51 protein-coding genes, 1 tRNA gene and 1 pseudogene (2 of these 53 running past the window's edge) are annotated in these 57465 nt (G+C 70.4%); 27 read left to right on the top strand and 26 right to left on the bottom strand.

Translation table 11 applies throughout. The features are described from left to right. Positions 1-26: the 3' portion of a hypothetical protein gene (locus ACFCVM_RS12685; RefSeq protein WP_375836553.1), read on the top strand. It extends 592 nt beyond the left edge of the window; only the last 26 of its 618 coding nucleotides appear in the window; the start codon falls outside the window, past its left edge; the stop codon is at positions 24-26. Here the strand turns inward: ACFCVM_RS12685 and ACFCVM_RS12680 are convergent. The 9 genes from ACFCVM_RS12680 to serS form a co-directional block, all read right to left on the bottom strand. Then, positions 1-1475: the 5' portion of a dynamin family protein gene (locus ACFCVM_RS12680; protein WP_375836552.1), read on the bottom strand. Its footprint begins 88 nt before the window's first position; 1475 of the gene's 1563 nt are visible here — the first part of the coding sequence; the start codon lies at positions 1473-1475; the stop codon falls past the left edge of the window. The two genes, ACFCVM_RS12685 and ACFCVM_RS12680, sit on opposite strands and share 114 nt — an antisense overlap. Beyond that, entirely contained in the window at positions 1472-3283 is a 1812-nt protein-coding gene (locus ACFCVM_RS12675; protein ID WP_375836550.1) for a dynamin family protein, read from the bottom strand. Before ACFCVM_RS12675 ends, ACFCVM_RS12680 begins: the two co-directional genes overlap by 4 nt. A 208-nt stretch (positions 3284-3491) precedes the next feature. Further along, positions 3492-3791, bottom strand: coding sequence for a hypothetical protein (locus ACFCVM_RS12670; protein WP_375836549.1), 300 nt, complete (start codon positions 3789-3791; stop codon positions 3492-3494). Between the two features lie 158 nt (positions 3792-3949). After that, the gene (locus ACFCVM_RS12665) at positions 3950-5128 is read right to left on the bottom strand and encodes a hypothetical protein (protein ID WP_375836547.1); all 1179 of its coding nucleotides are present in this window, start codon (positions 5126-5128) and stop codon (positions 3950-3952) included. A 190-nt stretch (positions 5129-5318) separates the two neighbouring features. Further along, on the bottom strand, positions 5319-6602 hold the full coding sequence (locus ACFCVM_RS12660; RefSeq protein WP_375836546.1) for an LCP family protein: 1284 nt from the start codon (positions 6600-6602) through the stop codon (positions 5319-5321). Positions 6603-6629: 27 nt separating this feature from the next. Then, a tRNA-Ser gene (locus ACFCVM_RS12655) sits at positions 6630-6714 on the bottom strand. Positions 6715-6860: 146 nt separating this feature from the next. Beyond that, positions 6861-8108, bottom strand: coding sequence for an LCP family protein (locus ACFCVM_RS12650; protein ID WP_375836545.1), 1248 nt, complete (start codon positions 8106-8108; stop codon positions 6861-6863). Between the two features lie 74 nt (positions 8109-8182). Then, a complete protein-coding gene (locus ACFCVM_RS12645; RefSeq protein ID WP_375836544.1) occupies positions 8183-8998 on the bottom strand; it encodes an HAD family hydrolase in 816 nt (271 codons plus the stop codon). A gap of 11 nt (positions 8999-9009) precedes the next feature. Then, positions 9010-10275 (bottom strand): serine--tRNA ligase, encoded by a 1266-nt coding sequence (serS, locus tag ACFCVM_RS12640; RefSeq protein ID WP_375836542.1) that lies wholly within the window; start codon positions 10273-10275, stop codon positions 9010-9012. Between the two features lie 108 nt (positions 10276-10383). Between serS and ACFCVM_RS12635 the strand changes: the two genes are divergently transcribed. Next, positions 10384-11391, top strand: a complete 1008-nt coding sequence (locus ACFCVM_RS12635) for a diacylglycerol/lipid kinase family protein (RefSeq protein WP_375836541.1) — start codon at positions 10384-10386, stop codon at positions 11389-11391. Here the strand turns inward: ACFCVM_RS12635 and ACFCVM_RS12630 are convergent. Genes ACFCVM_RS12630 through pheA form a run of 4 tightly spaced genes read right to left on the bottom strand, consistent with a single transcriptional unit; the run spans position 11348 to position 14147 of the window. After that, positions 11348-12313, bottom strand: coding sequence for a hypothetical protein (locus ACFCVM_RS12630; RefSeq protein ID WP_375836540.1), 966 nt, complete (start codon positions 12311-12313; stop codon positions 11348-11350). The genes ACFCVM_RS12635 and ACFCVM_RS12630 overlap by 44 nt on opposite strands. Continuing rightward, entirely contained in the window at positions 12310-12600 is a 291-nt protein-coding gene (locus ACFCVM_RS12625) for a hypothetical protein (RefSeq protein WP_375836539.1), read from the bottom strand. Before ACFCVM_RS12625 ends, ACFCVM_RS12630 begins: the two co-directional genes overlap by 4 nt. Beyond that, on the bottom strand, positions 12597-13166 hold the full coding sequence (locus ACFCVM_RS12620) for a hypothetical protein (RefSeq protein ID WP_375836538.1): 570 nt from the start codon (positions 13164-13166) through the stop codon (positions 12597-12599). The genes ACFCVM_RS12625 and ACFCVM_RS12620 overlap by 4 nt, the downstream gene beginning before the upstream one ends. 27 nt (positions 13167-13193) lie before the next feature. Beyond that, complete coding sequence (gene pheA, locus ACFCVM_RS12615; RefSeq protein ID WP_375836537.1) at positions 13194-14147, bottom strand: prephenate dehydratase; 954 nt, start codon at positions 14145-14147, stop codon at positions 13194-13196. Positions 14148-14257: 110 nt separating this feature from the next. Here pheA and ACFCVM_RS12610 point away from each other — a divergent pair, with 110 nt between their 5' ends. After that, on the top strand, positions 14258-15535 hold the full coding sequence (locus ACFCVM_RS12610; protein ID WP_375836536.1) for a DUF445 domain-containing protein: 1278 nt from the start codon (positions 14258-14260) through the stop codon (positions 15533-15535). A gap of 27 nt (positions 15536-15562) precedes the next feature. After that, positions 15563-17188 (top strand): phosphoglucomutase (alpha-D-glucose-1,6-bisphosphate-dependent), encoded by a 1626-nt coding sequence (gene pgm, locus ACFCVM_RS12605; RefSeq protein WP_375836535.1) that lies wholly within the window; start codon positions 15563-15565, stop codon positions 17186-17188. A 53-nt stretch (positions 17189-17241) separates the two neighbouring features. Here the strand turns inward: pgm and ACFCVM_RS12600 are convergent, their stop codons facing one another. Beyond that, positions 17242-18396 carry an amidase domain-containing protein gene (locus ACFCVM_RS12600; RefSeq protein ID WP_375836534.1) on the bottom strand — a complete coding sequence of 385 codons (1155 nt, stop codon included), beginning with the start codon at positions 18394-18396 and terminating at the stop codon, positions 17242-17244. A gap of 323 nt (positions 18397-18719) precedes the next feature. On the opposite strand from ACFCVM_RS12600, the gene ACFCVM_RS12595 reads away from it, so the two are divergent. Then, a complete protein-coding gene (locus ACFCVM_RS12595) occupies positions 18720-19070 on the top strand; it encodes a GntR family transcriptional regulator (protein WP_375836532.1) in 351 nt (116 codons plus the stop codon). Next, positions 19067-20083: a DUF1648 domain-containing protein gene (locus ACFCVM_RS12590; protein WP_375836531.1), complete on the top strand. Its 1017-nt coding sequence runs from the start codon at positions 19067-19069 to the stop codon at positions 20081-20083. Before ACFCVM_RS12595 ends, ACFCVM_RS12590 begins: the two co-directional genes overlap by 4 nt. Here ACFCVM_RS12590 and ACFCVM_RS12585 read toward each other — a convergent pair. Together ACFCVM_RS12585 and ACFCVM_RS12580 are read right to left on the bottom strand one after the other, a co-directional pair. Further along, entirely contained in the window at positions 20046-21377 is a 1332-nt protein-coding gene (locus ACFCVM_RS12585) for an MFS transporter (protein WP_375836530.1), read from the bottom strand. The two genes, ACFCVM_RS12590 and ACFCVM_RS12585, sit on opposite strands and share 38 nt — an antisense overlap. Beyond that, complete coding sequence (locus tag ACFCVM_RS12580; protein WP_375836528.1) at positions 21370-22182, bottom strand: M15 family metallopeptidase; 813 nt, start codon at positions 22180-22182, stop codon at positions 21370-21372. Before ACFCVM_RS12580 ends, ACFCVM_RS12585 begins: the two co-directional genes overlap by 8 nt. Positions 22183-22413: 231 nt before the next feature. On the opposite strand from ACFCVM_RS12580, the gene ACFCVM_RS12575 reads away from it, so the two are divergent. The 5 genes from ACFCVM_RS12575 (at position 22414) to ACFCVM_RS12555 (ending at position 28295) form a co-directional block, all read left to right on the top strand. Then, the gene (locus ACFCVM_RS12575; protein WP_375836527.1) at positions 22414-23715 is read left to right on the top strand and encodes an ABC transporter substrate-binding protein; all 1302 of its coding nucleotides are present in this window, start codon (positions 22414-22416) and stop codon (positions 23713-23715) included. Positions 23716-23799: 84 nt separating this feature from the next. After that, entirely contained in the window at positions 23800-24846 is a 1047-nt protein-coding gene (locus tag ACFCVM_RS12570) for a carbohydrate ABC transporter permease (protein ID WP_375836526.1), read from the top strand. 119 nt (positions 24847-24965) lie between these two features. Then, positions 24966-25796 carry a carbohydrate ABC transporter permease gene (locus ACFCVM_RS12565; RefSeq protein ID WP_375836716.1) on the top strand — a complete coding sequence of 277 codons (831 nt, stop codon included), beginning with the start codon at positions 24966-24968 and terminating at the stop codon, positions 25794-25796. A gap of 2 nt (positions 25797-25798) precedes the next feature. Beyond that, entirely contained in the window at positions 25799-27250 is a 1452-nt protein-coding gene (locus ACFCVM_RS12560; RefSeq protein ID WP_375836525.1) for a glycoside hydrolase family 1 protein, read from the top strand. A 25-nt stretch (positions 27251-27275) separates the two neighbouring features. Continuing rightward, entirely contained in the window at positions 27276-28295 is a 1020-nt protein-coding gene (locus ACFCVM_RS12555) for a LacI family DNA-binding transcriptional regulator (protein WP_375836524.1), read from the top strand. 64 nt (positions 28296-28359) lie between these two features. Here the strand turns inward: ACFCVM_RS12555 and ACFCVM_RS12550 are convergent, their stop codons facing one another. The 3 genes from ACFCVM_RS12550 to ACFCVM_RS12540 form a co-directional block, all read right to left on the bottom strand. Next, entirely contained in the window at positions 28360-29247 is an 888-nt protein-coding gene (locus tag ACFCVM_RS12550) for a DNA-methyltransferase (protein ID WP_375836523.1), read from the bottom strand. Positions 29248-29330: 83 nt separating this feature from the next. Further along, complete coding sequence (locus tag ACFCVM_RS12545) at positions 29331-29663, bottom strand: hypothetical protein (protein ID WP_375836522.1); 333 nt, start codon at positions 29661-29663, stop codon at positions 29331-29333. Positions 29664-29705: 42 nt separating this feature from the next. Then, a complete protein-coding gene (locus ACFCVM_RS12540; RefSeq protein WP_375836521.1) occupies positions 29706-30755 on the bottom strand; it encodes a biotin/lipoate A/B protein ligase family protein in 1050 nt (349 codons plus the stop codon). 70 nt (positions 30756-30825) lie between these two features. Between ACFCVM_RS12540 and ACFCVM_RS12535 the strand changes: the two genes are divergently transcribed. Then, complete coding sequence (locus ACFCVM_RS12535; protein WP_375836520.1) at positions 30826-31470, top strand: histidine phosphatase family protein; 645 nt, start codon at positions 30826-30828, stop codon at positions 31468-31470. Between the two features lie 7 nt (positions 31471-31477). On the opposite strand, the gene ACFCVM_RS12530 is transcribed toward ACFCVM_RS12535, so the two are convergent. Then, positions 31478-32326 carry an alpha/beta hydrolase gene (locus tag ACFCVM_RS12530; protein WP_375836519.1) on the bottom strand — a complete coding sequence of 283 codons (849 nt, stop codon included), beginning with the start codon at positions 32324-32326 and terminating at the stop codon, positions 31478-31480. Between the two features lie 65 nt (positions 32327-32391). Here ACFCVM_RS12530 and ACFCVM_RS12525 point away from each other — a divergent pair, with 65 nt between their 5' ends. The 5 genes from ACFCVM_RS12525 to ACFCVM_RS12505 all read left to right on the top strand — a co-directional run bounded on the left by ACFCVM_RS12525 (position 32392) and on the right by ACFCVM_RS12505 (position 38467). Further along, on the top strand, positions 32392-33588 hold the full coding sequence (locus ACFCVM_RS12525; RefSeq protein WP_375836518.1) for a cytochrome P450: 1197 nt from the start codon (positions 32392-32394) through the stop codon (positions 33586-33588). Then, complete coding sequence (argS, locus tag ACFCVM_RS12520; RefSeq protein WP_375836517.1) at positions 33585-35315, top strand: arginine--tRNA ligase; 1731 nt, start codon at positions 33585-33587, stop codon at positions 35313-35315. The genes ACFCVM_RS12525 and argS overlap by 4 nt, the downstream gene beginning before the upstream one ends. 44 nt (positions 35316-35359) lie before the next feature. Further along, positions 35360-35857, top strand: coding sequence for a MarR family winged helix-turn-helix transcriptional regulator (locus ACFCVM_RS12515; RefSeq protein WP_375836516.1), 498 nt, complete (start codon positions 35360-35362; stop codon positions 35855-35857). Between the two features lie 5 nt (positions 35858-35862). Next, positions 35863-37371 carry an MFS transporter gene (locus ACFCVM_RS12510; protein WP_375836515.1) on the top strand — a complete coding sequence of 503 codons (1509 nt, stop codon included), beginning with the start codon at positions 35863-35865 and terminating at the stop codon, positions 37369-37371. A gap of 187 nt (positions 37372-37558) precedes the next feature. Then, positions 37559-38467: an endonuclease domain-containing protein gene (locus ACFCVM_RS12505; protein WP_375836514.1), complete on the top strand. Its 909-nt coding sequence runs from the start codon at positions 37559-37561 to the stop codon at positions 38465-38467. Between the two features lie 142 nt (positions 38468-38609). Here ACFCVM_RS12505 and gdhA read toward each other — a convergent pair whose 3' ends face one another. Beyond that, positions 38610-39968 carry an NADP-specific glutamate dehydrogenase gene (gdhA, locus tag ACFCVM_RS12500; RefSeq protein ID WP_375836513.1) on the bottom strand — a complete coding sequence of 453 codons (1359 nt, stop codon included), beginning with the start codon at positions 39966-39968 and terminating at the stop codon, positions 38610-38612. Between the two features lie 123 nt (positions 39969-40091). Then, positions 40092-41093 carry a LacI family DNA-binding transcriptional regulator gene (locus ACFCVM_RS12495; protein WP_375836512.1) on the bottom strand — a complete coding sequence of 334 codons (1002 nt, stop codon included), beginning with the start codon at positions 41091-41093 and terminating at the stop codon, positions 40092-40094. A 166-nt stretch (positions 41094-41259) separates the two neighbouring features. On the opposite strand from ACFCVM_RS12495, the gene ACFCVM_RS12490 reads away from it, so the two are divergent. The 8 genes from ACFCVM_RS12490 (at position 41260) to ACFCVM_RS12455 (ending at position 51267) form a co-directional block, all read left to right on the top strand. Beyond that, on the top strand, positions 41260-42786 hold the full coding sequence (locus ACFCVM_RS12490; protein WP_375836511.1) for a sugar ABC transporter ATP-binding protein: 1527 nt from the start codon (positions 41260-41262) through the stop codon (positions 42784-42786). Continuing rightward, a complete protein-coding gene (locus ACFCVM_RS12485; RefSeq protein ID WP_375836510.1) occupies positions 42783-43814 on the top strand; it encodes an ABC transporter permease in 1032 nt (343 codons plus the stop codon). The genes ACFCVM_RS12490 and ACFCVM_RS12485 overlap by 4 nt, the downstream gene beginning before the upstream one ends. Then, positions 43814-44878 (top strand): ABC transporter permease, encoded by a 1065-nt coding sequence (locus tag ACFCVM_RS12480; protein WP_375836509.1) that lies wholly within the window; start codon positions 43814-43816, stop codon positions 44876-44878. Before ACFCVM_RS12485 ends, ACFCVM_RS12480 begins: the two co-directional genes overlap by 1 nt. Before the next feature lie 65 nt (positions 44879-44943). Beyond that, positions 44944-45978 carry a rhamnose ABC transporter substrate-binding protein gene (rhaS, locus tag ACFCVM_RS12475; protein WP_375836508.1) on the top strand — a complete coding sequence of 345 codons (1035 nt, stop codon included), beginning with the start codon at positions 44944-44946 and terminating at the stop codon, positions 45976-45978. A 189-nt stretch (positions 45979-46167) separates the two neighbouring features. Next, on the top strand, positions 46168-46548 hold the full coding sequence (locus tag ACFCVM_RS12470) for an L-rhamnose mutarotase (RefSeq protein WP_375836507.1): 381 nt from the start codon (positions 46168-46170) through the stop codon (positions 46546-46548). A gap of 29 nt (positions 46549-46577) precedes the next feature. Further along, positions 46578-47744: an L-rhamnose isomerase gene (rhaI, locus tag ACFCVM_RS12465; protein WP_375836505.1), complete on the top strand. Its 1167-nt coding sequence runs from the start codon at positions 46578-46580 to the stop codon at positions 47742-47744. 44 nt (positions 47745-47788) lie between these two features. After that, positions 47789-49825: a bifunctional aldolase/short-chain dehydrogenase gene (locus ACFCVM_RS12460; RefSeq protein ID WP_375836504.1), complete on the top strand. Its 2037-nt coding sequence runs from the start codon at positions 47789-47791 to the stop codon at positions 49823-49825. After that, complete coding sequence (locus tag ACFCVM_RS12455) at positions 49822-51267, top strand: rhamnulokinase family protein (protein ID WP_375836503.1); 1446 nt, start codon at positions 49822-49824, stop codon at positions 51265-51267. Before ACFCVM_RS12460 ends, ACFCVM_RS12455 begins: the two co-directional genes overlap by 4 nt. A gap of 30 nt (positions 51268-51297) precedes the next feature. Here the strand turns inward: ACFCVM_RS12455 and ACFCVM_RS12450 are convergent, their stop codons facing one another. Beyond that, on the bottom strand, positions 51298-51867 hold the full coding sequence (locus ACFCVM_RS12450; protein WP_375836502.1) for a hypothetical protein: 570 nt from the start codon (positions 51865-51867) through the stop codon (positions 51298-51300). A gap of 47 nt (positions 51868-51914) precedes the next feature. Between ACFCVM_RS12450 and ACFCVM_RS12445 the strand changes: the two genes are divergently transcribed. Continuing rightward, positions 51915-52844 (top strand): 2-hydroxyacid dehydrogenase, encoded by a 930-nt coding sequence (locus ACFCVM_RS12445; RefSeq protein WP_375836501.1) that lies wholly within the window; start codon positions 51915-51917, stop codon positions 52842-52844. A 74-nt stretch (positions 52845-52918) separates the two neighbouring features. Then, a complete protein-coding gene (locus ACFCVM_RS12440; RefSeq protein WP_375836500.1) occupies positions 52919-53890 on the top strand; it encodes a serine hydrolase domain-containing protein in 972 nt (323 codons plus the stop codon). A 15-nt stretch (positions 53891-53905) separates the two neighbouring features. Here the strand turns inward: ACFCVM_RS12440 and ACFCVM_RS12435 are convergent, their stop codons facing one another. The 3 genes and pseudogenes from ACFCVM_RS12435 to ACFCVM_RS12425 form a co-directional block, all read right to left on the bottom strand. Beyond that, entirely contained in the window at positions 53906-55489 is a 1584-nt protein-coding gene (locus ACFCVM_RS12435) for a serine hydrolase (RefSeq protein ID WP_375836499.1), read from the bottom strand. Between the two features lie 108 nt (positions 55490-55597). Beyond that, positions 55598-56053, bottom strand: a complete 456-nt coding sequence (locus ACFCVM_RS12430; protein WP_375836715.1) for an alpha/beta-hydrolase family protein — start codon at positions 56051-56053, stop codon at positions 55598-55600. Next, a pseudogene (locus ACFCVM_RS12425) lies at positions 55986-57167 on the bottom strand (alpha/beta-hydrolase family protein); the annotation flags it as partial. The pseudogene ACFCVM_RS12425 and the gene ACFCVM_RS12430, both read right to left, overlap by 68 nt. Positions 57168-57465 lie beyond the last annotated feature (298 nt).

Genomic DNA, 57465 nt, shown 5'->3' with positions numbered 1-57465 from the left:
ACATCCGGCGCGGGCCCAAGGTCTGACGCGATCTCCTCGAGGCTGCGGATCACGACCCGGCACACCCCCACGGCCGCTCGGTCGGTCAGCGGCGACTCGGCGAGCCGGCGCCAGGAGATGAGCAGGGTGCCCACTCGTTCGCGGAGTGCTTCGTCGTCGGTGCCCTCCGCCGCACCGAGGCGCACATGGGCCGGGGTGCCCTCGGCGCCGATGATCGTCTGGGCTTCCGCGGCATCCTGTGCGGCCAATGGCAGCCCCTCCGACCTCGCGACGGCCAGCAGCGAGAGTTCGCGCAACGCGTGCGCGCCGACCGTGATGCGCTCGATGCCGCTGCGGATCTCGTCGACCCGCTCGCGCGGACGCTCGCGGATGAGCCGCTCGAGACCGAGCAGCACGCCGCGCACCTTGAGCGTCGACGCGCGCGTGCGGAACTGATCGCGCACGAACTGCTTGAGCTCGATCAGTCCGCTCTGCGCCACGAGCTGCTCGGACAGATCGGACGAACTCTCGACTCCGCCCCGGATGAGCGCGGTGGCCAGCCGCACCCCGAACAGCCCGAACCGATCGAGCAGATGCCGTCGCTCGGACGTGCTGAGTCCGGTGGCGTCGGAATCCCGTGTGAAGCGGTCGGCCGAGACGAGGAGTCGCTCACGATCGGTGCGTTCGAGCCCTGCGAGTTCGCGGAAGGCCGTGTACTCGCTCTCGCGGAGTGTGCGGGCCCCCTCGGCGACGAGCCCGGCCACGGGGATGACGCCCAGCACCAGCGAGGCCAGCTCGCCGTCGAGCTCGTAGCGCCGCGCCACCTTGCCAGCCGACAGCAGGGAATCGATCCGACCGGAACCGATCTCGTCGGAGCGGGAGAGCACGCCGACGGCGCAGATGGTCTGCGCTGCACCGGCGGCGGTGTCACGGAAGGCCTCGAGGAACTTGATGTCCGACGCGTGCAGGTGCCGCATGAGGTAGACCACGGCATCCGCCGACGACGGCGCATCCTCGGGGGTGAGGAACGACCTCGCCCGCGCTGACGTGTCCGCCGACAACGAGGCGATGCCCGGCGTGTCGATGAGGATCATGGACTTCAGTCCGATCAGCGGCCAGCCGACGTCGATCCAACCGACCTGTTCGGCGGGGATGCCGCCGAGGTCGAGCATCAGGCGGCCCTGGTCTCGCCGCACCGGGAGCCGCCGGGGCTCGCCCTCCTTCGGGTGGAGCGTGACGGTCGGCGTCGCCGAATACCGGTACCAGGTGACGACCCGGGTGCACTCGCCGGCATCCGTCGGTGCGATCTGCTCGCCGAGCAGCGCGTTCAGCAACGTCGACTTGCCCGCCTTCACCATGCCGGCGACCGCCAACCGCAGGGGCTCGTGCAGGCGCCGTTCGAGTTCGGCGATCACGGTGCGAGCCGCGGGGTCGTCTTCGTACACGGCGGCGGCGGTTCGCAGCAGGTCCTCCGCGTCCTTCACCGGAGTCGTCACCGTTGTGCAGCCTCGCTGCGCATCGGCGGCAGTGCGGGGATCTCTGCGCGAAGCGCCTCCAGCTGATGGATCTGCGCCTGCAGTTGCGCCACCCGCTGGTCGCGCTTGGACGTGTACGTGGTCGCCGTCTGCTTCGCCGTGACCAGCGCGTCCGACAGCGAGCGATGCAGCTCCTCCGCCATCGCCCCGAAGTGGTCGCGACCGGCGCGTTGTACGAGCCGCAGCCGGTCCTTCAGCTGCTTGCCGACCTGGAAGGTGACTTCGTCGATGTAGCGGCGCACGAGTCCCTTGGCCTCGTGCTTCCTGCGGGTCAGGCGGGAAGTCATGTCCTCGCGGTAGGCGCGCCGGCCGACCAGCACGCCGGCGAGCAGCGACAGCGGATTGATCAGCGAGAGACCGATCAACCCCGTGGCGAGGCCCACCATGAGGACGCCGCCGTACGATCCGCGCACGCCGATGTAGATCCGCTCCCCTGCGCCGAGACGACCGGAGTCGAGTTCCGAGATGCCCTCGACCGGGTCGAGCACCCCCTGGGTGTCGCCGACGTCGATCGCGGGGAGCGCGGCCTCGCCGGCACTGAACAGCTCGGCGACCTCCTCCGACAACCAGCGCGAGCGTTCATCGGTCCACACGAACGTCTCGGACACCGCGCTCGCCACGCGTTGGTCGAGCCATTCGGTGATCTGGTCCCAGATGGGCCCGGGGTCGCCCTCCTCGATCGCGTCCTCGGCTTCGCGCTGCACCTTGCGCAGTCGGTCTCGAAGATCGTGCTCCATGTCGGCGATGAGGTCGGCGATGCCGTCGGTGAGCGTCACCTGCCAGCGCGATGACCGCCCGCGGAACTCGTCGGCACGTGCCTTCGCGACCTCCAGTTGGGCGATCATGCGCGGGGTGTCCTCAGGGTGCAGGATCGCCGTCAGCTCGGAACGAAGCGACATCGTGAGCTGCTCGACCACCGAGACCAGGTCGTGCACGGCGCTGCGCTCGTGGATCACCTCGGCGCGGCCGAGCACCTCGCGGCGCAGATGCGCGACGAGCGCCGGGAATCCGGACTCGTCGTTCAGGACCCGGTCCTGCATCTCGGCCGCCAGCAGGCGCAGGTCACTGGAGACGGAGAAGATCGGCACGTCGCCGGCGTCGCTGAGGTGCCCGCGATCGATCTCCTCGATCTCCCGCCACGTCGGGTAGAGGTCGGTCTTGGCGAGCACGGCGGCGACGTTCGGCGAGATGCGCATCGCGTGCTTGAGGAACTGCACCTCCGGTTCGGTGTACTCCTGCGAGGCATCCGACACCAACAGCACGGCGTGCGCCGTCGACAGGGCCGACAGCGTCGCCAGCGCGTTGGACGACTCCAGCCCTCCGACGCCGGGAGAGTCGACGAGCTTCAGACCGCCCTTGAGGATCTCGCGCGGCAGCAGCACCTCGGCCGACACGATGCGTCGCTCGTTGCGCGGATTGCCTCGTTCCGACACGAACTCGGAGATGCTCTCGAGCGGCACCCGCCGGCGTTCGACGGCGGTCGCACCGGTGACGGGATCGTCGCGCTGCTCGAGCACCCACGCAGAGGGTTCGTCGGCGTACCCGACCGAGGTCGGCACGCTCGTCGCGACGTCGTCGTCGACGGGGCAGGCCGGCGCGTTCACGAGTGCGTTGATGAGCTTGCTCTTGCCCTGCTTGAACTCGCCCACCACGATGACCCGGATGTCGGGGTCGACGAGTCGCGCCTGCGTCTGTTCGATCCGCCTGGCCAGGTCGGCGCGACCGGAATCGGCGGCGAGCTGCCCGACGTTGCGGACGACCTCCAGCATCGCCGATTCCTCGGACCCGGGCTCCGGCATGCGTTCCGCCCGCGGCAGGCCTTCGGGTACCGACGTGTGCTCGCCTTCAATCACTGCCGACTCCTCGGGTCCGACTGCCTCCGGCACGATTCCCTGACCTCTCGATCATGACGAAAGCTCGCCTCCATCGTGACAGAACACGGGGCGGAGTGCACCCCGCCCCGTGTTCAGCACGACGTCAGAGCGGGAAGTCGAGTCCCAGGTCGCCGCCGTCGTCGACGACCTGGTCGTCGACCTCGTCGCCCCAGATGAGGGCGGTGTCGACATCCCAGTCGGATGCATCGACGTGCTCGATCTCATCGGTGAAGAGGTTCGCTGCGGTCGGGTCCGAGAGGGCTTCCGCGACATCGGCCCCCCAGTCCCCCGCATCGAACCCGTCGTGCTCGGCCTCCGGGTCGGTCGCCGGCTCGGGCGCCGGCTCCGACGAATCGCCGTACGGCAGGGGGCCCTGTCCGCTCGCGACCTCGTCATTCGACATCTCTGACACCTTCAGATCTGTGGGGGAACTTCGATCAGCATTGCAGATCACGTCGGCGTTGCACATCAGGAGAGCGATGACGGCGACCGAGGCCGTCAGCGACCGGATGGGGGTGTGCCCGGCCGCCCGAATGGGCGACCGGGCAGGAGTGCAACCTCTTACAGCGTGATGTCGTCGACCTGTACGGCGACGGCGTCGGGGCTGAGGATGTTGGCGTTGTCGACGTCCACATCCACGTCGGTCGAGTAGTCGTTGAACGAGTCGCTCACATCGACGTCGACGTCCCAGTTGTAGTCATCGTTGTACGAATCGATCGTGTTTCCGATCGAGACGTCGCCGACCGAGACGTCGAACGAGGAGTTGTCGATGTCGACATCGCCGCCCGCCGCGACTCCGTAGTCACCGGAGTTGACGACCGCCTCGTTGTTGAACGACTGCCACACGTTGCCGCCGTTGGCGTCGCCGCCGTTGGAGCCGGTGTCGCCGGCGCTGCCGCCGGTCCCGGATCCCCCGGCACCGCCCGTGCCGCTCGCGCCGTTGCCGCCGGTGGCGTCGCCGCCGGCTCCACCGTCGCCGCCGGCACCCAGGGCGGCATCGCCGCCGGCGCCTGCAGCGCCCGAAGTGGCCGACCCGCCGGAGCCGCCGCTGCCGGAAGCACCGGAGCCTCCGGTGCCTGCGCCGCCGTCTGCGCCGATCGCACCCGAATCCCCACCGCTGCCTGCTGCAGCGGCGATGTTCTGGTTGACCGACTGGTCGAGCACCGTCGAACGGTTGTCGATGTTGACGCTCGCGCCACCGCCGCTCGCGAGCGCGCTCGGGCCGCCGCCTTCGCCCTCGTCGCCCAGGCTTCCGACGATCGTGAGGTCGCCGAACCCGACGTTGTACTGCCGGACGCCCGCGTTGATCGAGTGGTCGTTCAGCGTCGTGTTGCCCGAGTCGTGGATCGAGTTGTCGTTGTACGAATCGTTGATCGAGTTGTCGGAGTTGTCCGAGTTGTCGGAGTTGTCGGAGTTGTCCGAGTTGTCCGAGTTGTCGTTGTACGAATCGTTGGTCGAGTTGTCGGAGTTGTCCGAGTTGTCGGAGTTGTCCGAGTTGTCGGAGTTGTCGGAGTTGTCCGAGTTGTCCGAGTTGTCCGAGTTGTCGTTGTGCGAGTTGAGGTCGTTGTCGTTCAGCGAGTCGACGGTGTTGTCGTTGAACGAGTCGAGGTTGTTGTCGTTCAGCGAGTCGACGGTGTTGTCGTTGTACGAGTCGACGTTGTTGTCGCTGATCGGCACCGCAACGTTCACGTTGAACGAGTCGCGGACTCGAGACCACACGTTGTTGTCATCGAAAGCCATGAGTGTGTTCCTTCGCTTCCCCGGACGCTCTCACGCCCTGTTGTCGGTTACGCGACCACGCTACGAGCGAGGTGCGATCGTCGGCATCGGGGGCTTTCCCGAGGGTTCGCGGGTCGACGTAGGGGGCCCGGGCAGCCGATCAGGGGGCCAGTGGGGGCAGCCCATGGGCTGGAAGGGATCGCGCGGAAGCCTATTGGTCGTCGAGCGTGCGGCCGGCGGAGCACCGGGTCTCCGCCGCCGTCTGGCCCGTGATGTCACTCGGCAGGGCCTCCACCGTCGGCGCGGGCGCTGCGGGATCCGCTGCAGGCGCCTCCCCCTCGACCGGGGCTTCGGCCACGGGGGCCTCGACCGCGGTCGGGTCACCCGCGGAGGCGAACGACGCCTCCTGCGCAGCGGGATCGAACGTCACGGGCAGGTCGTTCTGCAGGGCGAAGCGAATCGCTTCCGCCGATTCCGCCGGCACCTGCGCGCTGTCGGAGCTGTAGGTGGGGTACTGGATGAAGGCGATCTTGTTCAGATCGGTGTCTTTCAGCGCCTTCGCGATCGAGATCATGCGAGTCGGGTCCATGAGGCTGTCGGACAGCTGCATGTTCGCGAGCGCGGCCTTCGCGATGCCGTAGAGCTTGACCGGGTCGCCCAAAGTACCGTTCGACTGCAGCGTTCGAGCCAGTGATGACATGAAGACCTGCTGGTTCGAGATTCGCCCGAGGTCGCTGCCATCGCCGACGCCATGGCGCGTGCGCAGGAACTGCAGCGCCTGCAAGCCCGAGAGCTCGTGCATTCCTGCAGGCAGGTAGAGGTCGGTGTGCTCGTCCTCGATCGGCTCCGCGACGCAGACGGGGACGCCGCCGACGGCTTCGGAGAGACCGGCGACGCCCAGGAACTGCACGGTGCCGGCGAACGGGATGGTCACGCCGACCAGCTCCTCCACGGTCTTCACGACGCACGGCATGCCGCCGATCGAGAGCACCGAGTTGATCTTCACCCCGTACTGCTCCGACAGTGGATCACCGGCCGGGTCCGCGGGATCGACGCACTCCGGCACATCGACGAGCATGTCGCGGGGGAAGCTGATGACCGAGGCGTTCGTGTGGTCCTCGGAGATGTGCATGAGCATGGTGACGTCGTTGAGGACGGCGGTCTCCTCATCGGGATCGCCGAACCCTCCGCCCTGGCCTTCGCGGCTGTCGCTGCCGATGAGGAGGAGGTTCACCCCGCCTTCGATGGCACCGACATCGGGGACGCCCTCGAGCACGTCTTCGTTGCCGAGGGTGACGGTGGGCTTCGCGGTGTTCGCGAGGTCCCATGCCGCATACGCCGCGACGGACACACCGGAGACCAGGGCGACCGCGACGACCGAGGCCGTCACCTTCGCGAGGGTCCTCCAGACCGAGCGCCGCTTGAGGCGGCCGTGTCGGACGATCGGGGTCGACGACGCGGCGCGTCGCGCGCTGGAACGCAGTTCGTCTGTCACCGAGGTCCTTTCGACGTGTCGATCTCGCGGAGGGCGTGGGATTCGAACCCACGAGACATTTCTGCCCACTGGTTTTCAAGACCAGCTCCATCGGCCGCTCGGACAGCCCTCCATGCCCGCGCGACGCTCCCGGAGGTGTCGATCGTGCAGGCAGGCCCCGATTCTAGCCGAAGCATGTTTCAGCCAGACTCTCAGGCCCGCCTGAATGGATGCTGAGGCGAGCGGATGCCGCTGAGGGGCGCCCGCCGATCGCGGCCGTCAGCCCTCGTTGGCGGAGGTGCAGCGGATCTCTTCACCGGTCTGACCCGTCACGTCGTCGGGGAGGGCCTCGACCGGGACATCCGGCGCCGGCGGCTCCCCGGCAGCGGGCGGTGCCGCGGGGTCTGCTTCGGTGCCGAACTCGGAGTTCGCGTTCGCGTTCGGGTCGAGCTGCACCGGCAGGTCGGCCTGCAGCGCCGCGTTCACCAGCTGGGCGGAATCGGCGGGCTCGACGGCCGAACGATCATCGGTGTAGCCGGTCGGATACTGGATGAACGCGACCTTCGACAGGTCGATGTCCTGCAGCGCCCGAGCGATCGACATGAGCCGCGTGGGATTCTGCATCTCGCTCGTCAGCTGCATGTTCGAGGTCACGGCTTTCGCGATCGAGTACAGCTTCACCGGGTCGCTGAGCACGCCGTCGCGCTCGACCGTGCGCATGAGCGACGCGAGGAACGTCTGCTGGTTCGAGATGCGGCCGAGGTCGCTGCCGTCGCCGACACCGTGCCGGGAGCGCAGGAACGCCAGTGCGTCGTAGCCCGAGATCGTGTGCGTGCCGGCGTCGAGCTTGAGCTCGGCGTCGGGGTCGTCGATCGGCTCGGCGATGCAGACCTCGACACCTCCGACCGCGGTGGCGAGTGCCGCGACCCCGTCGAACTCGACGACGCCGCCCGCCTGCACGTCGACACCGGTGAGCTGCTCGACGGTCGCAGCGACGCACCCGAATCCCCCGTGCGAGAGCAACGTGTTGATCTTCACGCCCGACATCGCCGACAACGGCTCTCCGCCCGGATCCTGCGGATCGGGGCATTCCGGCACCGGCACGATCATGTCGCGCGGGAAGCTCACCACCTCGACGTGCGAATGATCCTGCGAGATGTGGAGCAGCATCGTCACGTCGTTGAGGTTGCCCGAGTCCTCTTCCGGGTCGCCGAACCGACCGCTCTCGGGCCGCCGGTCACTGCCGAGCAGCAGGAAGTTGAGACCGCCCTCCATCGCGCCGATGTCGGGAACATCCTCGAGATCCTCCTCGCCGGCGAGGTCGAGTGACGGCTTCTGAGTCACCGAACCGACCAGGTCGGCGACGGCGTACGCGGCGACGCCCAATGCGCTCACGGCCACGATGGCGACGACGGATGCCGCGAGCTTCAGGTACGTCGAAGCTGCACCCCGCCGCGGCAGCCGGCCGTGCCGAGGCACCGACGTCGGCTCCGCGTCATCACGCGGCTGTTCGCCCGTCTCGCTCATCGCACCCCTCCGACCCGGCCGATTCTATGCTCGCGACCTCGGAACACGCCGACACCGCCGCGAACCGCGGGTCGTCAGGGCAACGAGTGGAGCACCGCCGCGAGGCCGGCGTCGTCGACCGAACCGCCCACCTCGTTCGCCGCCTCGCGCACCTCGTCGGGTGCCTGACCCATCGCGACGGCGCGGCCGGCGGCGCCCGCCCACGCGAACATCTCGAGGTCGTTGCGCCCATCGCCTGCGGCCAGCACGCGATCGATCGGCAGGTCGAGCCAGCCGCGGACCCGTTCGAGCGCAGTCGCCTTGTTGACCCCGTCGGGGGCGATGTCGAGCCACGCGGTCCAGCCGATCGCGTAGCTCACGTGATGCAGCCCCATCTGGTCGACGATGCTGAAGAACTCGTCGAGCCCGTGCTCGAGGCTCGTGACGACGACGCGGGTGGCTCGATGGTCGAGCAGCTCTTCGAAGCGCACCTCGCGGGCGTTCTCGAGGTTCCACTCCATCATGCCCTCGGTGTAGAGGCGGTATCCGTCGGGCAGTTCGACCATGAACTTGCCGGACGGCAGGAACCCGCGGATGCGCTCGAGCACCTGCGTCGGGTCGAAGGTCTCGACGTGACGGCGGACGTATCCGTCGGGCGCGGAGTCGTCGCGCTGCATCGTGATGGCGCCGTTCGCGCACACGACGTACTCGGGGTTCAGCCCCAGCTGAGCGAGCACCGGCGCGGTCGTCGACCACGAGCGCCCGGTCGCGAGCGTGACCACGTGGCCGCGATCGCGCGCCGACGCGACGGCGTCGACGACGGCCGGGTCGATCGACCCGTCTTCGTGCATGATGGTGCCGTCGACGTCGAGCGCGACGAACCACTGCTCGTCGACGTCGAGCCCTGGCATCCGCTCGATGCTCATGCGATCGGCTCGAGCACCTCGAGGCCGCCGAGGTAGCCGCGAAGCGCCTCGGGCACGACGACCGAACCGTCGGCCTGCTGGTGCGTCTCGAGAATCGCGACGAGCCAGCGCGTCGTCGCGAGGGTTCCGTTGAGCGTCGCGACCGGCGCCGTCCTGCCGCTCTCGGTGCGGTGCCGGATGTCGAGGCGACGAGCCTGGAACGTCGTGCAGTTCGAGGTGGACGTGAGCTCGCGGTACGCGTTCTGCGTGGGCACCCACGCCTCGATGTCGTACTTGCGGGCTGCGCTCGACCCCAGGTCGCCGGCCGCCGTGTCGATCACGCGGTACGAGAGCCCGAGGTCTCGCAGCATGCCCTCCTGCCACCCGAGCAGGCGCTCGTGCTCGGCCTCGGCATCGGCCGGGTCGATGTAGGTGAACATCTCGAGCTTGTTGAACTGGTGCACCCTGATGATGCCCCGGGTGTCCTTGCCGTGGCTGCCGGCTTCGCTGCGGTAGCACGTCGACCAGCCCGCGTAGCGGATGGGGCCGTTCGAGACGTCGATGATCTCGTCGGCGTGGTAGCCGGCGAGCGCGACCTCGCTCGTGCCCGTGAGGTAGAGCTCCTGCTCGGGCAGGTAGTAGACCTCGTCGGAGTGGGCGCCGAGGAACCCCGTGCCCTGCATGATCTCGGGCCGCACGAGCGTCGGCGTGATGAGCGGGGTGAAGCCCGCCGCGATCGCCCGGTCGAGGCCCATGTTCATGAGCGCGAGTTCGAGGCGCGCGCCGATGCCCTTGAGGTAGTGGAAGCGCGCCCCCGAGACCTTCGCGCCGCGCTGCATGTCGATCGCGTCGAGCAGCTCGCCGATCTCGAGGTGATCGCGCGGCTCGAAGTCGAACGCCGGGATCTCGCCGACCTCGCGCAGCACGACGAAGTCGTCTTCGCCGCCGGCCGGCACCCCGTCGATGACGACGTTGCCGAGCCGCTGCACGGCGAGCGTGAACTCGGCTTCGGCGTCGCTCGCGGCCTGGTTGGCGACCTTCACCCGGGCGGCGAGCTCCTGCGCTTCGGCGACGAGCGCGGCCTTCGCGTCTTTCGGGGCCTGCGCGACCTGCTTGCCGAAGGCGTTCTGCTCGGCGCGGAGCGCCTCGAAGACCGTGATCGCGGTGCGCCGCGCGGCATCGGCCTCGACGGCCGCGTCGACGAGCGCCACGGACTCGCCACGGAGCTCTTGCGAGCGCTTGATGAGGTCGGGGTTCTCGCGAAGCAGCACGGGATCGATCACCCGAGCAAGTCTAGCCGCGGCATCCGACCGCCTGATCTGCGGTTCCGCCGATCACCCGGTCGCGGGCGACCGGGTGAATTCCCGGCGCGATGCAATACCGTTGGCTGCGTGACGGCAGACCAGCAGGGGGCGGCGGATGTCGCGGGCGCACGTCCGCGCGCGGCCGTGATCTTCAACCCCACGAAACAGGGGGTCGAGACCCTGCGCGCGGCGATCGCCGCGGCCGAGGAGCGACAGCACTTCGCGCCGTCGCTCTGGATCGAGACCGCGGCCGACGACCCCGGCAAGGGCATGGCGCGCGAAGCACTCGAGGCAGGCGTCGACCTTGTGATCGCTGCGGGCGGCGACGGCACCGTGCGCTCGGTCGCAGCCGCCCTGCGCGGCACCGGCGTGCCCCTCGGACTCGTGCCGATCGGCACGGGCAACCTCTTCGCCCGCAACCTCGAGATCCCCGTCAGCGACCAGGCCGACGCCGTGGTGCTCGCCTTCGCGGGCCTCGATCGCGCCGTCGACGTCATCGTGGCCGACATCACCCGGCCCGACGGCTCCGACGAGACCCACGTCTCGCTCGTGATGAGCGGCATCGGCATCGACGCCGCGATGATCTCGAACACGAACCCCGACCTGAAGAAGCGCGTCGGCTGGCTCGCCTACGTCGACGCGGGCCTGCGGGCACTGCCCGCATCGAAGCCGTATCGCGTCGTGCACCGGCTCGACGTCGGCCGGCATCACCGCTCGAAGGTCTCGAGCATCCTCATCGCGAACCTCGGCTACCTGCCCGGCAACATCGAGTTGATCCCCGACGCCGAGATCGACGACGGCAAGCTCGACGTCGTGGTGCTGGCGCCGCGCAACCTGTTCGGCTGGCTCCTCATCTGGCGCAAGGTCACGTGGGAGAACCGCGTGCTGCGGAAGTCCGCGCTCGGCCGGCAGTTCCTCGACCTCACGGGCGGCAACCGGCGCAGCGAGATCGTCTACCTGCGCGGCAGGGCAGTCGACCTCGAGATCGAGGGTGACGCCGAGGAGTTCGAGATCGACGGCGACGAGTTCGGGCTCGTGACCGCGGCGCGGTTCACGGTCGATCCGGCCGCGCTGATCGTGCGCGTGCCGCACTGACCCGGGCGGTTCGAGCTCGACCGCGTGCCATCGCCGCGGATGCCCCGAGCACGATGATCCCGAATGCCGACCACAGGACGGTCTCGATCGCCGGACCGACTACCGCCCCCGCGGTCTGGACCAGTGCCAACGTACTCAGTTGCTCGTCTCCCGGTGCCGCCGGACCGTAGTTGTAGATGTCGCGGTCGGTCGAGATGCTCGCCCACCAGATGAACACGAGCGTCCCCGCACCGATCAGGCCGAAGAGTGCCGAGACCGCGGGCACCCGGGGCAGCAGCCGGTGCACCGGGCGCGGCGACGTCGGATCCGCGGCATGCTCCTCCTCGATCGCCGCGCGGGCGCGCTGCGCCGACCGGACCTGTCGCACCCCGATCCACACCGTCAGACCGACGGTTCCGATCAGACCGAAGCGCACGAGGTTCGGGGCGATCATCCACGACATCTGGCGCAGCAGGTCGTTGGAGTTGATCCCGGTGTACGTGTTGGGGTCGGAATTGACCGCCCACGTCACCGCGAGGCCGACGACGAGGGAGATGCCCAGCATCGCCCAGGCCGCCGCGAACCACCGTCCCACCCTACGCGACTCCGGCTCGGGTTCCGCGCCCGCCTGCGTCTCGAACTCGGGTTCGTCGTGGTCGGAGTCGGCACCGACGCCGATCCCCACGGCGCCGGCGTCCTCACGCGCGGACGGTGACGTCGACGCGGCCGCCGGCCGGGACGTCGTGCCCTCGGTGACGGGTGGGCGCGGGTCCGCCGCCGAGCGATCGCCCGCATCGAGCGGATGCGCGACGGGGCCGGTGGGCGGTTCCGAACGGTGCTGGTCCGACGGCAGGGACTGCTCAGCGGCATCCGACCCGTCGTACCCCCGCTGATACCGCGGGTCGAATCGCGGGTCGAGCCCGCTCGTGGCGTCGTCGCTCATGTCGGCTCCTCGAGTCGGGAGGGAGCAGTGCGAGACCTGCTCGCCGACGCGATCACCAGGACGCCGAGGAGGGCCGCGACGCCGACGAACGTCGCGACCGTCGGGACGAAGCTCGCGAGGCGCAGGATGCGCGCCTGCCACTCCTGCTGCTCCGTCGGCTCGCCCATGGTCGTGATCCCCTGATCGGCGACGTTCAGCTGCACGCCCCATACGGTTCCGACGATGCACAGCACGAGCAGCGCAACCAGCGCGACGGCGGCGGGATTCGTCGCGAGCCGCCGGATCATGCCCGCGCCCCTGGCACCTCGGCCGGTCCGGCGCCTCGCGCGGGTCGTGACGACGACTGGGCACGGGCGCGCCGGATACCGCTCCATACGAGCATCCCGACGATGCCGAGGAGCCCGGCCTGGAGCAGCGGCGGCGCCACGCTCCACGAGAGCATCTGGATCACGCGATCCGACTCGGTCGAGGGGCCGAAGTAGTTCGCGCTCGAGATGCCCGTCCAGAGAAGTGCCGCCCCGATGATGACGGCCGCCGCCGACACCGCCCAGGCCGTGAGGAAGGGCAGGTCGGCCTTGGCCTCCGACGCGAGCTCCGCCTCGGAGACCCACCCCGCGAACAGCTCGGGGTCGTCGATGTCGGCTGCGCGCGCCACCGCCGCAGCAGCGGGAGCGGACACGGGGGCGCGATCGTTCGTCGGCGCGATCCGCGAGCGCATCGACTCCGGCGGCTCGGGAATCCGCAACGCCGCCGGCACGGGCGGCGACGCGGCATCCGCTGCACCTCCGGAGTACCCGCGCTGGTAGCGCGGATCGAACCGCGGGTCGATGCCGGTCGTCGCTCCGTCGCTCACGAGACTCCTCGGGTCAGGGCGTCCCGATCAGTCGGGCTCGCCGCTCAAGAGGCCCCGCAACCAGTCGCGCGCCTCGATGAAGATGCCGTCATCGTACTTCGAGTGATAGGCGACGGCCTGCTCGTCGGCGCGCGGATACGAGCCGAGGAAGATCACCTTGGGGCTCGTGCGGCGCAGGCCGAGCAACGCGTCGGCGACGCGCTCGTCGGCGATGTGCCCGTCGACGTCGACGACGAAGCGATAGCGGCCGAGGGCGTCGCCGATCGGCCGCGACTGGATGAGCGAGAGGTTCACGCCCCGCGTCGAGAACTGCTCGAGCATCGCGAGCAGCGCGCCCGGTTCGTCATCGGGCAGCTCGACGATGAGGCTCGTCTTGTCGGCGCCGGTCGGCTCTGGCAGTTCGCGCGAGCGGCTGACGAGCACGAAGCGCGTCACGGCGTTCGGGTTGTCGCCGATGTCGCGCGCGAGCACGTCGACGTCGAGGTGCTCGGTGATGCCGGGCGGCGCGACGGCCGCGTCGGCCTGGCTGCCTTCGAAAAGGGATGCCGCGGCAGCCACGTTGCTCGTCGCCGGAATGTGCCCGTGGTCGGGGAGTTCGCGCTCGAGCCAGCCGCGCGACTGCGCGTAGGCCACGGGGTGGGCGTTCACGACCCGCACGTCGGCGAGCGCCGTGCCGGGCCGGGCGACGAGCACGAAGTTCACCGGCACGAGGTACTCTCCGAGGATGCGGAGCCCCGGCACGGTCGCGAGCGCGTCCTGCGTGGCCGAGACGCCGCCGTCGATCGAGTTCTCGATCGCGATCATCGCCGCGGTCGAGCGGCCGCTCGTGACGTCGGCGAGCGCTTCGCCGACGTTGTTCACCGCGCGCCAGTGCTTTCCGGATGCCGCGGCGACCTGCTTGAGCGCCGCCTCGGTGAAGGTGCCCGCCGGCCCCAGGTAGGAGTACGTCTCCTCGGGCGATGTGGGCGCGGCATCCGTCATGCAGCCAGCCTATCCACCGGGCCGCGACCGGACGGGCTAGCGTCGACACCGTGCGACGCCGTGAGCGGGCGTGCGACCGCGTCGCGCATCGTGAGCATGAGGAGGAGCCGATGACCACGATCGAGGACCACCGGATCGTGCCGACCGACGTCGAGCGGCTCGCGGCGCTGCGTCGCATGAAGCGCGTCGCGACCGGGCTGCTCGTCGTGGCGGCCGTCGTCTTCGCGGTGTCGTTCGCGCTGCAGGACGAGGTGCCGTGGCTCGCCTACGTGCGAGCGGCCGCCGAGGGCGCCATGGTCGGCGCGATCGCCGACTGGTTCGCGGTGACGGCGCTGTTCCGCCACCCGCTCGGCATCCCCATTCCGCACACCGCGATCATCCCGCGGCGCAAGAACGAGATCGGCGCGACCCTCGGCGCGTTCGTCGAGCACGAGTTCCTCTCCGACGAGGTCGTGCTCGGCAAGCTCCGCTCGATCGGCATCGCCCGCCGGCTCGGGGGCTGGCTCGGGACGCCGGCCCATGCCGAGCGGCTCACCGCCGAGGCATCCGTCGCCGCACGCGGCGTGCTCACCCTGCTCGGCGACGACGACGTCGAGGACGTGATCGAGCGACTCGCCCGCCGCCATCTCTTCGAGCCCGAGTGGGGCCCGGCGATCGGCCGGGTCGGTGCCCGGCTCGTCGCCGCCGACCAGCAGCGCGCCGCCGTCGACGTCGTGCTCGAGAAGGCCGAGGCCTGGCTCGAGGCGCACCCCGAGGCGTTCGGCAGCATGGTCTCCGACCGGCTCCCCCGCTGGCTGCCCGGCTTCGTCGACCGGCTCGTCGACGACCGCGCCTCCCGGGAGGTGCTCGCGTTCGTCCGCGCCGTGCGCGCGGACCCGCGGCATCCGCTGCGCCTCGCGATCGACCGCTACCTCGCCGAGCTGGCCGACGCACTGCAGCACGACCAGGCGATGATCGCCCGCGTCGAGCACCTCAAGGCCGAGCTGCTCGAGAGTCCGCGCGTGCGCGAGTTCGCAGGCGAGGCGTGGGCCTCGGTGAAGGCCACCCTCGACGGCGCGCTCACCGACCCGTCGAGCGAGCTGCGGGCCGGGTTGACCTCCGCGGTCGTCGAGGTGGGCGCGCGACTCGTGGCCGACGACGGCCTCGCAGCGAAGGTCGACACCTGGGTGACGGATGCCGCCGCCTACGTCGTGCGCAACTACCGTCACGAGATCGCGGGGGTCATCACCGAGACCGTCGAGCGCTGGGATCCACGGGAGACCACCGAGAAGCTCGAGCTGCAGGTGGGGCGCGACCTGCAGTTCATCCGAATCAACGGAACAGTGGTGGGCGCGCTCGCCGGACTCGCCATCTACTCGATCGCGACCGCGGTGCACGCACTCGTCTGAGCCGCCGCGCGGTGCCAGACTGGTCGCATGCACGAGCGCGCAGGCACCCCGGCCATCGAATCCGACCTCATCGACGTCGAGGCCCTCGTCAGGGCCTATTACGAGCTGCATCCCGATGCCTCGGTTCCCGAGCAACGCGTGGCGTTCGGCACCTCCGGGCACCGCGGCTCCGCCTTCAACACGGCGTTCAACGAAGACCACATCCTCGCGATCACGCAGGCGATCGTCGAGTACCGCGCGTCGCAGGGCATCACCGGCCCCCTGTTCATCGGCGCCGACACGCACGCCCTGAGCGCCCCCGCGCAGACGACCGCGCTCGACGTGCTCGTGGCCAACCGGGTGCGCGTGCTCGCCGACGAGTTCGACGACTACGTGCCGACCCCGGCGCTCTCGCACGCGATCCTGAAGTGGAACAACGACCCGGAGCGGCGCGCCGAGGGCGAGGCCGACGGCATCGTCATCACTCCGTCGCACAACCCGCCGCAGGACGGCGGGTTCAAGTACAACCCGCCGCACGGCGGCCCGGCCGACTCCGACGCCACCTCGTGGATCGCGGCACGCGCCAACGAGCTCATCGCCGACGGCCTGAAGGACGTCAAGCAGGCCGAACCCAGCGGCGTCGAGACCTACGACTTCCGCGGCAACTACGTCGACGACCTCGCGAACATCATCGACTTCGACGCGATCCGCGAATCGGGCATCCGCATCGGCGCCGATCCGCTCGGCGGGGCGTCCGTGTCGTACTGGGGCGCGATCCGCGACCGCTACGAACTCGACCTGACCGTCGTGAACGAGCGCGTCGACCCGGCCTGGTCGTTCATGACGCTCGACTGGGACGGCAAGATCCGCATGGACCCGTCATCGCCGAGCGCGATGGCCTCGGTGCTCTCGCACGAGGGCTACGACATCCTCACCGGCAACGACGCCGACGCAGACCGGCACGGCATCGTCACGCCCGACGGCGGCCTCATGAACCCCAACCACTACCTCGCGGTCGCGATCGAGTACCTCTTCACGCACCGGCCCGAATGGCGAGCGGATGCCGCGATCGGCAAGACCCTCGTCTCGAGCTCGATGATCGACCGGGTCGCCGCGGCCCTCGGCCGGCGTCTCTGGGAGGTGCCGGTCGGCTTCAAGTGGTTCGTGCCCGGCCTCGTCGACGGCTCGGTCGGCTTCGGCGGCGAAGAGAGCGCGGGCGCCTCCTTCCTGCGCTTCGACGGCACGGTCTGGACCACCGACAAAGACGGCATCCTGCTGTGCCTGCTCGCCTCCGAGATCCGCGCCGTCACCGGCACGTCGCCCTCCGCGCTCTACGCGGAACTCGCCCGGCGCTTCGGCGATCCTGCCTACGAGCGCACGGATGCCGCGGCATCCGCTGCCCAGAAGGCGGCCCTCGGCAAGCTCGACGGCGACGCGATCTCGGCGACCGAGCTCGCCGGCCAGCCGATCACGGCGAAGCTCTCGCACGCACCGGGCAACGGCGCGGCGATCGGCGGCGTGAAGGTCGAGACGGCTGACGCGTGGTTCGCTGCCCGGCCGAGCGGCACCGAGGACGTCTACAAGATCTACGCCGAGTCGTTCGAGGGCGCCGAGCACCTGCGACTCGTGCAGGCCGAGGCGAAGGCGATCGTCGACGCGGCCCTCGGCGGCTGAACGCGCCCCTCGGGGGCCGAGCGCGGCGCCCGAGCGCTGCCGTCGGCGCCGGCCTACTTCAGCGAGAAGTAGGTGACGCTGCCGCCGCCGGAGGCGAGCGCTTCGTCGACGTTCCAGTAGTCGGCGTCCTTCGTGTGGCCGCCGACCCAGACGGCCGTGCCGTTCGCGGTGTGCTCGACGCGCGTGACGACGGCGGTGTGGTCGCGGTCGCCCGAACCGTCCCAGTCGAACTGGGCGATGTCGCCGACCTTCACGAGCCCGCGCTGCGAATCGTCGAGCGGGGTCGCGAGGTCGGGGCGGCCGTACAGCCAGTCGCGCATGGCGGTCGAACTCGACCAGCTCGGCGACATCGCGCCGGTCGCCTGGTCGTAGTACCAGCCGGCGTCCATGGCCCAGCCACGGGCGACGAGCGACTGGCTCGTGAAGTTCGCGCAGTCGACACCGCTCAAGACGGTGTACTGGGCGGTGTTGTAACTGCTCCAGTAGGTGAGCACGTAGCCGAGCTGCGCGTCGATCGCGGGGTTCGACGTGTACGTCAGCGTGAGCGACGTGGTCGGCGCGTGCACCGCGGCCTCGGCGATCTCGGTGAGCTGGGCGGCGAGGGAGGCGGGAGCCGCGGCTCCGGCGACCGTCGCGGTGCCGGGGGTGGCGACGGCGATCGGTGCACCCGCGGCATCCGTGAACGCCACGGCCACCTCGCCGAGCGCGGTGTCGGCGACGGCGGGAACCTGGAAGGTCAGCTGCTCAGCGGTCGCGGCGACGATGGGTGCCGCGACGCCGCCGACGGCGACCTGGGCGACCTGGTCGAGCTGTTCGCCGGCCACGGTGACCTGCGTGCCGCCGGTGAACGGCGCCGCGGCCGTCGAGAGGCCGCTCGTGACCGTCGGACGCTTCGCGATCGAGACCGGGGCGTTGATGACGTCGCCGGCGGACGCAGCGGTCGCGTCGGCGACCGAGCTCTCGCGGACGGCCGCGAGCCTCGTCTCGTCGTCGGCCGATGCCGCGGCGACGGCGCCGAACGCACTGACGCTCAGGATGGCGCTCGCGCAGCCCAGCGCCATGAACCGGCGCGGTGCACCGCTCGACGGGCGGCGGTTGCGCACGCGCTCGGCGCGGTGCCGCGCCCGGCGGTCGGCACGGCGTTCGAACTCGGCCGTCTCGGCCCGGGGCGTACCGGCGACGGTCGTCGCAGCCGTGTCGGCGGGCACGCTCGATTCCGGGGCGGACTCGAACCCGGGGTCGCCGGACGACGGGGCCCGATAGGTCGAGCGGCGTCGTGCGGGGGGTTCGGCGGGCGCGGAGGCAGACGAGAAGAAGGGAAAGGGCACAGGGGGATTCCGGGTACGTGATCGGGGGGGAAGTTCACCACCCCATCACGCGAATTTGTGAGGAAGCCTCTCAAATTCTGGGAAGCCGGTGAGAGCGCGTTCTCACCGGAAATCCGGGGCTCGGCCTCGCGACGCGGCGCAAGGTTGGTGAGCCGAGACAAAACTGTTCTAGTATTTATAGAACAGTTTGAAAGGTTGCGCCGATGCTGATCCGAGTCGATCCCGCGAGCGACACGCCGATCTTCGCCCAGATCGTGGCGTCCGTCCACGCCGATGCCGCTGCCGGTCGACTCAGCGCAGGCGACCGCCTGCCGTCGGCTCGCGATGTCGCGGGTGCGCTCGGCGTCAACCTGCACACGGTGCTTCGCGCCTACCAGCAGCTTCGCGACGAAGGACTCGTCGACATGCGCCGTGGCCGAGGTGCCGTCGTCACCGAGGCGGTCGAACCCCTCGCCCACCTGCACCACGACATCGCCGCGCTCGTCGCACGCGCCCGCACCCTCGGCCTCGCCGCCGACACCCTCGCCGCCCTCGTGAAGGAGACCTACCGATGACCACGCCAGCCGACGTCCGCACCGCCCGCCGCCGCTTCCTGCTGGTCGGCTGCGCGCTGCCGGCGATCCTCACCCTCGTCGCCGTCGGGCTCATGGTCGCGTGGCTCCCCCAGGTGCCGCCGACGGTCGCGACGCACTGGAGCGGAAGCGGCCCCGACGGGTTCGGCCCCGCGTGGTCGGTCCCGCTCGGCACCGCCGTGCTGGGGCTCGGACTCGTGACGCTCTTCGCCGGCATCATGCTCGCCGGCACGCGCGACGGCCGGTGGGGCCCGACGCTGCGGCTGCTCGCCGCCATCTCGATCGGCACCAACGTGCTGCTGGTCGTCGACCTCACCTGGTCGTTCGGAATGCAGCGCGGACTCGACGACCCGCTCGATGCACCCGGCATCGGGCTGCAGATCCTGGTGAGCGCCGCGCTCGCGATCGCGGCGGGGCTCGGCGGATGGTTCGCCCAGCCGAACGTCTCGACCGACGGACGCACGCCCACGCGCACCGTCGAACCGCTCGACCTCGCCGCGGGCGAGCGAGCGGTCTGGGTGCGCACCACCACGATGACTCGGGCCGGCATGCTCGCGATCGTCGCGAGCATCGTCGCACTCGCGATCGGCACCGTCGTCGTCGCGGCCACCGGCTCCGCGGCCTGGTGGGTGATGTTCGGCGTCACCGTGCTGCTCGTGGCCATCGCCGCCGCGACGTTCGTGTTCAGGGTTCGCGTCGACGACCGCGGCCTCGTCGTCCGCTCGCCCCTCGGCGTCCCGCGCTTCGGCGTGCCGCTCGCCGATGTCGAGGCGGTCGCCGTCAGGAACGTGCACCCGACCGCGGAGTTCGGCGGCTGGGGCATCCGCCTCGCGCCCGACGGCGCGTTCGGCATCGTGCTCCGTGCCGGAGAGGCCCTGCAGGTCACCCGTCGCAACGGCCGACGGTTCGTCGTGACCGTCGATGACGCCGCCACCGCGGCCGCACTGCTCGAGGCGCTCAGCGCACGGGAGCGCGTCGACCCGACTGCTCGCTGAGACCCGCGCGGCGGGCACGCGCGCCGGCGATCACGAGCGGCACGAGCACGAGCAGCGCCACGACGTTCACGCCTGCGAAGCCCGCCGCCCCCAGCACCACACCCGACAGGGCGGCGGATGCCGCGGCCGCGAGGTTCATCGCGGCGTCCGTCGCGCCCTGCAGCGGCACCCGGATCGACGGCTCGACCGAGGTCGTGAGCAGCGTCGACCCGCCGATGAGCCCGCACGACCAGCCGAGGCCGAGGAGGCCCAGCGCCAGCGGCACGAGCAGCATGTCGTCGGCGGGCGCGAGGATGCCGATGAGCGCGGCGATCGTGAGGATGCCGACGCCGATGACGATCACGCGCGGGGGGCCGATGCGGTCGACGAGCCACCCCACGAGCGGGCTGGCGCCGTACATGCCGATGATGTGGATGCTGATGACGACGCCCACGAGCGAGAGCGAGAGGCCGTGCGCGGTCATGTGCACCGGGGTCATCACCATGACACCGACCATGACGGTGTGGGAGCACACGATGGCGAGGATCGCGAAGAGCGAGCGCGGTTCGCGGACGGCGATGCGGAACGCCGCCCAGGCGCCGATCGGCTCGGCCGCGGGCGCCGCGCCCCCGGCGTCGACGACGTGGTCGGGGGCGAGTTCATCGGCCTGCGCGGCGGCGACGTCGGGAGCGCTGCTGGCGGCATCCGTCGCCATCGTGCCGGGCTTCGGCAGCCGGAGGAGCGTCGCGACGAGCAGGGTCGAGAGGGCGAACGCCACGCCCGAGAACAGGAACGGGCCGACGAGCGGCGGCAGGCCGAGCGCGATGCCGACGGTGTCGCCCGTGGCCGAGAGCAACGGCCCGGCCACCGAGCCGATGGTCGTCGCCCAGAGCACGATCGACATCGAGCGCGCCTCGAACCCGGCGGCCGCGACCTCGGTCGCTGCGAAGCGCGCCTGCAGGCCCGCGGCGCTGCCGGCGCCGAACGCGGCCAGGCCGAGGAAGACGAGGGGCACCCACCCGCTCGCGGCGGCCGCGATCACGAGCACGGCTCCGGTCATGGCGAGCGCGTAGCCGGTCGCCAGGGCGACGTGGCGGCCCGAGCGCACCGCGAGCCGGGCGAGCGGGATGGCGACGATCGCGGCGCCGAGCACGCTCGCCGACTGGGCGAGGCCGGCGAGGGCGACGACGCCGGTGAGCTCTTCGACGAGGAGCGCCGCGACGGCGATGCCCGAGGCCACGCCGACGCCGGCGAGGAGCTGGTTGACGACCAGCACGGTGAGCGAGAGGCCGCGATGCGGCACGCGCTCACTCATACTCGGGCGCTGCAGGCAGGCCGAAGAACTCCTCGAGCGTCGTGATGCCGGTGTCGTGCATCTCGGTCGCGAGCGGCACGCCGACGTAGCGGTAGTGCCACGGCTCGAACTCGTAGCCCGTGACGGGCGTCTTGTCGCCCGGGTAGCGCAGGATGAAGCCGAACCGCCAGGCGTTGTCGCGCAGCCAGATGCCCTCGGCGGTGTCGGCGAAGCACGCATCGAGCGAGCAGTCGCCGCTCTCGGCGCCGATGTCCATCACGAGCCCGGTCTGGTGCTCGCTGAACCCCGGCCGCGCGGTCAGCAGGTCGTCGCCGTCGTAGATCTCCTCCTGCGAGCTGTACGAGCGGAACGCGCTGTTCGAGGCGAGGGTGAGGTCGGCCTCGTCGGACGCGGCCTGGAACATCGCGACGACCGCGTCGGCTGCCTCCTGCCGCATCATCGGCTCCCACGTGTGCGGCACGTCGACCTCGACGAGGTCGTCGGGCTCGAAGTCCTGCGGGTTCATCGGGCGAAGCTTGTCGACGACCACCCAGATGCTGTTCGGATCGTCGATGGAGTGCGCCGTGCGGTCGAAGGTGTCGACGGCGACGGGCTCCTGCGCTGCGCCCGACACCGGGCGAGGGGTCCCGCCTCCAGTCGAATCGGATGCCCCGGCTCCCGTCGATCCCGCAGCCGGACCGCCCGAGACGGCGCCGATCACGACGACGGCGACGGCGATCAGGACGAGGCTCAACGAGCCGGCGATCACGAGTCGACGCTTCTGCCCCGCCTCGTCGGACGGGTTCTGGCGCTCACTCGATGACACCGTGCGAGTCTACGCCGGACGTGCTGAGCGCTCGCCGAGCCACCCTTCAACCGCACGTTTCGGGCCCGATCGTGGTACCGGGAACGCTGCGTGAGAGCGCTCTCTTGACAGGAGGCGGTCCGACTGCATAGAGTCACCTCTCGAATCGTGAGAGCGCTCTCACCGTTTCGGACGAGAGCGCTCTCACGCACTGTGACACATTCCCGCCCACGCACACACAAAGGAGTGACCGTGAAGCTCTCACGCCACACGAAGGTTGCCGCAGCCGTAGCCGGCGCAGCGACCATCGCCCTCCTCGCATCCGCCTGTTCGACAGGTGGCGGCGACGAGACCGACGGCGACATCACCCTGACCGTCACCACGTTCGGCACGTTCGGATACGACGACCTCTACACCGAGTACGAGGCGGCCAACCCCGGCGTCACGATCGAGGCCACCAACATCGACACCGGCGGCAACGCCCGCACCGACGCGTTCACCAAGCTCGCCGCGGGCTCTGGCCTGTCCGACGTGGTGGCGATCGAGGAGGGCTGGCTCGGCGCGATCATGGAGGTCTCCGACCAGTTCGTCGACCTCGCCGACTACGGCATCGCCGACCGCAAGGGCGACTGGGTCGACTGGAAGTACGAGCAGGCGACCGACCCCGAGGGCCGGGTCATCGGCTACGGCACCGACATCGGCCCGACCGGCATCTGCTACAACGGGCCCGCCCTCGAGGCCGCGGGCCTGGCGAGCGACCGCGAGAGCGTCGCCGAGCTGCTGAACGGCGACTGGGCGCACTACTTCGACGTTGGCCGCCAGTACCAGCAGGCGACCGGCAAGGCGTGGTTCGACCACTCCGGCTTCGTCTGGAACTCGATGGTCAACCAGATGCCCGAGGGGTACTACACGGCCGACGGCGAACTGAACGTCGAGGACAACGCCGACCTCAAGGCGAACTACGACCTGCTCGCGTCGGCGGTCGGCGACGGCCTCTCGGCCGCGCAGACGGCATGGGACTGGAACGGCGGCAAGTCGTTCGTCGACGGCACCTTCGCGACCTTCGTCTGCCCGGGCTGGATGCTCGGTGTCGTCGAGGGCCAGGTCGAGACCGGTGGCGGCGACGCCTCGACCGGTTGGGACTTCGCCGACGTCTTCCCCGGCGGCGCAGCCAACTGGGGCGGGGCGTTCCTCTCGGTCCCCGAGACCTCGGAGCACAAGGAAGCCGCGGCCAAGCTCGCCGACTGGCTCACGCAGCCCGAGCAGCAGGTGAAGCAGTCCGCTGCCGCCGGCAACTTCCCGAGCACCGTCGAGGCGCAGACGACCCTCGCCGAGGAGGCGACGCCGAACGAGTTCTTCAACGGCGCCCCCACCGGAGCGATCCTCGCCGCCCGTGCAGAGGGCGTCGTCGCCCAGTTCAAGGGCCCTGACGACTCGGTCATCCAGGAGAACGTCTTCGGCCCGCCGCTGTCGGCGCTCGACCGCGGCGAGGTCGACGCCGCCGCCGCCTGGGACCAGACGATCGAGCTGCTCCACGAGCTCGTCGGCGAGTAGTCCCACCTGAGGAACGGAGAGCCCTCGGGCGCCCCCGCCCGGGGGCTCTCCTTCCCTGTCATCTCCCCCACGACTGGACTTCGCATGACCACGACCATCCGGCCCCCCGCGAGCGGGACCACCACGCCGCCGCAGCGCCGCGCCGCGGCATCCGAGCCCCTGACCTTCCGTCAGCGCCTCTCGCGCTTCGACGTCAAGGCGAGCCCGTACCTCTACGTCTCGCCCTTCTTCATCCTCTTCGCGCTCGTCGGCCTCTTCCCGCTCATCTACACGCTCGTCGTGTCGATGCACGAATGGGACCTGCTGAAGGGCCAAGGGCCGTTCGTCGGCCTCGACAACTTCGTCGAGATCCTCGGCGACAGCATGTTCTGGAACTCGATCGGCAACACGATCAGCATCTTCCTGCTGTCGTCGATCCCCCAGCTGACCGTCGCGCTCATCGTCGCCTACCTGCTCGACCAGGGTCTGCGGGCGGCGACGTTCTGGCGGATGAGCGTGCTGCTGCCCTACATCGTGACCCCGGTCGCCGTCGCGATCATCTTCTCGAGCGCCTTCAACGAGGCCGACGGGCTCGTGAACAACCTCCTCAACGTCTTCGGCATCCCCGACCAGCAGTGGAAGCACGACACCTTCCTCAGCCACATCGCGATCGCCACGATGGTGAACTTCCGCTGGACCGGCTACAACGCCCTCATCCTGCTCGCCGCGATGCAGTCCGTGCCGCGCGACCTCTACGAGTCCGCCGCGATCGACGGCGCCGGAGCCGTGCGCCGCTTCTTCTCCATCACGATCCCCTCGATCCGCCCGACGCTCATCTTCGTCATCATCACCGCCACGATCGGCGGCCTGCAGATCTTCGCCGAGCCCCGACTCTTCGACGTGTCGACGGCCGGCGGCATCGGCGGCAGCGACCGCCAGTTCCAGACCACCGTGCTCTTCATGTGGGAGCTCGCCTTCTTCCGACGCGACTTCGGCGAAGCGGCCGCCGTCGCCTGGCTGCTGTTCCTGCTCATCGTCGGTGTCGGCCTCATCAACTTCCTGATCTCCCGGCGCATCGCGACCGGCGGCGACAGACCCGACCGCCGAACCCGACGTGCACGCGAGCGCGCCACCCGAGGAGGAGCGGCATGAGCACCCTGACCCCCGAGCCCATCCCGGCCGTGATCGTCGACGACGTCGAGCCCGATCGACCGGCACGACCTCGCTTCGACGACGGCACCGGCAACCCGGGCCGCCGGCCCCGGCGCACGATGGGCACCGCCGGTATCGGCAGCCGACCCGGCTTCCTCACCTACGGCCTGCTCGCCGCGTTCGTCATCGGCGGCGCCTACCCCCTGTGGTGGTCGGTCGTCGTCGGCAGCGGCACGAACGCGACCCGCGGCGAGACCCTGCCCCTCCTCCCCGGCGGCAACTTCTTCACGAACGCCGCCAAGGTGCTCGACGCCATCCCGTTCTGGCTCGCCCTCGGCAACTCGATCCTCATCTCGGCGATCATCACGATCTCGGTCGTGACGTTCTCGACGCTCGCCGGGTACGCGTTCGCGAAGCTCCGCTTCCGCGGCCGCGACGGACTCATGGTCTTCGTCATCGCGACCATGGCGATCCCCACGCAGCTCGGCATCATCCCGCTCTTCATGGTCATGCGCGAGCTCGGCTGGACGGGCACCATCGGCGCCGTCATCGTGCCGACCCTCGTGACCGCGTTCGGCGTGTTCTTCATGCGCCAGTACCTCGTCGACGTCATCCCCGACGAGCTCATCGAGGCCGCGCGCGTCGACGGCGCGAACCAGATCCGCACCTTCCTGAACGTGGCACTGCCCGCCGCGCGCCCGGCGATGGCGATCCTCGGCCTCTTCACCTTCATGATGGCGTGGACCGACTACCTGTGGCCGCTCATCGTGCTGAGCCCGACCAACCCGACACTGCAGACGGCGCTCAGCCAGTTGCAGTCGGGCTACTACGTCGACTACTCGATCGTGCTCACCGGAGCGGTGCTGGCCACCATCCCCCTGCTCGTGCTGTTCGTCATCGCGGGCAAGCAACTCATCTCGGGAATCATGCAAGGAGCTGTGAAGGGTTGAACGTGAATCACGCGTCGTTCCGACGGAACTGGCCGGCCGACTTCATCTGGGGCTCGGCGACCGCCGCGGCGCAGATCGAGGGCGCCGCCCACGAGGGCGGCAAGGAGGATTCCATCTGGGACGCGTTCGCTCGCGTGCCCGGGGCGGTCGCCGGCGGCGACACCCCCGACCGCGCGGTCGACCATTACCATCGCATGCCGGAGGACGTCGCACTCATGCGCACGCTGGGCCTCGACTCCTACCGGTTCTCGACGAGCTGGGCGCGGGTCGTGCCCGGCGGCCGCACCGTCAATCGGGAGGGGCTCGACTTCTACTCGCGACTCGTCGACGAACTGCTCGGCGCCGGGATCCTGCCATGGCTCACGCTGTACCACTGGGACCTGCCGCAAGCGCTGCAGGAGCAGGGCGGCTGGGCGAATCGCGACACGGCCTTCCGCTTCGCCGAGTACGCCGACGCCGTGTACGCGGTGCTCGGCGACCGGGTCACGCACTGGACGACGTTCAACGAACCGCTCTGCTCGTCGCTCATCGGCTACGTCGGCGGCGAGCACGCCCCCGGCCTGAACGACCCCGAGGCGGGTCTGGCCGCCGTGCACCACCAGCACCTCGCGCACGGTCTCGCGGTCGAGCGGCTCAGGGGCCTCGCGGATGCCTCGGGGCGCGACATCCGGCTCGGCATCACGCTGAACCTCACGAACGCGGTGCCGAACGATCCGGCCGACCCCGTCGACCTCGAGGCCGCCCGGCGCATCGACGCCTTGTGGAACCGGATGTACCTCGAGCCCCTGCTGCTCGGCGCGTACCCGAGCGACCTGCTCGCCGACGTGCGCGAGTTCGGGCTCGACTCGCGAGTGCTGCCCGGCGACCTCGAGCAGATCGCGCAGCCGATCGACTTCCTCGGCGTGAACCACTACCACGACGACAACGTGTCGGGGCATCCGCTTCCCGCCGGCGCCGCGCCGTCGCTGCGCCCGACCGACCGCCCCGGCCGTTCGCCGTTCCCGGGCAGCGAGCACGTCTCGATGCCGTCCCGGGGGCTGCCCCGCACGGCGATGGACTGGGAGGTCAACCCCGCGGGGCTCACCCGCCTGCTCGTACGGCTGGGGGCGGAATACCCGAATCTGCCCCCGCTGTACGTGACGGAGAACGGCGCGGCCTACGACGACGTCGTGTCGGACGACGGCGCCGTGCACGACGTCGAGCGCACCGGATACGTGCTCGACCACGTCGACGCCATCGCGGAGGCGATCGAGCAGGGCGCCGATGTGCGCGGGTACTTCGTCTGGTCGCTCCTCGACAACTTCGAGTGGGCCTGGGGGTACGAGAAGCGGTTCGGCATCGTGCGAGTCGACTACGACACGTTCGAGCGCACGCCGAAGGACAGCGCGCACGCATTCGCGGCATTGATCGCACGGTCGAAGAGGCGACTCGCGGCGACGACTATCGTGGGGTGAACCGGAGCACTGGAAGGGGCCCACGATGACGGGGAGCATTCCGGCCGGCCACGCGCCGACCCTCGAGATGGTGGCGGCGCGCGCCGGCGTCTCGCGCGCCACGGTCTCGCGGGTCGTCAACGGTTCGCCGAAGGTGAGCCCCGAGGTCACCGAGGCCGTTCAGGCGGCGATCACCGCCCTGAACTACGTGCCGAACCGGGCCGCGCGCTCGCTCGCGAGCCGTCGCACCCAGGCCATCGCGCTCATCGTGCCCGAGTCGGCGGCACGCGTCTTCGACGACCCGTTCTTCGCCTCGATCGTGCAGGGCGCCGCGCTGGCGCTGGCCGGCACCGAGTACACGCTGAACTTGCTCATCGAGTCGGAGCTCGACCCCGACAAGACCCGGCGCTACCTGCTCGGCGGCAACGTCGACGGCGCACTCGTCGTTTCGCACCACACGGGCGACCACTCCTTCGCGCACCTCTCGCGATCGTTGCCCCTCGTGTTCGGCGGGCGCCCCCTCGACCCCGAGGAGTCCAGCGGGTACACCGTCGACGTCGACAACGAGCACGGCGCGGCAGCTGCGGCGCAGCATCTCGTCGACGCGGGACGCACCCGTCTCGCCACCATCGCCGGGCCGCAGGACATGCCGCCCGGGGTGGATCGCCTGCACGGCTTCACCGCGGTCGTCGCCCGCGCCGGACTCGCCGACGACCTCGTCGACTTCGGCGACTTCACGGCCGCCTCGGGCGCTGCCGCGATGCGCCGGCTGCTCGAGCAGGCGCCCGAGATCGACGGCGTGTTCGCCGCCAACGACCAGATGGCCATGGGCGCCCTCTCCGCGCTCGCGGACGCCGGGCGCTCGGTGCCGGGCGACGTCGCCGTCGTCGGCTTCGACGACGACCGCTACGCCGCCACCGCGATGCCGCCGCTCACGACCGTGCGGCAGCCCTCCTCCGAGATGGGCGCCGAGATGGCGCGCAAGCTCGTGCGGCTCATCGCCGGCGAAGACGTCGAGTCCGCGACGATCCTTCCCACCGAGCTCGTGGTGCGGCAGTCCGGCTGAGTCCGCCGAGCTCCGTGCCGTCCGAGGTCCGTCGCGCGCGAGGCATGTCAGGTGCGGCCGTCGATCAGGCCGCCGTCGGCCCCTGCTCGAACACGACGCCCGCGACATCCGTGAACCGGCCCTTCATGACGGCGATCGCCTCTGGGTTCTCGTCGACGAGCACGAAGCGGCGGCCGAGCGTCGCGGCGACGGCACCGGTCGTGCCCGAGCCCGCGAAGAAGTCGAGCACCCAGTCGCCCTCGCGGGTCGAGGCCTGCACGATGCGGCGGAGGATGCCCTCGGGTTTCTGCGTCGGGTAGCCGGTCTTCTCGCGGCCCGTCGGCGAGACGATCGTGTGCCACCACACGTCGGTCGGCAGCTTGCCGAGTTCGGCCTTCTCTGGCGTCACGAGCCCCGGCGCCATGTACGGTTCGCGATCGACGGCGCTCGAATCGAACCAGTACGCCGACGGGTTCTTCACGTACACGAGGATCGTGTCGTGCTTCGTCGGCCACTTGCGCTTCGCCTTGGCGCCGTAGTCGTAGGCCCAGATCAGCTCGTTGAGGAAGCACTCGCGGCCGAAGAGCGCATCGAGCAGCACCTTCGCGTAGTGCGCCTCGCGGTAGTCGAGGTGCAGGTAGAGGGTGCCGTCGTCGGCGAGCAGCCGCCACGCCTCGATGAGCCGCGGCTCGAGGAAGCCCCAGTAGTCGTCGAAGCGATCGTCGTAGCGCAGCAGGTCGCCGCGGATGCGCTCGTAGCGCTTGCCGGCGAACCCGGTGATGGTTCCGGATGCTTCGGGCGCCGTGTCATCCGTCGGCATGACCCGCACATGGCGGGTCGACTGCCTCGATTGCGCACGACCCGTGTTGAACGGCGGGTCGAGGTAGATGAGCGTGAACCGGCCGTCGGGGAAGGTCGGCAGCACGGCGAGGTTGTCCGCATGGATGATGCGGTCGGGTTCGTCGCTCGTCACCCGACCAGTCTGTCAGCGACCTCGTCGCACGGCGACCGGCCCGGCCGCGGTCGGGCGGAGTCCGGTCGCGTTCGACGTCGGGCTCAGTCGCGTTCGACGTCGAGGCGGATCGTGCCGCGGAACCGGTCGGCCCGTGCCGGCACGGGCCGGGAGGAATCGGTGCCGTCGTCGGCGAAGGCGATGCCCTTGTCGCCGTCACCCGGAATCGGCGAGGGAACCGGCAGTCGGCTCTGCCGATCGAGCTCGACCTGCGCTTCGTGCTTGCGCGGCGCGAAGACCTCGTCGCCGATCATCATGACGCCGCCACCGCCGCCGCGCTTGGTCTTGTCGGAGAGGTCGATCCAGCCGCGCCGCACGGCGAGCGCCACGAAGGCGCAGGCGACTGCGGCGATGCCGACCCAGATCCACCACTCCACCCGGCGAGTCTAACCGGGATCGCTGAGCCTTCCTCGCACGCGTCAGGGCACCCGGTAGAGCCACTCCCGGGTCGAGAACTTCGACTCGACGAGCGCCTCGGCCTCTGCGAGCTCGTCGGCGCTCACCGTGCCGGGAGTCGCACCGTAGAGCGAGGTGAAGGTCTGCTTGAGGCTCTCGATGACGGCGGCGCGCGACAGCCCGGTCTGCGAACGCAGCGGGTCGACGCGCTTGGCGGCGGAGGCGATGCCCTTGTCGCTGATCTTCTCGCGGCCGATGCGCAGCACCTCGAGCATCTTCTCGTTGTCGAGGTCGTACGACATCGTGACGTGGTGCAGCACGCCGCCGGAACCGAGTCGCTTCTGGGCTGCGCCGCCGATCTTGCCGAGCGGGCTCGCGATGTCGTTGAGCGGCTGGTACGTCGCCTCGATGCCGATCGCACGCAGGCCCTGGAGCACCCAGTCGTCGAGGAACGCGTAGGAGTCGGCGAAGCTCATGCCCTGCACGAGTTCGCCCGGCACGTAGAGCGAGTACGTCACGACGTTGCCGCGCTCCATCATCATCGCGCCGCCGCCCGAGATGCGGCGCACGACGTCGAAGCCGTACTTCTCGGCGCCCTCGGGGTCGACCTCGTTCTTCACCGATTGGAAGCTGCCGATGACGACAGCCGACTCGTCCCACTCCCAGAAGCGCAGCGTGGGCTTGCGCCGGCCCTCGCCGACGCGGGTCGCGAGCACCTCGTCGAGGGCGAGGTGCGTGCGCGGCGGCACGGCCGCGTCGTGAATGATCTCCCACTCGTAGTCGGCCCAGCTCGTGGCATCCGTCATCGCGCGCCGCACGGCGACCGCGATCGCCTCGGCCGAGAAGCCGAGCATGACGGCGTCGTGGCGGAGGCCAGCGGTGATCGCCGCGGCGATCTGCTTCGCATCGGATGCCGCGGAGAGCCCGTCGAGCGCCGCGTCGATGTCGCCCAGCGCCTCGTCGGGTTCGAGGAAGAAGTCGCCCGCGACGCGCGGATTCACGATCACCCCGTCGCGCACCTCGAAATCGACGACCACGAGCTTGCCACCGGGCACCTTGTATTCACCGTGCATGCGGTACAGCCTACGGATGTCGGGCGACGCCGCGTCAGCCTACGATCGAGTGAACGGCAGGGGGCCCGAGATGACGACGTTCTACCTGGCACGCCACGGCGAGACGACGTGGCACGCCGACCACCGCTACGCCGGCAACTCGGATGTCCCGCTGACGCGCCACGGTCTCGGCCAGGCCGCGGCGCTCGGGGCATGGGCGGTCGACGCGCAGCTCGACGCGATCGTGGCGTCACCGCTCTCCCGCGCACGGCGTTCGGCCGCGCCATCCGTCGAGACGACCGGCCTCGACCTGCGCATCGACGACCGCCTCGTGGAGATCGACTTCGGTGACGGCGAGGGGCTCACGCCCGACGAACTCGCCGAGCGGTTCCCCGAGGAATGGGCGGCGTTCTGCCGCGCGCCCGCGTCGAACCCGTTCCCGGGCGGCGAGCGCGGCCGCGACGGCATCGCCCGCGCGCTGCCGGTCTTCGACGAACTCGTCGAGGAGTTCCCCGAGGGCCGGGTGCTCATCGTGGCGCACGCGACGCTCATCAGGCTGCTCTTCTGCGAGCTCGCCGGCATGGATCCCGACGGCTACCGCGACCTGCTGCCGGTGCTCGGCAACTGCAGCATCACCACGATCGTCTACCCCTGGGCGACGGAATCGCAGCTCACGAGCCATCCGCGAATCAGGCTGCTCGGCTTCGACGTGCCGCCGGGGCGCGCCGCGATCTAGCCGCGCCTCAGTCGGTCGCGAACCGCTCGTCGAGCCATCCGATGAGGTCGGCACGCACCTCGGCGCGGTTCGTCTCGTTGAAGATCTCGTGCCGCGCGCCCTCGTAGACGATGAGCTCGACGTCGACGAGACCCGAGCGGTGCACGTAGGCGTTCGCGAGCTTCACGGCGCTCAGCTCGCCGCCGAGCGAGTCGTCGGAGCCGACCATGATGAGCAGCGGCAGCTCGGCGGGCAGGTGCCTGGCCGGTCGACCGAGCAGTCGCAGCGAGTCGATCGTGCCGAAGAGCTTCCGCAGCGGGACGTCGGTCGTGTACGGGTCCGCCATGAAGGCGGGGGCGACCTCGGGGTCGCGGCTCAGCCACTCGACGGGAGTCGGGCCGAGGTGCTTGTGGCGGGCGTTCAGGTCGCCGCCGTTCATGTCGAAGAGCGTGCGGTACGCCGTTCCGGTGAGCACGACGCCGTCGTACTTCTCGGCGCTGCGGTTCACGATGATCTGCGACATGAGCGAACCCCACGAGTGACCGAGCAGCACGAGCGGCAGCTCGGTGCCCTCCGCTTCGCGGATGACGCCCGTGAACTGCTCGACCGCATCGATCGTCGCCCGGAGTCCGCCGGGGCCGAGGCGACCCATGCGCGTCAGGTCGCCCCCGTGCTGCTCGAAGCCGGTCTGCCCGTGACCGCGATGATCGTCGGCCCAGACCGAGTAGCCGGCCGCGTTCAGCGCAGAGATGAGCTCGGTGTACCTGCCGATGTGCTCGCCGACTCCGTGGGCGAGCTGGATCACCGCGGTCGCGTCGGGCACCCGCCACGACTCGTAGTGGATCCTGACCCCGTGCTCGTCGGTGAAGGTCGCCATGCCGCCATCATGGCAGGCCGTCGACTCCGATGGTCGATGAACTCCCGCTGAGTAGGCTCGGGCCTGTGACCGATGCCGTTCAGCACCTCGACCTCGCCGACCCCGCCTTCGACGTCACGTCGCGGCCGGTGCTCGAAGCCCGCGACGCGGGCTGGTACGCCGAGACGCCCTACGGATGGGCGATCCTCCGCTACGACGAGGGCACGGCCGTCTTGAAGGACCGCCGATTCCAGCAGGGCAACGCACGCTGGCCGGCGCAGAACGGCATCCACGACGGGCCGTGGCAGCAGTGGTGGGGCGAGACCCTGCTGAGCATCGAGGGCGACGACCACCTGCGCCTGCGGCGCCTGCTCGGCCCGGCGTTCCGGAGCCGGACGATCGAGGCGATGCGGCCGCAGTTCCAGGCCCTCGCGAACGAGCTCATCGACGCCTTCGCCCCGCGCGGCCGGGTCGAGTTCGTCTCGGAGTTCGCCGAGCCGTACGCCTCCCGCATCCTCTGCCTGCTGCTCGGCCTGCCCGACGAGCAGTGGCCGCAGGTCGCGCACTGGGCCGACGACCTCGGCAAGTCGTTCGGCGTCAACGTGAAGAACGACCTGCCGCGCATCGAGACGGCGCTCGAGGGGCTCACCGAGTACATCGAGGAGGTCGTCGCCGACCGGGCGGCGAACCCGCGCGACGACCTCGTGACCACCCTCCTGACGGCCCACGAGAGCGACGACGCGCTGAGCCGCCGCGAGCTCAGCGTCGCCCTGGTCTTCCTCGCCTTCGCCGGCATGGAGACGACGCGCAACCAGCTCGGGCTCGCGATGCAGACCTTCCTCGCCCACCCCGACCAGTGGGCCCTGCTCGCCGCCCGTCCCGAGCTCGGTGGTCGCGCGGTCGAAGAGGTGATGCGGGTCAACCCGACGGTGACATGGGTCACCCGCGAGGCGATCGACGACGTCGACCTGCACGGCCTGCTGGTGCCGAAGGGCGGCATCGTGCAGGTGCTCTCGCACGCGATCGGCACCGATCCGCGCACGATGGGCGAGGCATCCGACTTCGACCTGCTGGTCGAGGACCGCCCGCTGCACGCCGGCTTCGGCGGCGGCGTGCACCACTGCATCGGCCACTTCGTCGCGCGCACCGACATGAGCGCCGCGCTCCCGCTGCTCGCGCAGCGCATGCCGGATGCCGCGGCCGACGGGGCGGGCGAATGGCTGCCCGTCTCGGGGAACACCGGCCCGATCCGCTTCCCGATCCGGTTCCGCGCAGCGTCGTGACGACGCGCATCGAGAGCCCGGCGACGACGGTCGCCGGCATCGTGGCGCAGGCGATCGCCGAGGTGCTCGGTCTCGACCCTGCCGGCGTCGACCCGGTGATCCGGCCGTCGCAGTTCACCGACCTGCAGAGCAACGCCGCGCTCTCGCTCGGTCCCGTGCACGGCCTGCGTCCGCGGGATCTCGCTCAGCAGGTCGTCGACCGGATCTCCACGGACGGGCCGATCGCGCACGCGGAAACGGCCGGCCCCGGATACGTGAACCTCGAGCTCTCGACCGACTGGATCGCCGAGCAGCTCTCCTGCCTCTCGATCGCCGAGCGACACGACCCGACCGGCCGGCGCATCGTGATCGACTATTCATCGCCGAACGTGGCGAAGGAGATGCACGTCGGCCACCTGCGCACGACCGTCGTCGGCGACGCGCTCGCGCGGATGCTGGAGTGGAGCGGGCACACGGTGATCCGCCAGAACCACATCGGCGATTGGGGTACGCCGTTCGGCATGCTCATCGAGCACTCCCTCGATCTCGGGCGCGGGAGCGCGGAGCTCGACCGGATGGCCGACGACCCCAACGCCTTCTACCGAGCTGCGCGCGCGAAGTTCGACGCCTCCCCTGCGTTCGCCGAGCGGGCCCGTCGCCGCGTCGTGCTCCTGCAGGCGGGCGACGCGCCCACGCTCGCGCTGTGGACCGAGCTCGTCGACGCGTCGAAGGCCTACTTCCGGAAGGTGTACGGCAGCCTCGACGTGTCGCTGACCGACGAGGACCTCGCCGGAGAGAGCTCCTACAACGACGAACTCGCCGGCATCTGCGCCGACCTCGAGTCCCTCGGGCTCGCCCGCGTGAGCGATGGCGCCCTGTGCGCCTTCCCCGAGGGATTCTTCGGGCGCGACGGCGCTCCGGCGCCGCTGATCATCCGCAAGAGCGACGGCGGCTACGGCTACTCGACGACCGACCTCGCCACCATCCGGCACCGCGCCGCCGTGCTGCGCGCGGATCAGGCGGTGTACGTGATCGGCGAGCCGCAGGCGACGCACCTGGAGATGGTCTGGGCGGTCGCCCGCGAGGCCGGCTGGCTCCCGTCGTCGACCGAGACCGTCCACGTCAGGATCGGCAACGTCGTTGGGGCCGACAACAAGCTGCTCCGCACCCGGAGCGGCGACGGCTTCACCCTGGCCGGCCTCGTCGACGAGGCGTACCGGCGAGCGGCCGAGGCGACCGATCGCGAGCACGCGATCGACGACGACGAACGCGAGCGTGCGGCACGCGCGGTCGCGATCGGCGCGATCAAGTACGCCGACCTCGCAGTGCCGCACGACACCGGATACATGTTCGACCTCGACCGGATGCTCGCCCCCGTCGGGAACACGGGTCCGTACCTGCAGTACGCGGTGACCCGGGTGCGCGCCGTCTTCTCGCACCCTCGGGCGGCGGGCCACGATCCGAATGCGATGATCGCCCTCGACACCTCCGAGGCGCGGGCGCTGGCCCTGCTGCTGCTCGACTTCGACGCGACCGCTCGGGCCGCGGGCGAGGCCTTCGAACCGCACCGGCTCTGCGCACTGCTCCACCAGGTCGCGAAGCGATTCGCCGCCTTCTACGACGCGGTGCCGATCCTCACCGGGTCCCCGACGCAGCGCGACGCTCGCCTCCGACTCTGCCGCCAGACCGAGGCGGTGCTGGTGCGCGGCCTCGACCTGTTGGGCATCACCGCCCCGCGCCGCATGTGAGCTGCTGGAATCATTAGCAAGGCTAATTTGTTACACTAAGCAATATGACGGATGTCGCGCGCCCTGCTTCGGCCGATCGATCGACCCCTGCAGCGGCCACGCGAGCACCCGCCGGCCGGCGGCGCACGCTCGCGGAGCAGAGCACCGAACTACGCATCGCGATCATGCGCCTCTCCCGCCGACTCAGGCAGGAGCGCACCGAGACCGAACTCAGCGGCTCGCAGTTCTCGACCCTCGGCTGGATCTCGACCGAGGGTCCGCTCACGATCGGTCGGCTCGCCGAGCTCGAGCGGGTCACCGCGCCGTCGATGAACCGCACGGTGAACTGCCTCGTCGACGCCGGCTACGCCACCCGAGCGACCTCGCCCGACGACGGGCGCAAGGTCATCGTCTCCGCCACCGCCGCGGGCGAGACCGTGGTGCTCGAGACCCGCCGCCGCCGCGACGCCTGGCTCGCCAAGCGCTTCGCCGCACTCACCCCCGCCGAACGCGAGACGCTCGCCGAGGCCACGACCATCCTCAGGAGGCTCACCGACCAGTGAGTGCAATGTTCAGATCCCTCGCCCACCGCAACTATCGAATCTGGTTCGTCGGCGCCCTCGTCTCCAACGTCGGCGCCTGGATGCAGGCCACCGCCCAGAACTGGGTGGTGCTCACCGAGCTCACCGACAACGACGCCTTCGCCGTCGGCATCACCATGGCCCTGCAGTTCGCACCGCAGCTGCTGCTCGTGCCGATCACGGGCCTCATCGCCGATCGCTTCGACCGCCGCAAGATCCTCATGGTCACGCAGACCCTGCTCATGCTGCTCGGCCTCGCCCTCGGCCTCCTTCTCGTCTTCGGCCACGCCGAACTCTGGCACCTCTACCTCTTCGCGCTCGCCCTCGGCCTCGTGAACGCCATCGACAACCCGGCGCGGCAGACGTTCGTCTCCGACCTCGTCTCGAACTCCGACATGTCGAACGCGGTCGCCCTGAACTCGGCGTCGTTCAACACCGCTCGCATGATCGGCCCCGCCGTCGCGGGTTTCCTCATCGTGCTGGTCGGCTCCGGCTGGGTCTTCATCATCAACGCGTTCACCTTCCTCGCGGTGCTCGGTGCGCTCGCGATGCTGAAGGGCCGGCAGCTGAAGCGCTCCCCTCGAGCGCCTCGAGCGAAAGGCCAGTTCGTCGCCGGCTTCCGCTACGTCGCGGGCAGACCCGACCTCGTGGTCGTCTTCGTCATGGTGTTCCTCATCGGGGCGTTCGGCATGAACTTCCCGATCTTCTCCTCGACGATGGCCGTCGAGTTCGGCCGCGGCGCCGGTGAGTACGGGCTCCTCTCGTCGATCCTCGCGATCGGCTCGCTGACCGGGGCGCTCCTCGCCGCTCGGCGCGAGCGTGCGCGCATCCGCGTGGTCATCCTCGCCTGCGCGTTCCTCGGCTTCGCGACGCTCACCGCCGCGCTCATGCCCACCTACTGGACCTTCGCCGCCTCGACGATCCTCATCGGCCTCGGCGCCGTGACGATCCTCACGACCGCGAACGGCTACGTGCAGACCACGACCGAGCCCGAGCTGCGCGGCCGGGTGATGGCGCTGTACATGGCGATCCTCGCGGGCGGCACGCCCATCGGCGCGCCGATCGTGGGCGCGGTCGCCGACGGAATGGGGCCGCGCTGGGCGCTCGGGCTCGCGGCCGTCGCCGCGATGGTCGCTGCCCTCATCGGCCTCGGCTGGCTCGTGGTGTCACGCGGAATGCGGCTCACGCGGCATCCGCAGTACGCCTGGCGGCCGGCCGTGCGATTCTCGGATGCCCCGACCGCTGCAATCGCGGCCGTGACCACGCAGGCCGTGCCGACCCTCCAGGTCGACCAGCTCGAGCGCGAGATCGAACGCGAGTTCGGCCGGGAACGAGCGGCCGATCGCTCGCGCGCGGCCGTGCGCGAACGCGGATCGGACCGCGACCGCGACCGCGAGCTCGTGCCGCGCGTGCCGAATGACCGCCTCGTGCCCGCCGACTTCTCCGAAGAGGTGGCGCTCACCTCGCCGATCAGGCTGCCGAAGCCGCGCCCCTAGCGCGCCTGGGCGGCCTGGTGCCCGGTGCCCGGTGCCCGAGAAATTCAGGAGATCTCGGTTCCGAGCCCGCTGCAGGGATGCATACCGCGAGATCTCCTGAATTTCGAGTGCGCTCGGCGCCCGCCGTGTTCTCCATAGTTTCGGGATGCATCGTCCCGACGCCTCGACGCCCGGCCAGACTCGGCGCATGGCCATGAGCACCGAGGTGACGAGGGTGCTGCAGCGCGCGGGCGGAGCCGCCGGATTCGCCGCGTTCGACCGGGTCGGCATCGCTCGGGCGGAGGTCCTCGCCGCGGTGCGGAGCGGCTCCACGAGTCGTGTGCGCAACGGCTGGTTCGCAGCTCCCGAAGCTCCCGGCGCGGTCGTACGAGCGGTGCGGGTCGGCGGCATCGCGACCTCCTCGACCGTCGCAGAGCTCCGCGGCCTCTGGGTGCCCGCTCGAGATCGCCTGCACGTGCGGGTCTCGTCCAATGCCGCACGGTTGCGCTCGCCGCACGATCGTTCGATCGCCCTCGACGCGCAGCGGCACCGGGTCTGTCTGCACTATCGAGAGCGGATCGACGGCACGATCGGGCGTGACGCGTTGACCACCGCACTCGGCGAGATGTTCGCCTGCGCGCACGCCCACGAAGCGATCGCGGCCGTCGAATCCGCGATCGAGCGACGCGAACTCGACCCCGGTCACCTGGAAGCCGTGCGACGGGCGATGCCGCCCGGCCGCCGCATCCTCCTCGACCGGCTCGACCTGACGGCGCAGTCCGGCCTCGAGACGAAGGTCCGGCTGCTGCTGTACGGCCGGCGCGTGCGATTCCGCAGCCAGGCACCGATCGATGGTGTCGGCTCGGTCGACTTCCTCGTCGGCGACCGCCTGGTCATCGAGGTCGACGGCTGGACGTTCCACAGCTCGCGCGAGGAATTCGAGAACGATCGTCGGCGCGACTTCGAGCTCGTGACACGCGGGTACGCGGTGCTGCGGCTGAGCTACCGACAGGTGGTCGACGACTGGGAGCGCAGCAGCTCGGGGATCCTCGCGCTGCTCGCGCGGGGCGAGCACCGCTGGCCGGGTCGGTGGGGCGGCCCGTTCCCGCCGGTCTGAGGTGCGCAGCGACATCCGCTCGCCGTTGCACGCCTGCGGCCACTGGCGAGGGAATTCAGGAGATCCTGTTGTGCGAGGCCTCCAGAACAGGCATGACCCCGGATCCCCTGAATTTCTCGGGCACCAGCGCTGAGGAGGCGCGTCAGATCACGCCGAGTGCGAGCATCGCGTCGGCGACCCGCGTGAATCCGGCGATGTTCGCGCCGACCACGTAGTCGCCGGGCACGCCGTACTCGTCGGCGGTCGCCGCGGTGCGCTCGTGGATGCCCGCCATGATCTCCGACAGGCGCTCCTCGGTGTGCTCGAAGCCCCACGAGTCGCGCGACGCGTTCTGCTGCATCTCGAGCGCGGAGGTCGCGACGCCGCCGGCGTTCGCGGCCTTGCCGGGGCCGAAGAGCACGCCGGCCTCGCGCAGCACGCGGATCGCGCCCGGCGTCGTCGGCATGTTCGCCCCCTCGGCGACCGCGACGACGCCCGCGGCGACGAGCTTCACGGCCTGCGCCTCGGAGAGCTCGTTCTGCGTCGCGCACGGCAGGGCGACGTCGATGCGCTCGGCGCTCTCGATGTCCCAGACGGATGCCCCGGGCAGGAACTTCGCCCGGCCGCCGCGCTCATCGGCGTAGACCGAGATGCGGTCGCGGCGGCGCTCCTTGATGTCGCGGAGCAGTTCGAGGTCGATGCCGTCGGGGTCGTGGATCGCGCCCGAGGAGTCGGAGGCTCCGACGACGATGCCGCCGAGCGCCTGCACCTTCTCGATCGCGTAGACGGCGACGTTGCCCGAGCCCGAGACGAGCACGCGGGCGCCGTCGAACGATCGACCGCGGGTGGCGAGCATGTGCTCGGTGAAGTAGACGGCGCCGTAGCCGGTCGCCTCGGTGCGCACGAGCGAGCCGCCCCAGGTGACGCCCTTGCCCGTGAGCACGCCCGACTCGTAGCGGTTGGTGATGCGCTTGTACTGGCCGAACAGGTAGCCGATCTCACGCGCACCGACGCCGATGTCGCCGGCCGGGACATCCGTGTACTCGCCGATGTGGCGGTATGCCTCGGTCATGAACGACTGGCAGAAGCGCATGATCTCGCCGTCGGAGCGCCCCTTCGGATCGAAGTCGCTGCCGCCCTTGCCGCCGCCGATGGGCATGCCGGTGAGCGCGTTCTTGAAGACCTGCTCGAAGCCGAGGAACTTGACGGTGCCGAGCAGCACGGTCGGGTGGAACCGCAACCCGCCCTTGTACGGGCCGAGCGCCGAGTTGAACTGCACACGGAACCCGCGGTTGATGCGCACCTGACCGGCGTCGTCGACCCACGGCACCCGGAAGATGATCTGGCGCTCGGGCTCGCAGATGCGCTCGAGGATCGAGGCCTGCACGTACTTCGGGTTCTTGTCGAGCACGCGGCCGAGCGAGTCGAAGACCTCGCGCACGGCCTGGTGGAACTCGACCTCGCCGGGGTTGCGGCGCAACGTGTCGGCGTAGATGTCTTCGATCGTGCTGCGGTTCGGCAACGCGCGCCCTCCTGTCGAACGGATGCCACGTGGTGCATGTCGCGCGCGGCCTTTTCCACACTACCCAGTGTCGAGGAAGACTCCGGACGTGTGACGTGGCGGCGGCCGACCGGGGCTCTCGGCTCAGCCGCCGGTCGATTCGCGCACGACGAGCTCGGGCTGGAACACCACTCGCTCCTGCCCGGAATCGCCGCCGGCCTCCTTCAGCATGAGGTCGACCGCGGTGTAGCCGATGAGGGCCGCCGGCTGGCGGATCGACGAGAGCGGCACGACCGCCGCCGCCGCGAAGTCGATGTCGTCGTAGCCGATGAGCGCGATCTCGCCGGGCACGTCGATGCCGCCCTGCATCATGAGCGCCTGCAGCACGCCCATGGCGAGCAGGTCGTTGGCGGCGAAGATCGCGTCGGGGCGATCGGATGCCGCGCGCTCCCGGATGCTCGCACCGGCGGCACGCCCGGCGAGCACGGTGAGCGACTCGGTCGCGATGATCTCGAGCATGACGCCCTCGGCCTCGGCGACGGCCCGACGCGCGCCCTCGAGTCGATCGGCGACCTGGCGGATGCTCGCCGGCCCGCCGACGAATGCGATGCGACGCCGGCCCGCGCCGATGAGGTGCCGCACGGCGAGGGACCCGCCGACGACGTCGTCGACGGAGACCGAGGAGAAGCTCTGGTCGGGCACCTCGCGGTCGACGAGCACGACGGTCGTGCCGCGGTCGCGGAGGCGCTGCAGCCTCGGAAGGTCGTCGGCCAGCGGCGAGATGAGCACGCCGGCGACCCGCTGCTCCTCGAAGAGGTCGAGGTAGGCGCGTTCGCGATCGGCGTTCTCGTCGCTGTTGCCGAGCAGGATCGTCATGCCGTCTTCGGCGGCGCGGTCTTCGGCGCCGCGTGCGACGTCGGTGAAGAACGGGTTGCGCACGTCGAGCACGACGAGGCCGATCGACCGGCTGTGGCCGGCTCGCAGCTGCCGGGCGGCGTCGTTGCGGATGAAGCCGAGCTCCTCGATGGCCGCGGTGACGCGGGCGACCGTGGCGGGTGCCACCTTGTCGGGGCGGTTCAGCACGTTCGAGACGGTGCCCACCGAAACGGATGCCGCTGCCGCGACATCCCGGACACTCACCGCCATCGTCCCTGCCTCTCCCCTGCTCGTCGGCGAACTCTGCAGTGAAACGTACCACCGGCTCGTTCCGTGACTTGACATCGCTCCGCGGTCGCCGTAAATTGCTCACGTTCACCTGAATTAAAACGATTCAACCACGTGGGGTCCGCCCCCGCAGTTTAGGTCCAGATCAATGACGATTCCCCTCGGCGCTCCCGAGCCCGCTGCGGCGCTCGAACTCCGCGACATCCAGAAGTCGTTCGGCTCCGTCGTAGCCCTGCGCTCCGGCACCATCGAGGTGGACGCCGGTTCGATCCACGCCCTCGTCGGCGAGAACGGCGCGGGCAAGTCCACGCTCGTGAAGATCGTCGCCGGCCTCTACCGCCGCGACGCCGGCGTCTTCCGCCTCGAGGGCACCGAGGTCGACTTCACCTCGACCGCCGACTCGAAGGCCGCGGGCATCGCCGTCATCTACCAGGAGCCGACCCTCTTCCCCGACCTCTCGGTCACCGAGAACGTCTTCATGGGCCGCCAGCCCGTCGGCCGGTTCGGCCGCATCGACCGCAAGGCCATGCGCACCGAGGTCGACGGCCTCTTCCAACGCCTCGGCGTCAGGATCGACCCCGATCGCCCGGCTGACGGCCTCTCGATCGCCGACCAGCAGGTCATCGAGATCGCCAAGGCCATCTCGCTCGACGCGAAGGTCCTGATCATGGACGAGCCGACCGCGGCGCTCTCGGGCGTCGAGGTCGACCGCCTCTTCCAGATCGCGCGGAGCCTGCGCGACGAGGGCCGCGCCATCATCTTCATCTCCCACCGCTTCGACGAGGTCTTCGACCTCTGCGACACCGTCACCGTCATGCGCGACGGCGCGTACATCTCCACGAGCCGCATCTCCGACACGAACGTCGACGAGATCGTGCGCCAGATGGTCGGGCGCGACGTCACCGAGCTCTTCCCGAAGCAGGAGACCACGATCGGCGAGCCGCTCCTCGAGGTCGAGGGCCTCACGAGCGCCGGCGTCTTCCACGACATCTCCCTCACCGTGCGCGCCGGCGAGATCGTCGGCCTCGCCGGGCTCGTCGGCGCCGGGCGCAGCGAGGTCGCCCGCGCGATCTTCGGCGTCGACCACTACCAGGCCGGTTCGGTGCGACTGAACGGCAGGCCCGTGCCCGCCAAGAGCCCGACCGCTGCGATGCGCCTCGGCCTCGCCCTCGTTCCCGAGGACCGCCGCAAGCAGGGGCTCGTGCTCGACTCGAGCGTCTCGCGCAACACGACCCTCGCCATCCGCTCGCAGCTCGCGAGGTTCGGCATCATCACCTCGGGCTTCGAGAACCGCGCCGCCCGCGTCTGGGCGAGCCGGCTCGAGGTCAAGACGAACGCGCTCAGCACCGTCGCGGGAACCCTCTCGGGCGGAAACCAGCAGAAGGTCGTGCTCGGCAAGTGGCTCGCGACCGAGCCCACCGTGCTCATCATCGACGAGCCGACGCGGGGCATCGACGTCGGCACCAAGGCCGAGGTGCACCGCCTGCTCTCCGAACTCGCCGGGCAGGGCATGGGCATCCTCATGATCTCGTCCGAACTGCCGGAGGTGCTCGGCATGGCCGACCGGGTGCTCGTCATGCGCGAGGGGCGCATCACCGCCGAGATCGACCGAGCCGACGCGACATCCGAGAACGTCATGTTCGCCGCGACCCACGCCGAGGAGCAGCACTCGTGAGCACCGCGACCACCACCCCCACCCCCGCCTCCAACGTGACGAAACGCCTGGGCGCGATCGGCAAGGCCCGTGAACTCGGGATCCTCCTCGCCCTCGTCATCGTCGTGATCGCAGCGACCGCCGCGAACCCGAACTTCCTCTTCAGCGCAGACGGATGGCGCGACCTCCTGCTGACCCCGTCGATCCTCGTGCTCGTGGCGGTCGGCCAGGCGATCGTGCTCATCACCCGCAACGTCGACCTCTCGGTCGGCTCGGTGCTCGGCCTGACGGCCTACCTCACCGGTCGACTGTTCATGGACATCCCCGGCATCCCGATCATCGTGGTCTTCGTCATCGCGGTCGCGTTCGGCGGCGTGCTCGGCCTCATCAACGGCGCCCTCGTGGCGTTCGCGAAGGTGCCGGCCATGGTCATCACGCTCGGCACGCTCTACGCCTACCGCGGCATCAACGTGCTCTGGACGGGCAGCGACCGCATCAACGCCTCCGACCTGCCGAAGCCGTTCCTCGCGCTCGGCACCGAGCAGTTCCTGACGATCCCGATCCTGACGATCATCGCGCTCGTCGTGCTCGTCATCGCCGGCTGGTACATGAAGAACACCCGCGGCGGCCGCGAGTTCTACGCGATCGGCTCCGACCCGGCCGCGGCCGAGCTCTACGGCCTGCGCGTGACGCGACGCCTGCTCACCGCGTTCGTGCTCTCGGGTGCCCTCGCCGGCCTCGGCGGCGTGCTCTACGCGGCTCGCTACGGCACCATCAACTCGCAGGCGGGGTCGGGCTGGGAGCTCGACGCGGTGGGCGCGGCCGTCATCGGCGGCGTCGCGATCGTCGGCGGCGTCGGCTCGGTCTGGGGCGCGGCCATCGGCGCGGTCCTCCTGCTCACGATCAACCGGGCACTACCGATCCTCGGCATCCCCGACTTCTGGCAGCGCGCCGTCGTCGGCGTGCTCATCATCGGCGCCATCGTGCTCGACCGCGTCCTCGCGGTGCGGGCGAAACGCAAGCTCATCGAGGCAAGGGACGACAGCTGATGTCGAGCATCACCCAGACCACGCCCGCTCCGGCATCGGTGCGGCGGTACCGCGACTACGACCAGCCGCTGTGGAAGCGCGTGCTGCTCACTCGCGAGATGGCCATCATCGCCCTGCTCATCGTCGTCGTGATCGTCGCATCGATGACGGTGCGAGGCTTCGGGCAGCCGATCACGCTGACCTACCTGATCCTCGACGTCACGCCGATCCTCCTCATCGCCCTGCCGATGACGCTCATCATGATCACCGGCGAGATCGACCTCTCGGTCGCGAGCGTCGTCGGGCTCTCGAGCGTCGTGACCGGCGTGCTGACCCACGGCGGCATGCCGTTCGAGATCGCCGCCCTCATCGCGCTCCTCGTGGGCGGCGTCGGCGGCGCGATCAACGGATTCCTCGTCACGGTGGTCGGCCTGCCGTCGCTCGCCGTCACGATCGGCACGCTCGCACTGTTCCGCGGTCTCGCCGTCGGCCTCCTCGGCACGACCGCGGTCACCGACTTCCCGGAGTTCTGGACCGACCTCGCGAAGGCGAAGCTCGGCACCACCGGCATCCCGATCGTGATCATCCCTTTCCTCGTGCTGCTCGTGATCTTCGCGGTGCTGCTGCACTTCACCCCGTTCGGTCGCGGCATCTACGCGATCGGCCTCTCGAAGGAGACCGCCGCCTTCTCAGGCGTCGACGTGGGGCGCACGAAGTTCATCCTGTTCGTGCTCGCGGGCCTCGTCTCGGCGCTCGCCGGCATCTACTACACGCTGCGCTTCGGCAGCGCCCGCGGTGACAACGCGACCGGCATGGAGCTGCAGGTCATCGCCGCCGTCGTGCTCGGCGGGGTCAGCGTGTTCGGCGGCCGCGGCGCGTTGCACGGCGTCATCGCCGGCGTGCTGCTGATCGGAGTGCTCGCGAGCGCCCTGCGTCTCGCCAACGTCACCTCCGACGTCATCAACATCATCACCGGGGCCCTGCTCGTGATCTCGGTGGTGTCGTCGAGCTTCCTGGCCTGGCTGCGCACGCGGCGCCAGGCCCCAGGAGGGAAACCGCGCGTCGAGGTCTCCACAGCAGGGTAACCAGACCGCACCACCGTCGATGCGACCAGGTCATCGACGCCATCCATATGAAGGGACGAACAACGATGTTGTTTCAGAAGAAGACCCGGGCAGCCGCCCTCGCCGCGCTCGCGGTGAGCGTCGCCCTCGTCGCGACCGGCTGCGCAGCCGGTGACTCCGGCTCCGACGGTGCGGAGGGCGACGGCGGCAACCTGTCGATCACCTTCCTGCCGAAGAACCTCGGCAACCCGTACTTCGACACGTCGAACGCGGGCGGCGAGGAGGCCATCGAGGAGTTCGGCGGCACCTTCGCCGAGGTCGGCCCCGCCGAGGCCACGCCCGACGGCCAGGTCAGCTACATCAACACGCTCACCCAGCAGGGCGTCGGCGCGATCGCGATCTCCGCGAATGACCCGAAGGCGATCTGCGACGCGCTCAACGAGGCACGCGACGCAGGCGTCAAGGTCGTCACGTTCGACTCCGACACCAATGCGGACTGCCGCGACCTGTTCGTGAACCAGGCCGATGCCGAGGGCATCGCCAAGGTGCAGGTCGACCTCATCGCCGAGCAGATCGGCGATGCGGGCGAGATCGCCGTGCTGTCGGCCTCGGCCAACGCCACGAACCAGAACGCCTGGATCGATCTCATGAAGGAGGAGCTCGCTGCGAACCACCCCGACATCGAGCTCGTCGAGGTCGTCTACGGCGACGACGACGACCAGACCTCGTTCGACAAGACCGCGGCCCTGCTGCAGACCCACCCGAACCTCAAGGGCATCGTCTCGCCGACCACGGTCGGCATCGCGGCCGCTGCACGCTACCTCCAGACCTCGGAGTACCAGGGCAAGGTCGCGCTGACCGGCCTCGGCACCCCGAACCAGATGCGCGAGTACGTCGAGGACGGCACTGTCACGGCGTTCGCCCTGTGGAACCCGGCCGACCTCGGCTACCTGGCCGCCTTCGCATCGAAGGCGCTCATCGAGGGCGACATCACGGGCGCCGAGGGTGACACCTTCGACGCGGGCAAGCTCGGCGAGTACACGGTCGGCGCCGACGGCGTCGTGCTCCTCGGCGACCCCTACGTGTTCGACGCGGAGAACATCGGCGACTTCGACTTCTAGTCGATCGCGGGGCTCTGCGCGCGCTTCTCGCCGCGCAGGGCCCCAACCCGTTCCCGGCACGACGCCGAGTCGAACGAGGAGCCGGATTCCCACGCTCGAGCAGTTGCGGAATCCGCGCCCCGGACCTAGCATTGAAACGATTCATTCAGACGGATGAACCCGCGGATCCACCGAAGGACGGAGCAGGCCATGAGCGAGTCGAACGCCGGCCGGCGCGTCTGCTTCCAGCTGCAGGTCGACCCCGCTCGCCTCGACGAGTACCGCGCCCGCCACGAGGCCGTCTGGCCCGACATGCTGCGCGCGATCGAGGCCTCCGGCCGTCGCAACTACTCGCTCTTCCTGCGCGCCGACGGCCTGCTCATCGGCTACTACGAGACCGATGACGACGACGCGTCGCAGGCGGCCCTCGAACTCGATCCGCGCACCGCAGCGTGGGAAGCCGACATGGCCGGGTTCTTCATCTCACTCGGCGGACGCCCCGACCAGTCCGCCCCACGACTTCCCGAGGTGTTCCACCTCGAAGACCAACTCGCCGCGCTCGATTCCGAGCACTCGGCGACGCACGACTGAACACGCACCAGAAACCGGAAAGAGCCATCGTGAGCATCCTCCCCACCGACGTCCTCGGCCAGCTCGAGCAGCAGTCGATCGAACTCCCGAGCTGGGCGTTCGGCAACTCGGGCACCCGCTTCAAGGTCTTCGCGACGGCGGGCACCCCCCGCGACCCCTTCGAGAAGATCGCGGATGCCGCGCAGGTGCAGAAGTTCACCGCGCTCGCCCCGGTCGTCGCCCTCCACATCCCGTGGGACAAGGTCGACGACTACTCGGCCCTCCGCGCCCACGCGGAGGAGCACGGCGTCGAACTCGGAACGGTCAACTCGAACACCTTCCAGGACGACGACTACAAGTTCGGCGCCCTCACCCACGAAGACGCCGGCGTGCGGCGCAAGGCGATCGACCACCACCTCGAGTGCATCGACATCATGCACGCGACCGGCTCGCGCGACCTGAAGATCTGGCTCGCCGAGGGCTCGAACTACCCGGGCCAGGCCGACCTGCGCGGCCGTCAGGATCGCCTGCACGAGTCGCTGCAGGAGATCTACGCCCGTCTCGGCGACGAGCAGCGCCTCGTGCTCGAGTACAAGTTCTTCGAGCCGGCGTTCTACCACACCGACGTTCCCGACTGGGGCACCTCGTACGCCCAGGTCGCCGCACTCGGCGACAAGGCCATGGTCTGCCTCGACACCGGCCACCACGCACCGGGCACGAACATCGAGTTCATCGTCATGCAACTGCTGCGGCTCGGGAAGCTCGGCTCGTTCGACTTCAACTCTCGCTTCTACGCCGACGACGACCTCATCGTCGGCGCGGCCGACCCGTACCAGCTGTTCCGCATCCTCTTCGAGGTCATCCGCGGCGGCGGCCTGAACAATCCCGACGTCGCGTTCATGCTCGACCAGTGCCACAACGTCGAGGACAAGGTGCCCGGCCAGATCCGCTCGGTGCTGAACGTCCAGGAGATGACGGCGCGCGCCCTCCTCGTCGACACCGGGGCGCTCCGCTCCGCGCAGGTGTCGGGCGACGTGCTCGAGGCCAACCGCATCTTCATGGACGCCTTCTACACCGACGTGCGCCCGGCCCTCGCCGAATGGCGCGAGTCGCGGGGCCTGCCCGCCGACCCCATGGCCGCCTTCGCGGCATCCGGCTACCTGCAGCAGATCGCCGCCGACCGCGTCGGCGGCGTGCAGGCCAGCTGGGGCGCCTGACCCCTTCCGACGACCACCCTCCGCACCACCGAAGGAACCTCCTCATGACGAACCAGGCAGCAGCAGACCTCATCGCGCGGTCGAACCGCCTCGGCGCCGACCCGAAGAACACGAACTACGCGGGCGGCAACACCTCGGCCAAGGGCACCGAGACCGACCCGGTCACGGGCGAGCCCGTCGAGCTCATGTGGGTCAAGGGCTCGGGCGGCGACCTCGGCACGCTCACCGAGCAGGGCCTCGCGGTGCTGCGCCTCGATCGCCTGCGTGCGCTCGAGGGCGTCTACCCGGGCCTCGAGCGCGAAGACGAGATGGTCGCCGCGTTCGACTACACGCTGCACGGCAAGGGCGGAGCGGCGCCGTCGATCGACACGGCCATGCACGGCCTCGTCGACGCGGCGCACGTCGATCACCTGCACCCCGACTCCGGCATCGCGATCGCCACCGCCGCCGACGGCGAGGAGCTGACGGCGAAGATCTTCGGCGACACGGTGGTGTGGGTGCCGTGGCGCCGCCCCGGCTTCCAGCTCGGGCTCGACATCGCCGCGATCAAGTCGGCGAACCCCGCGGCGATCGGCTGCATCCTCGGCGGGCACGGCATCACCGCGTGGGGCGACACGTCGGAGGAGACCGAGGCGAACTCCCTCTGGATCATCGACACCGCCGCCGCGTACATCGCCGAGCACGGCGCAGCCGAGCCGTTCGGCGCTCTCGTACCCGGATTCGAGCCGCTCGAGGCGACCGAGCGCCGCGTGAAGGCCGCCGCCCTCGCCGCCACGATCCGCGGCATCGCGAGCCACGACAAGCCCATGGTCGGCCACTTCACCGACGCACCCGAGGTGCTCGACTTCCTCGCCCGCTCGAAGTCGGGTGCGCTCGCCGCACTCGGCACGAGCTGCCCCGACCACTTCCTGCGCACCAAGGTCAAGCCCATGCTGCTCGACCTGCCGGCCTCGGCGAGCATCGAGGACTCGGTCGCGCGCCTCACGGAGCTGCACGAGGAGTACCGGGCCGACTACCAGTCGTACTACGACGCGCACGCAGATGCCTCGAGCCCCGCGATCCGCGGCGCCGACCCGCTCATCGTGCTCGTGCCCGGCGTCGGCATGTTCAGCTACGGCGCGAACAAGCAGACCGCGCGCGTGGCCGGCGAGTTCTACGTCAACGCGATCAACGTCATGCGCGGCGCCGAGGCGCTCTCGACCTACTCCCCGATCAGCGACGCCGAGAAGTTCGCGATCGAGTACTGGGCGCTCGAGGAGGCGAAGCTCCAGCGGATGCCGAAGCCGAAGCCGCACGCGGGCCGCATCGCGCTCGTGACGGGCGCAGCCTCGGGCATCGGCAAGGCGATCGCCACCCGGCTCGCGGCCGAAGGCGCGTGCGTCGTCATCGCCGACCTCGACCTCGAGAAGGCGCAGGCGGCGGCCGCCGAGCTCGGCGGCACCGACGTCGCGATCGGCGTCGCGGCGAACGTGACCGACGGCGCGGCCGTGCAGGCCGCGATCGACGAGGCGGTGCTCGCCTTCGGCGGCCTCGACCTCGTCGTCAACAACGCCGGCCTCTCGCTCTCGAAGCCCCTGCTCGAGACCACCGAGGCCGACTGGGACCTGCAGCACGACGTCATGGCCAAGGGCTCGTTCCTCGTGTCGAAGGCCGCCGCACGCGTGCTCATCGATCAGGGCCTCGGCGGCGACATCGTCTACATCTCGTCGAAGAACTCGGTCTTCGCCGGACCGAACAACATCGCCTACTCGGCGACGAAGGCCGACCAGGCCCACCAGGTGCGCCTGCTCGCCGTCGAGCTCGGCGAGTACGGCATCAAGGTCAACGGCATCAACCCCGACGGCGTCGTGCGCGGCTCGGGCATCTTCGCGAGCGGGTGGGGTGCGAACCGCGCGAAGACCTACGGCATCGAGGAGCAGGACCTCGGCAAGTTCTACGCCCAGCGCACGATCCTGAAGCGCGAGGTGCTCCCCGAGCACGTCGCGAACGCCGTCATCGTGCTCACCGGTCCCGAGCTCAGCCACACCACGGGCCTGCACATCCCCGTCGACGCGGGCGTCGCCGCCGCCTTCCTGCGATGACCCCGACGAGCGCGGGCAGCGTCGCGGCCGTCGACCTCGGGGCGACGAGCGGTCGCGTCATCCTCGGCCATGTCGACGGCCGCGCGGGCACGCTCGCGCTCGACCACGTCGCGCGGTTCCCGAACGGACCGGTGCGCCTCGCCTCCGGCCTGCACTGGGACGTCACGGGCCTCTCCCGCGACCTGGGCGCGGGCCTCGCCGAGGCGTTCCGGCGCGACCCGTCGACGGCCTCGATCGGCATCGACTCCTGGGCGGTCGACTACGGGCTGCTGCGCGGCGACCGCATGCTCGGCGAGCCGTTCCACTACCGCGACGGGCGGAGCGACCGGGGTGTCGATGCCGTGCACGCCGTCGTGCCGTTCGACGAGCTCTACCGCCGCAACGGCCTGCAGTTCCTGCCCTTCAACACGATCTACCAGCTCGCCGCCGAGCGTGATGCGGCCGACGGATGCCTCGGCGTCGCCGATTCGCTGCTCCTCGTGCCCGACCTCATCGGGTTCCAGCTCACCGGGGCGCGCCTCGCCGAACGCACGAACGCCTCGACCACGGGGCTCGTCGGCGTCGAGTCGGGCGAATGGGACGACGAGCTCATCGAGCGGCTCGGGCTCCCGGCATCCGTGTTCGCACCGCTCGTGAGCCCCGGGGAGTCGTTCGGCCCGCTGCGCGCCGCCGTCGCCGCCGAGCTCGGCGCCCCCGCGGGCATCGAGGTCGTCGCCGTCGGCTCGCACGACACCGCCTCGGCGGTCGTCGCGGTGCCCATGCGGGCCGAGTCGGCCGCCTACATCTCGTGCGGCACGTGGGGACTCGTCGGCGTCGAGCTCGAGCACCCGGTGACGACGGATGCCGCACGCGCGGCGAACTTCACGAACGAGGGCGGCGTCGACGGCCGCGTGCGGTTCCTGCACAACGTCATGGGCCTCTGGCTGCTGTCGGAGTCGGTGCGCTGGTGGGAGCGGGGCGGCGAGCGCATCGACCTCGCCGAGCTGCTCTCGGCCGCGGCATCGGTCACCGGGCCCGTCGCCGTCTTCGACGCCGACGACCCGCGCTTCCTCGCGCCGGGCGATCTTCCCGGCCGCATCACCGAGTGGTGCGCGGAGCGGGGCGTCCCCGCACCTGCGAGCCGCGCCGAGTTCGCGCGGTCGATCATCGAGAGCCTCGCCGAGGCGTTCGCCGGTGCCGTGCGCACGGCATCGGTGCTCTCCGGCGTCGACGTCGAGACGATCCACGTGGTCGGCGGCGGAGCGCTCAACGAGCTGCTCTGCCAGCGCACCGCCGACCGTGCCGGCATCCCGGTGCTCGCCGGCCCCGTCGAGGCGACCGCGATCGGCAACGTACTCGTGCAGGCCCGCGCGCAGGGTTTCGTCGACGGCGACCTCGAGGCGCTGCGCGCACTCGTGGCGCAGGCGTTCGCACCGCGCCGGTACGAGCCCGTCGCCCGCTGAGGCCCGACTCCGCTCCGATTCGGGGATGGATCAGTGCGCGTGCGCGAGCTGCTGGAGCGCGATCACCGCGAAGCCGAGACCGACGAGGATGACGAGCGCGATGCCCTGCTGCCACCACAGCAGGCGGGTGCGGCGCACCGCGAGGTAACCGATCGCGGCGAGCGTCGCGACGTAGACGATGCTCGCCGCCCGGAGCGCGGCCGCGAGGCCGATGACGTCGAACCACGCCAGCACGAGCAGGATGAGCGGCACCGAGGCCGAAGCCAACGCCTCGCCCGCGACCCGCAGCATCTTGCGGAACTCTGCCCCCTCCGGGAACGCCGCGTGCACGGCGAGATGCGAGACGACATCTGCGACGAAGCCCGCGGCGGTGATGCCGACGATGCCGACGAGCAGTGCGAGCGTGGCCTGCTGCGCCGTGAGGTGCTCGGCGTTCGCGTGCTGCACGAGCACGATCGCAAGGCCCGTGAAGGTCGCATAGACCCGTTCCTTCAGCGCCTCGGCGCGCTCTTCGACCGGGCGCCCGGCGAAGCGGTCGCGCTTGCTCCGATGGCCGGGTCTCGCCGTGCCGCCAGCAGGCGCCGCCCCGTCGTCGTCCATGGGCGGGACGTTACCAGTCCTCCGCTCCCCTCTGGAAGGATCGCAGCATGACCGACGCGCCCGCCCTCATCGTGTCCCTGCCCGGCGCCACCCTGCGCGATGCGATCGGCCCCCTGCCCGCGGGCGTCGACGTCGTGCTGTGGGACCTCACCGGCCCGGCCCCGGCCGAGCACATCGACCTCGTCGTTCCGCCGTACATGGGCGCTTCGGCGAAGCTCGGCGCGCTCGAGGGCGTCACGACGCGCCTCGTGCAGTCGCAGTCGATCGGATACGACGATGTCGCGGCGGCGCTGCCGCCCGGCCACGTCTACGCGAACGCGGCATCCGTGCACGAGACCTCGACCGCCGAGCTGACGCTGGCCCTCGTGCTCGCGGCCCAGCGGGGCATCCCCGACTTCGTGCGCGCGGCGAGCGAGGGGCGCTGGGCGCCGGCCAGGCACGCGAGCCTCGCCGACCGCCGAGTGCTGATCGTCGGGTACGGCGGCGTCGGCAAGGCGATCGAGGATCGCCTGCTGCCGTTCGAGGTCGCGGTCACACGCGTCGCGAGCCGCGCTCGAGACGACGAGCGGGGCCGCATCCACGGCATCGACGAGCTCCCCGCCCTGCTGCCCGACGCCGAGATCGTGATCGTCGGCGTGCCGCTGACGGATGCCACGACCGACCTCGTCGACGACGCCTTCCTCAGCGCGCTGCCCGACGGCGCGCTCGTCGTGAACATCGCCCGCGGCCGCGTGGCCGACACCGATGCGATCATCGACCACGCCACGCGCGGTCGGCTGCGGTTCGCCCTCGACGTCACCGAACCCGAGCCGCTGCCCGACGGACACCCGCTCTTCGCCCTGCCGAACGTGCTCGTCTCACCCCATGTCGGCGGCGCCTCGACGGCGATGATGCCGCGCATGGCCCGGCTCGTGCGCGACCAGGTCGAGCGGATGCTTCGGGGCGATGAGCCCCGCAACGTCGTGCTTCGCAGCTGAGCGCTCGGCCTGTCGGCCGCGATCACCGCCCACCCCTGCACCCGAATTCCACCCGAACACCCGGAAGGATCACCATGCCGATCTTCGACCACGCCTTCGACTGGGCCAGGCGCAACGTCGAGCGGGGCCCGCTGCCCTCGGCAGTGCTCGGCATCGCCACGGCCGAGGGCACCGTGGCGCTCGAGGCGTTCGGCGCAGCATCCGTCGACGACCACTACCCGCTCTTCTCGGTGACGAAGCCGATCGTCGGACTCGCGGCCCTGCACCTCATCGAGCAGGGCCGGCTCACGCCCGACACCCCGCTCACCGATGCTGTTCCCGAGTTCGGCGCCGGCCGCGACGACGTCGTGCGCCTGCGCCACCTGGTCAGCCACACCTCGGGCATCGTCGAGCCGCCGATGGACCACCCGCAGGGACTCCGACGCGGGCTGCTCGAACCGGGACGCGACTTCGCCGCGGGCACGGTCAGCCGATACTCGACGATCGCGTTCGAGGGCGTCGCCGCGCTCATCGAGCACGCTTCCGGCGCCCCGTGGGAGCGAGCCGTCGCGAAGGTCGGCGAGCGTGTCGGTGCCACGGGCTTCACGTTCGACGCCGACGTCAGCCGGCATGATCCGATCGAGGCCGCCGAGCGGGGGCTCGACTACGCGAGGTTCTCCTCCCAGCGGCATCCGGGCGCCGGCCTCCTCGGCCGAGCCGACGACCTGCTCGCCGTCGGCAGCGCGCTGCTCCGCGACGACGGATCGCTCGTCTCGCGAGTGACGACGTCGGCGATGCTCCGCCCGCTCACGGCCGGGCTGCCGAAACTCGAGCCCTATCCCGCCGCCCGCGGCCAGGACTGGGGCTTCACGTGGAACGTGCGGCGCTCGGCGCCGGGCCTGCTCGCGAGCGACACGTACGGCCACGGCGGCTGGGCCGGCACCGAGTTCTGGATCACGCCCTCGCTCGGCGTGTGCTTCGTGCTCCTGACGAACATCGCCGGCGGCATCGGCCGTTTCGGCGTGAGCTCCGACGAACTGCACAACGCGGTGGCCGCCGGGGCCTGAGGCGTCGACGGTGGGTCAGCGGGTCCAGGTTCCGAGGCCGCCGGCGTCGAAGAACTGCAGCGTCATCGTGTCGGCCCCGCCGCCGACGGTGAACGTCGCTGACGACTTCGACCCCCACGGCGCGTTCTCGCCGGTCGGCACGAAGGCGAACTCGTCGCCGTTCCACGGCTCGAGCTCGAGCGCGTACCCGCCGTCGGGGCCGAGGGTCGCCACGAGCGCGTCGCCCTCCACCGCGACGACGGCATCGCCGTAGTACGGGTTCGTCCACGTGCCCGCGTACTCCTCGAGCGGGCCCGGAGCCGCGGCATCCGTCGGCTGCTCCTCGCCCGCGAGGTCACCGGCGGGCTCGTAATAGTGGGCGAACGCCTGCCCGTAGTCGGCCAGCCAGTCGCGGTGCACCTCGCCGAACTGCACGCGATCGAGGAACGTGCTGACGATCGCCTCGGGCACGCCGATCGGACCGCCGTTCGTGAGCGCGACGACGCCGAGGCCGAGGCTCGGCACGATCTGGAAGTTCGTCGCGGCGCCCAGGCAGAACGCCCCCGAGTGCGAGGCGGTCGTGTGCCCCGTCGGGTCGGTGCCGGTGTTGAACCCGTAGCCGTAGAATCCGGCGCGCAGGTCGGGTGCGCCCGCGTGGCCCGAGACGATCTCGGGCGTGAGCGCCGGAACCAGCTCCGCCGCGGGCACGAGCTCATCACCCGCGAAGGTCCCCTCGCCGAGCAGCAGCGACATCCATTTCGCGAGGTCGAGCACGTTCGAGCTGACGCCTCCCGCGGGCGTCTGGGCGTCGGCGTCGCGTTCGTAGAGCGGCTGGAACTCGCCGTCCTCGAGCGCGTGCAGCGTCGCCCGGTTCTCACGGTCGAGGAAGTCCTCGTAGCGCGAGCTCGTCGAATCCATGCCGAGCGGTTCGTAGAGGGCCTCCTCCGACAGGGTCTCCCACTCGGTGCCGACGGCGTTCGCGACCGCTTCCGCCCCCGCGGTGAGCCCGAAGTTCGCATAGTTGTACGTCGTGCGGAACGGGTCGAGGGGCACCAGGTCGAGGCGAGCGAGGATGTCATCGCGGTCGTACCCGATGTCCTCGAGGGAGTCGCCTGCGGCCATGGGCAGTCCCGAGCGGTGGGCGAAGAGATCGCCGACGGTCACGTGCTCGGTGACCCACGGCTCCGCGAGCGCGAACCCGGGCAGGTGCTGTGCGGCGGGAGTGTCCCAGGCGAGCTCGTCGCCGAGCTGCGAGGCGACCACGGTCGCCGCGATCGGCTTGGACATCGAGGCGATCTGGAACACCGTGGACTCGTCGACGGGTGCGTCCTCGCCGACCTCGCGCACGCCGAACCCCTCGGCGTACAGGAGCTCCTCGCCGCGCACGACGGCGACGGCGACGCCCGGCACGCCCGACTCCTCGAGGATCTCCTCGATGTCGCCCGTCAAGGCCTCGAGTGCGTCATCGAGACCTCCCTCGGCCCCTTCGACCGCATCACCGGGCGGTGGGCCGTCGGCGGAGACGCGGGGTGCGTACGGTTCCGGTTCCGGCGCGCAACCGGCGAGCGCCACCACCATGATCACCGCTGCCGCGACGGCAGCACCTCGGACAACGCGCATGGCGTTCCTCCCCCATCGGACCGGCTCCCCCGAGCCTCGAATCCGCCACGGGACCCGACGATCGCAGCCTAACGGTCGAACCGCCCACGTCGCACGCCCCCGCAACGACTATTCGCTGACGCTGCCGACGGGCTGCACCTCCGCGTACCCCTCGAGCACGCCCTGGACGCGCGCCATCGCGGCGGCGTCGAGGCCGCCGTCACCCGTGATCGCCTGCCAGCCGTCGAGCACGACGTCGCCGTAGTTGTGTCCGTGGCTGGCGGGCACGCTCTCGCCCATGAACATGTCGATGACGACCTGGAGCGCCGTCACGGCCGGAATCCAGCGCATCGAGTCGCTGACCTCGTCGGCACGCTCCCCGGGCTTCAGCCAGTCGGGCTCCGCCCAGATCAGCTCGAGGCCGAGCCAGGTGACGGGATCGTTCGCATGCTGCAGGTACGCGACGCGCGGCCCCGCCCAGTCCGGTCCGAGCGCGTGGAAAGTCGCCGGGTACCGACAACCAGCGCACCTCGCGTCCGCCGTCGACGACGGGCTGCCACTGCGGGCTGCCCGCGTCGCGCCCATCGGTGAGTTCGCGCCACATCGTGGCGCCGTTCGGGCTGCCGACGAGGAGCGCGCCGTCGGTGTTCGCGCGCAGGTCGTCCAGGCCGCCGAACGCCTCCTGCGTCCCGTGCGCGCCGAGGCTCAGGCCGTAGACCACGAGCTGCGGGCGACTCGCCTCGGGCAGGGTCTCCCACTTCGCCTGCACGGCCTCGAACAGGGCGACGGATGACTCGACGGGCGCATCGGGGTCGAAGACGAACGACACCCAGCTCGGCGTGTACGCGTACTGCATCGACACGATCGCGGTGTCGCCGCCGTGGAGGTACTCGACGGCGTCGACGGCCTGGGGCTCCAGCCATCCGGACCCGGTCGTCGTGGCGACGACGAGCACATCGCGCTCGAACGCGCCGGTGCGTTCGAGCTCGCGCACCGCGATCGCCGCGCGCTCCTCGACGGTCGGCGCGTTCGCCTGCCCGACGTAGACGCGCACCGGCTCGAGCGCGGGCCTGCCGGTGAGCTCCTCGATGTCGGCGGCCTTCGGGCCGCCGCCGAGGAAGGCGGTGCCGTGCCGGCCCACGAGATCCCACTCGACCTCGGAGTCGGGGCCCGCCGAGCGGAAGGCGCTCATCGGCTCGGTGACCCACGGGGCCGCCGGGCCGTTGTTCGCGAGGTAGAGCCGGTCGAGGCCGAACATCACGACCGAGACGAGCGCGACGGTCGAGGCGACGACGATCGCCACCGTGGCGGTCACGCCCCAGCCGCGTCCGAGTCGGGCGGACAACCGCCTGCCGAGTCGTCGCTCGGCACGGGCGAGGGCGATGCCGATGACGACGACCGGCACGAATCCGACGACGAACAACAGGCCGTCGAAGCCGTCGATCTCGGGCAGCTCGACCGTTCGGCGCACCTCGTTCTGCCACCCGATCGAGGCGAATGCCAGCACGATCGCGAGTACCACGGCGACACCGAGGTACACCCACCAGGCGATGCGACGGTGTCCGGGCTTCGGACGCCAGCGGACGAAGCGGCGCACGATCCACCACAGGCCGACCCCGACGGCGTACCCGACGAGGAATGCGAGCGCCGTGATCGCGCCCTGGAGGAGCGCCGGCCTGGGCAGCAGCGACGGAGTCATCGAGAGCGCGGCGGCCAGCAGGCCGATGACGGCGCCTCCGGGGTCGAGCCTCCACCAGTGCGCGCTCATGCCGACCCCCTCCGAGGTCGCCACGGACGGCGACGTCACCAGATCATGGCACGCGCCGCGGAGCGAACCGCGGCGACTCGGCCGGAGGGGCGCCCACGCGCCCCGCCCGCCCCACGCCGGGGGGGCGGCGGGGGGCCCCCCCCCCCCCGCGGTTGGCGGCGCCCCGGCGCCCCCCCACGGCGACGGCGACGAGCCGCCGATCGGTGTAGCCCCAGCGGAAGAGGCTGGG

This window comes from Agromyces sp. NPDC056389 (genome assembly GCF_042262385.1).
Classification (GTDB): domain Bacteria; phylum Actinomycetota; class Actinomycetes; order Actinomycetales; family Microbacteriaceae; genus Agromyces.
Note: the sequence above shows the minus strand (reverse complement) of the source record. Positions and strands in the feature narration are given on the sequence as shown.

Coding starts and splice junctions, on each gene's coding strand:
- ACFCVM_RS12675 (WP_375836550.1), bottom strand. CDS start 3,283: ATGCTGGAGGTCGTCCGCAACGTCGGGCAGCTCGCCGCCGATTCCGGT.
- ACFCVM_RS12670 (WP_375836549.1), bottom strand. CDS start 3,791: ATGTCGAATGACGAGGTCGCGAGCGGACAGGGCCCCCTGCCGTACGGC.
- ACFCVM_RS12665 (WP_375836547.1), bottom strand. CDS start 5,128: ATGGCTTTCGATGACAACAACGTGTGGTCTCGAGTCCGCGACTCGTTC.
- ACFCVM_RS12650 (WP_375836545.1), bottom strand. CDS start 8,108: ATGAGCGAGACGGGCGAACAGCCGCGTGATGACGCGGAGCCGACGTCG.
- ACFCVM_RS12645 (WP_375836544.1), bottom strand. CDS start 8,998: ATGCCAGGGCTCGACGTCGACGAGCAGTGGTTCGTCGCGCTCGACGTC.
- ACFCVM_RS12630 (WP_375836540.1), bottom strand. CDS start 12,313: ATGAGCGACGACGCCACGAGCGGGCTCGACCCGCGATTCGACCCGCGG.
- ACFCVM_RS12625 (WP_375836539.1), bottom strand. CDS start 12,600: ATGATCCGGCGGCTCGCGACGAATCCCGCCGCCGTCGCGCTGGTTGCG.
- pheA (WP_375836537.1), bottom strand. CDS start 14,147: ATGACGGATGCCGCGCCCACATCGCCCGAGGAGACGTACTCCTACCTG.
- ACFCVM_RS12610 (WP_375836536.1), top strand. CDS start 14,258: ATGACCACGATCGAGGACCACCGGATCGTGCCGACCGACGTCGAGCGG.
- pgm (WP_375836535.1), top strand. CDS start 15,563: ATGCACGAGCGCGCAGGCACCCCGGCCATCGAATCCGACCTCATCGAC.
- ACFCVM_RS12595 (WP_375836532.1), top strand. CDS start 18,720: ATGCTGATCCGAGTCGATCCCGCGAGCGACACGCCGATCTTCGCCCAG.
- ACFCVM_RS12590 (WP_375836531.1), top strand. CDS start 19,067: ATGACCACGCCAGCCGACGTCCGCACCGCCCGCCGCCGCTTCCTGCTG.
- ACFCVM_RS12585 (WP_375836530.1), bottom strand. CDS start 21,377: ATGAGTGAGCGCGTGCCGCATCGCGGCCTCTCGCTCACCGTGCTGGTC.
- ACFCVM_RS12570 (WP_375836526.1), top strand. CDS start 23,800: ATGACCACGACCATCCGGCCCCCCGCGAGCGGGACCACCACGCCGCCG.
- ACFCVM_RS12565 (WP_375836716.1), top strand. CDS start 24,966: ATGGGCACCGCCGGTATCGGCAGCCGACCCGGCTTCCTCACCTACGGC.
- ACFCVM_RS12555 (WP_375836524.1), top strand. CDS start 27,276: ATGACGGGGAGCATTCCGGCCGGCCACGCGCCGACCCTCGAGATGGTG.
- ACFCVM_RS12540 (WP_375836521.1), bottom strand. CDS start 30,755: ATGCACGGTGAATACAAGGTGCCCGGTGGCAAGCTCGTGGTCGTCGAT.
- ACFCVM_RS12535 (WP_375836520.1), top strand. CDS start 30,826: ATGACGACGTTCTACCTGGCACGCCACGGCGAGACGACGTGGCACGCC.
- ACFCVM_RS12530 (WP_375836519.1), bottom strand. CDS start 32,326: ATGGCGACCTTCACCGACGAGCACGGGGTCAGGATCCACTACGAGTCG.
- ACFCVM_RS12515 (WP_375836516.1), top strand. CDS start 35,360: ATGACGGATGTCGCGCGCCCTGCTTCGGCCGATCGATCGACCCCTGCA.
- ACFCVM_RS12510 (WP_375836515.1), top strand. CDS start 35,863: ATGTTCAGATCCCTCGCCCACCGCAACTATCGAATCTGGTTCGTCGGC.
- ACFCVM_RS12505 (WP_375836514.1), top strand. CDS start 37,559: ATGGCCATGAGCACCGAGGTGACGAGGGTGCTGCAGCGCGCGGGCGGA.
- ACFCVM_RS12495 (WP_375836512.1), bottom strand. CDS start 41,093: ATGGCGGTGAGTGTCCGGGATGTCGCGGCAGCGGCATCCGTTTCGGTG.
- ACFCVM_RS12490 (WP_375836511.1), top strand. CDS start 41,260: ATGACGATTCCCCTCGGCGCTCCCGAGCCCGCTGCGGCGCTCGAACTC.
- ACFCVM_RS12480 (WP_375836509.1), top strand. CDS start 43,814: ATGTCGAGCATCACCCAGACCACGCCCGCTCCGGCATCGGTGCGGCGG.
- rhaS (WP_375836508.1), top strand. CDS start 44,944: ATGTTGTTTCAGAAGAAGACCCGGGCAGCCGCCCTCGCCGCGCTCGCG.
- ACFCVM_RS12470 (WP_375836507.1), top strand. CDS start 46,168: ATGAGCGAGTCGAACGCCGGCCGGCGCGTCTGCTTCCAGCTGCAGGTC.
- ACFCVM_RS12460 (WP_375836504.1), top strand. CDS start 47,789: ATGACGAACCAGGCAGCAGCAGACCTCATCGCGCGGTCGAACCGCCTC.
- ACFCVM_RS12455 (WP_375836503.1), top strand. CDS start 49,822: ATGACCCCGACGAGCGCGGGCAGCGTCGCGGCCGTCGACCTCGGGGCG.
- ACFCVM_RS12450 (WP_375836502.1), bottom strand. CDS start 51,867: ATGGACGACGACGGGGCGGCGCCTGCTGGCGGCACGGCGAGACCCGGC.
- ACFCVM_RS12445 (WP_375836501.1), top strand. CDS start 51,915: ATGACCGACGCGCCCGCCCTCATCGTGTCCCTGCCCGGCGCCACCCTG.
- ACFCVM_RS12440 (WP_375836500.1), top strand. CDS start 52,919: ATGCCGATCTTCGACCACGCCTTCGACTGGGCCAGGCGCAACGTCGAG.
- ACFCVM_RS12435 (WP_375836499.1), bottom strand. CDS start 55,489: ATGCGCGTTGTCCGAGGTGCTGCCGTCGCGGCAGCGGTGATCATGGTG.
- ACFCVM_RS12430 (WP_375836715.1), bottom strand. CDS start 56,053: ATGGGCGCGACGCGGGCAGCCCGCAGTGGCAGCCCGTCGTCGACGGCG.